Origin of the sequence: Vibrio celticus (assembly GCF_024347335.1) — a bacterium.
GTDB classification, from domain to species: Bacteria; Pseudomonadota; Gammaproteobacteria; order Enterobacterales; family Vibrionaceae; genus Vibrio; species Vibrio celticus.
This window is the reverse complement of record NZ_AP025463.1, coordinates 1208400-1266070: the sequence shown is the minus strand read 5'-3', so window position 1 is coordinate 1266070 and position 57671 is coordinate 1208400. Positions and strand designations below refer to the sequence as shown.

56 protein-coding genes (2 of these 56 cut by a window edge) are annotated in these 57671 nt (G+C 44.9%); 28 read left to right on the top strand and 28 right to left on the bottom strand.

The window, feature by feature from the left end; genetic code table 11:
* Positions 1 to 1655 carry the 5' portion of a molybdopterin guanine dinucleotide-containing S/N-oxide reductase gene (locus OCV19_RS05960; RefSeq protein WP_065675718.1) on the bottom strand. Its footprint begins 793 nt before the window's first position, so 1655 of the gene's 2448 nt are visible here — the first part of the coding sequence; its start codon is at positions 1653 to 1655; its stop codon lies off the left edge, out of view.
* 22 nt (positions 1656 to 1677) lie between these two features.
* Complete coding sequence (locus tag OCV19_RS05955; RefSeq protein WP_017060332.1) at positions 1678 to 2772, bottom strand: NapC/NirT family cytochrome c; 1095 nt, start codon at positions 2770 to 2772, stop codon at positions 1678 to 1680.
* 307 nt (positions 2773 to 3079) lie between these two features.
* On the opposite strand from OCV19_RS05955, the gene OCV19_RS05950 reads away from it, so the two are divergent.
* Both OCV19_RS05950 and OCV19_RS05945 read left to right on the top strand, forming a co-directional pair.
* Positions 3080 to 3355, top strand: a complete 276-nt coding sequence (locus tag OCV19_RS05950) for a nitrogenase-stabilizing/protective protein NifW (protein ID WP_065675719.1) — start codon at positions 3080 to 3082, stop codon at positions 3353 to 3355.
* Positions 3356 to 3490: 135 nt separating this feature from the next.
* Positions 3491 to 4615 carry a M14 family metallopeptidase gene (locus OCV19_RS05945; protein WP_065675720.1) on the top strand — a complete coding sequence of 375 codons (1125 nt, stop codon included), beginning with the start codon at positions 3491 to 3493 and terminating at the stop codon, positions 4613 to 4615.
* Positions 4616 to 4754: 139 nt separating this feature from the next.
* Here OCV19_RS05945 and OCV19_RS05940 read toward each other — a convergent pair whose 3' ends face one another.
* Both OCV19_RS05940 and OCV19_RS05935 read right to left on the bottom strand, forming a co-directional pair.
* On the bottom strand, positions 4755 to 5111 hold the full coding sequence (locus OCV19_RS05940; RefSeq protein ID WP_048609429.1) for a hypothetical protein: 357 nt from the start codon (positions 5109 to 5111) through the stop codon (positions 4755 to 4757).
* Positions 5112 to 5377: 266 nt separating this feature from the next.
* On the bottom strand, positions 5378 to 6004 hold the full coding sequence (locus OCV19_RS05935; protein ID WP_065675721.1) for a LysE family translocator: 627 nt from the start codon (positions 6002 to 6004) through the stop codon (positions 5378 to 5380).
* A gap of 209 nt (positions 6005 to 6213) precedes the next feature.
* Here OCV19_RS05935 and OCV19_RS05930 point away from each other — a divergent pair, with 209 nt between their 5' ends.
* The 3 genes from OCV19_RS05930 (at position 6214) to OCV19_RS05920 (ending at position 8337) form a co-directional block, all read left to right on the top strand.
* A complete protein-coding gene (locus OCV19_RS05930; protein WP_065675722.1) occupies positions 6214 to 7452 on the top strand; it encodes a DEAD/DEAH box helicase in 1239 nt (412 codons plus the stop codon).
* Between the two features lie 233 nt (positions 7453 to 7685).
* Positions 7686 to 7907: a hypothetical protein gene (locus OCV19_RS05925; RefSeq protein WP_048609426.1), complete on the top strand. Its 222-nt coding sequence runs from the start codon at positions 7686 to 7688 to the stop codon at positions 7905 to 7907.
* A 127-nt stretch (positions 7908 to 8034) separates the two neighbouring features.
* The gene (locus tag OCV19_RS05920; RefSeq protein WP_017065764.1) at positions 8035 to 8337 is read left to right on the top strand and encodes a thiamine-binding protein; all 303 of its coding nucleotides are present in this window, start codon (positions 8035 to 8037) and stop codon (positions 8335 to 8337) included.
* 57 nt (positions 8338 to 8394) lie between these two features.
* Here OCV19_RS05920 and OCV19_RS05915 read toward each other — a convergent pair whose 3' ends face one another.
* Entirely contained in the window at positions 8395 to 8562 is a 168-nt protein-coding gene (locus tag OCV19_RS05915) for a hypothetical protein (RefSeq protein ID WP_009846446.1), read from the bottom strand.
* A gap of 109 nt (positions 8563 to 8671) precedes the next feature.
* The gene (locus tag OCV19_RS05910) at positions 8672 to 8935 is read right to left on the bottom strand and encodes a DUF1289 domain-containing protein (protein WP_081090123.1); all 264 of its coding nucleotides are present in this window, start codon (positions 8933 to 8935) and stop codon (positions 8672 to 8674) included.
* Positions 8936 to 9123: 188 nt separating this feature from the next.
* Here OCV19_RS05910 and OCV19_RS05905 point away from each other — a divergent pair, with 188 nt between their 5' ends.
* The 5 genes from OCV19_RS05905 (at position 9124) to OCV19_RS05885 (ending at position 14094) form a co-directional block, all read left to right on the top strand.
* On the top strand, positions 9124 to 9570 hold the full coding sequence (locus tag OCV19_RS05905; RefSeq protein WP_004734625.1) for an META domain-containing protein: 447 nt from the start codon (positions 9124 to 9126) through the stop codon (positions 9568 to 9570).
* Positions 9571 to 9998: 428 nt separating this feature from the next.
* Positions 9999 to 11165 (top strand): ABC transporter substrate-binding protein, encoded by a 1167-nt coding sequence (locus OCV19_RS05900; RefSeq protein ID WP_065675723.1) that lies wholly within the window; start codon positions 9999 to 10001, stop codon positions 11163 to 11165.
* A 5-nt stretch (positions 11166 to 11170) separates the two neighbouring features.
* The gene (locus tag OCV19_RS05895) at positions 11171 to 12871 is read left to right on the top strand and encodes an ABC transporter permease (protein WP_065675724.1); all 1701 of its coding nucleotides are present in this window, start codon (positions 11171 to 11173) and stop codon (positions 12869 to 12871) included.
* On the top strand, positions 12837 to 13487 hold the full coding sequence (locus tag OCV19_RS05890; RefSeq protein ID WP_050621884.1) for an ATP-binding cassette domain-containing protein: 651 nt from the start codon (positions 12837 to 12839) through the stop codon (positions 13485 to 13487). Before OCV19_RS05895 ends, OCV19_RS05890 begins: the two co-directional genes overlap by 35 nt.
* Positions 13477 to 14094: a CDP-alcohol phosphatidyltransferase family protein gene (locus tag OCV19_RS05885; RefSeq protein ID WP_048617663.1), complete on the top strand. Its 618-nt coding sequence runs from the start codon at positions 13477 to 13479 to the stop codon at positions 14092 to 14094. Before OCV19_RS05890 ends, OCV19_RS05885 begins: the two co-directional genes overlap by 11 nt.
* An 81-nt stretch (positions 14095 to 14175) precedes the next feature.
* Here OCV19_RS05885 and OCV19_RS05880 read toward each other — a convergent pair whose 3' ends face one another.
* The 4 genes from OCV19_RS05880 to OCV19_RS05865 form a co-directional block, all read right to left on the bottom strand.
* A complete protein-coding gene (locus tag OCV19_RS05880; RefSeq protein WP_065675725.1) occupies positions 14176 to 15129 on the bottom strand; it encodes a class I SAM-dependent methyltransferase in 954 nt (317 codons plus the stop codon).
* A gap of 8 nt (positions 15130 to 15137) precedes the next feature.
* Positions 15138 to 15836: a TIGR01621 family pseudouridine synthase gene (locus tag OCV19_RS05875; protein ID WP_048609419.1), complete on the bottom strand. Its 699-nt coding sequence runs from the start codon at positions 15834 to 15836 to the stop codon at positions 15138 to 15140.
* Between the two features lie 178 nt (positions 15837 to 16014).
* Entirely contained in the window at positions 16015 to 17631 is a 1617-nt protein-coding gene (locus tag OCV19_RS05870) for a methyl-accepting chemotaxis protein (RefSeq protein WP_065675726.1), read from the bottom strand.
* A 207-nt stretch (positions 17632 to 17838) separates the two neighbouring features.
* Positions 17839 to 19272, bottom strand: a complete 1434-nt coding sequence (locus OCV19_RS05865) for a sodium-dependent transporter (protein WP_019824266.1) — start codon at positions 19270 to 19272, stop codon at positions 17839 to 17841.
* A 367-nt stretch (positions 19273 to 19639) separates the two neighbouring features.
* Between OCV19_RS05865 and cls the strand changes: the two genes are divergently transcribed.
* Positions 19640 to 21094: a cardiolipin synthase gene (gene cls, locus OCV19_RS05860; protein ID WP_065675727.1), complete on the top strand. Its 1455-nt coding sequence runs from the start codon at positions 19640 to 19642 to the stop codon at positions 21092 to 21094.
* A 183-nt stretch (positions 21095 to 21277) separates the two neighbouring features.
* Entirely contained in the window at positions 21278 to 22462 is a 1185-nt protein-coding gene (locus tag OCV19_RS05855; RefSeq protein ID WP_065675728.1) for a cystathionine beta-lyase, read from the top strand.
* A gap of 146 nt (positions 22463 to 22608) precedes the next feature.
* Here OCV19_RS05855 and OCV19_RS05850 read toward each other — a convergent pair whose 3' ends face one another.
* The 7 genes from OCV19_RS05850 to pspA all read right to left on the bottom strand — a co-directional run bounded on the left by OCV19_RS05850 (position 22609) and on the right by pspA (position 29934).
* Positions 22609 to 23175: a DNA-3-methyladenine glycosylase I gene (locus OCV19_RS05850; protein ID WP_065675729.1), complete on the bottom strand. Its 567-nt coding sequence runs from the start codon at positions 23173 to 23175 to the stop codon at positions 22609 to 22611.
* Between the two features lie 78 nt (positions 23176 to 23253).
* Positions 23254 to 26364, bottom strand: coding sequence for an efflux RND transporter permease subunit (locus OCV19_RS05845; protein ID WP_065675730.1), 3111 nt, complete (start codon positions 26362 to 26364; stop codon positions 23254 to 23256).
* Positions 26357 to 27442 (bottom strand): efflux RND transporter periplasmic adaptor subunit, encoded by a 1086-nt coding sequence (locus OCV19_RS05840; RefSeq protein ID WP_019824281.1) that lies wholly within the window; start codon positions 27440 to 27442, stop codon positions 26357 to 26359. Before OCV19_RS05840 ends, OCV19_RS05845 begins: the two co-directional genes overlap by 8 nt.
* A 1-nt stretch (position 27443) precedes the next feature.
* On the bottom strand, positions 27444 to 28478 hold the full coding sequence (locus tag OCV19_RS05835; RefSeq protein WP_065675731.1) for an efflux RND transporter periplasmic adaptor subunit: 1035 nt from the start codon (positions 28476 to 28478) through the stop codon (positions 27444 to 27446).
* 157 nt (positions 28479 to 28635) lie between these two features.
* Complete coding sequence (gene pspC, locus OCV19_RS05830) at positions 28636 to 29022, bottom strand: envelope stress response membrane protein PspC (RefSeq protein ID WP_029405576.1); 387 nt, start codon at positions 29020 to 29022, stop codon at positions 28636 to 28638.
* Entirely contained in the window at positions 29015 to 29248 is a 234-nt protein-coding gene (pspB, locus tag OCV19_RS05825; RefSeq protein ID WP_065675732.1) for an envelope stress response membrane protein PspB, read from the bottom strand. Before pspB ends, pspC begins: the two co-directional genes overlap by 8 nt.
* Before the next feature lie 14 nt (positions 29249 to 29262).
* Positions 29263 to 29934: a phage shock protein PspA gene (pspA, locus tag OCV19_RS05820; protein WP_010440091.1), complete on the bottom strand. Its 672-nt coding sequence runs from the start codon at positions 29932 to 29934 to the stop codon at positions 29263 to 29265.
* A 273-nt stretch (positions 29935 to 30207) separates the two neighbouring features.
* Between pspA and pspF the strand changes: the two genes are divergently transcribed.
* The 7 genes from pspF (at position 30208) to OCV19_RS05785 (ending at position 37387) form a co-directional block, all read left to right on the top strand.
* The gene (gene pspF, locus OCV19_RS05815) at positions 30208 to 31230 is read left to right on the top strand and encodes a phage shock protein operon transcriptional activator (protein WP_065675733.1); all 1023 of its coding nucleotides are present in this window, start codon (positions 30208 to 30210) and stop codon (positions 31228 to 31230) included.
* A gap of 102 nt (positions 31231 to 31332) precedes the next feature.
* Entirely contained in the window at positions 31333 to 32955 is a 1623-nt protein-coding gene (gene sapA / locus OCV19_RS05810; RefSeq protein WP_065675734.1) for an ABC transporter substrate-binding protein SapA, read from the top strand.
* The gene (locus OCV19_RS05805) at positions 32955 to 33917 is read left to right on the top strand and encodes an ABC transporter permease (protein WP_065675735.1); all 963 of its coding nucleotides are present in this window, start codon (positions 32955 to 32957) and stop codon (positions 33915 to 33917) included. Before sapA ends, OCV19_RS05805 begins: the two co-directional genes overlap by 1 nt.
* Positions 33904 to 34791, top strand: coding sequence for a putrescine export ABC transporter permease SapC (gene sapC / locus OCV19_RS05800; RefSeq protein WP_017065331.1), 888 nt, complete (start codon positions 33904 to 33906; stop codon positions 34789 to 34791). The genes OCV19_RS05805 and sapC overlap by 14 nt, the downstream gene beginning before the upstream one ends.
* On the top strand, positions 34791 to 35792 hold the full coding sequence (locus tag OCV19_RS05795; protein WP_065675736.1) for a peptide ABC transporter ATP-binding protein: 1002 nt from the start codon (positions 34791 to 34793) through the stop codon (positions 35790 to 35792). Before sapC ends, OCV19_RS05795 begins: the two co-directional genes overlap by 1 nt.
* Positions 35789 to 36571, top strand: coding sequence for a peptide ABC transporter ATP-binding protein (locus OCV19_RS05790; protein ID WP_017060304.1), 783 nt, complete (start codon positions 35789 to 35791; stop codon positions 36569 to 36571). The genes OCV19_RS05795 and OCV19_RS05790 overlap by 4 nt, the downstream gene beginning before the upstream one ends.
* Positions 36572 to 36607: 36 nt before the next feature.
* Positions 36608 to 37387, top strand: a complete 780-nt coding sequence (locus tag OCV19_RS05785; protein WP_065675737.1) for a DUF2927 domain-containing protein — start codon at positions 36608 to 36610, stop codon at positions 37385 to 37387.
* A gap of 98 nt (positions 37388 to 37485) precedes the next feature.
* Here OCV19_RS05785 and OCV19_RS05780 read toward each other — a convergent pair whose 3' ends face one another.
* Both OCV19_RS05780 and OCV19_RS05775 read right to left on the bottom strand, forming a co-directional pair.
* Positions 37486 to 37875: a DUF2750 domain-containing protein gene (locus OCV19_RS05780; protein ID WP_004734596.1), complete on the bottom strand. Its 390-nt coding sequence runs from the start codon at positions 37873 to 37875 to the stop codon at positions 37486 to 37488.
* A 149-nt stretch (positions 37876 to 38024) separates the two neighbouring features.
* The gene (locus tag OCV19_RS05775) at positions 38025 to 38930 is read right to left on the bottom strand and encodes a manganese-dependent inorganic pyrophosphatase (RefSeq protein WP_017060302.1); all 906 of its coding nucleotides are present in this window, start codon (positions 38928 to 38930) and stop codon (positions 38025 to 38027) included.
* 201 nt (positions 38931 to 39131) lie between these two features.
* Between OCV19_RS05775 and OCV19_RS05770 the strand changes: the two genes are divergently transcribed.
* Positions 39132 to 40346: a putative manganese transporter gene (locus OCV19_RS05770; RefSeq protein WP_065675738.1), complete on the top strand. Its 1215-nt coding sequence runs from the start codon at positions 39132 to 39134 to the stop codon at positions 40344 to 40346.
* A gap of 293 nt (positions 40347 to 40639) precedes the next feature.
* Here the strand turns inward: OCV19_RS05770 and torA are convergent, their stop codons facing one another.
* Genes torA through torE form a run of 3 tightly spaced genes read right to left on the bottom strand, consistent with a single transcriptional unit; the run spans position 40640 to position 44541 of the window.
* Positions 40640 to 43102, bottom strand: a complete 2463-nt coding sequence (gene torA, locus OCV19_RS05765; RefSeq protein WP_065675739.1) for a trimethylamine-N-oxide reductase TorA — start codon at positions 43100 to 43102, stop codon at positions 40640 to 40642.
* Positions 43103 to 43126: 24 nt separating this feature from the next.
* Positions 43127 to 44308, bottom strand: coding sequence for a pentaheme c-type cytochrome TorC (torC, locus tag OCV19_RS05760; RefSeq protein ID WP_017060299.1), 1182 nt, complete (start codon positions 44306 to 44308; stop codon positions 43127 to 43129).
* 50 nt (positions 44309 to 44358) lie between these two features.
* Positions 44359 to 44541 carry a trimethylamine N-oxide reductase system protein TorE gene (gene torE / locus OCV19_RS05755; protein ID WP_017060298.1) on the bottom strand — a complete coding sequence of 61 codons (183 nt, stop codon included), beginning with the start codon at positions 44539 to 44541 and terminating at the stop codon, positions 44359 to 44361.
* Between the two features lie 437 nt (positions 44542 to 44978).
* On the opposite strand from torE, the gene OCV19_RS05750 reads away from it, so the two are divergent.
* On the top strand, positions 44979 to 45773 hold the full coding sequence (locus OCV19_RS05750) for an ABC transporter permease (protein WP_048609403.1): 795 nt from the start codon (positions 44979 to 44981) through the stop codon (positions 45771 to 45773).
* Between the two features lie 354 nt (positions 45774 to 46127).
* On the opposite strand, the gene focA is transcribed toward OCV19_RS05750, so the two are convergent.
* On the bottom strand, positions 46128 to 46970 hold the full coding sequence (gene focA / locus OCV19_RS05745) for a formate transporter FocA (RefSeq protein WP_048658323.1): 843 nt from the start codon (positions 46968 to 46970) through the stop codon (positions 46128 to 46130).
* A gap of 362 nt (positions 46971 to 47332) precedes the next feature.
* Complete coding sequence (locus tag OCV19_RS05740) at positions 47333 to 48640, bottom strand: ATPase (protein ID WP_065675740.1); 1308 nt, start codon at positions 48638 to 48640, stop codon at positions 47333 to 47335.
* A 257-nt stretch (positions 48641 to 48897) separates the two neighbouring features.
* On the opposite strand from OCV19_RS05740, the gene OCV19_RS05735 reads away from it, so the two are divergent.
* The 3 genes from OCV19_RS05735 to OCV19_RS05725 all read left to right on the top strand — a co-directional run bounded on the left by OCV19_RS05735 (position 48898) and on the right by OCV19_RS05725 (position 50755).
* A complete protein-coding gene (locus OCV19_RS05735) occupies positions 48898 to 49128 on the top strand; it encodes a TIGR02647 family protein (RefSeq protein ID WP_017060280.1) in 231 nt (76 codons plus the stop codon).
* A 114-nt stretch (positions 49129 to 49242) separates the two neighbouring features.
* Complete coding sequence (locus OCV19_RS05730) at positions 49243 to 50097, top strand: NAD(P)H-binding protein (protein WP_065675741.1); 855 nt, start codon at positions 49243 to 49245, stop codon at positions 50095 to 50097.
* Positions 50090 to 50755, top strand: coding sequence for a YdcF family protein (locus OCV19_RS05725; protein WP_065675742.1), 666 nt, complete (start codon positions 50090 to 50092; stop codon positions 50753 to 50755). Before OCV19_RS05730 ends, OCV19_RS05725 begins: the two co-directional genes overlap by 8 nt.
* 126 nt (positions 50756 to 50881) lie before the next feature.
* On the opposite strand, the gene OCV19_RS05720 is transcribed toward OCV19_RS05725, so the two are convergent.
* Complete coding sequence (locus OCV19_RS05720) at positions 50882 to 51460, bottom strand: thymidine kinase (protein ID WP_065675743.1); 579 nt, start codon at positions 51458 to 51460, stop codon at positions 50882 to 50884.
* 98 nt (positions 51461 to 51558) lie between these two features.
* The gene (gene cysS / locus OCV19_RS05715; RefSeq protein WP_017060276.1) at positions 51559 to 52944 is read right to left on the bottom strand and encodes a cysteine--tRNA ligase; all 1386 of its coding nucleotides are present in this window, start codon (positions 52942 to 52944) and stop codon (positions 51559 to 51561) included.
* 189 nt (positions 52945 to 53133) lie between these two features.
* On the opposite strand from cysS, the gene OCV19_RS05710 reads away from it, so the two are divergent.
* From OCV19_RS05710 to OCV19_RS05695, 4 genes are all read left to right on the top strand, one after another.
* Entirely contained in the window at positions 53134 to 53628 is a 495-nt protein-coding gene (locus tag OCV19_RS05710; protein WP_048614502.1) for a peptidylprolyl isomerase, read from the top strand.
* Positions 53629 to 53705: 77 nt separating this feature from the next.
* On the top strand, positions 53706 to 54440 hold the full coding sequence (lpxH, locus tag OCV19_RS05705; protein ID WP_065675744.1) for a UDP-2,3-diacylglucosamine diphosphatase: 735 nt from the start codon (positions 53706 to 53708) through the stop codon (positions 54438 to 54440).
* A 123-nt stretch (positions 54441 to 54563) separates the two neighbouring features.
* Positions 54564 to 55781, top strand: coding sequence for an EAL and HDOD domain-containing protein (locus OCV19_RS05700; RefSeq protein WP_065675745.1), 1218 nt, complete (start codon positions 54564 to 54566; stop codon positions 55779 to 55781).
* 136 nt (positions 55782 to 55917) lie between these two features.
* Positions 55918 to 56430: a YchJ family protein gene (locus tag OCV19_RS05695; protein ID WP_065675746.1), complete on the top strand. Its 513-nt coding sequence runs from the start codon at positions 55918 to 55920 to the stop codon at positions 56428 to 56430.
* Positions 56431 to 56647: 217 nt separating this feature from the next.
* On the opposite strand, the gene hisIE is transcribed toward OCV19_RS05695, so the two are convergent.
* Together hisIE and hisF are read right to left on the bottom strand one after the other, a co-directional pair.
* Complete coding sequence (gene hisIE / locus OCV19_RS05690; protein WP_065675747.1) at positions 56648 to 57298, bottom strand: bifunctional phosphoribosyl-AMP cyclohydrolase/phosphoribosyl-ATP diphosphatase HisIE; 651 nt, start codon at positions 57296 to 57298, stop codon at positions 56648 to 56650.
* On the bottom strand, positions 57295 to 57671 hold the final stretch of the coding sequence (gene hisF, locus OCV19_RS05685) for an imidazole glycerol phosphate synthase subunit HisF (RefSeq protein WP_065675748.1). It continues 397 nt past the right edge of the window; only the last 377 of its 774 coding nucleotides appear in the window; the start codon falls outside the window, past its right edge — the gene reads right to left on this strand; the stop codon is at positions 57295 to 57297. Before hisF ends, hisIE begins: the two co-directional genes overlap by 4 nt.

Below are 57671 nucleotides of genomic sequence, written 5' to 3'. Positions count from 1 at the left end.
TCTGCAAATACATCGAAATCGTTACGAGCTTCACCTTGTGGCTCAACCACTTTCTTCATTGGCACTAAGTGTTGGTTACTGTAGTCACCCGTCATCGTCATATCATTACGTTCAAACGATGTAGTAATTGGCAGAACAATATCCGCGTGCTTAGCTGCTGCTGTCCAGTAAGGTTCTGAGATAACAATCAGCTCAGGCTTTTGCCAAGCTTTGATCAAGCGGTTGGTATCTTGGTGGTGAGTAAAGTTCGCACCGCCTGCCCACCAGATCATTTTGATCTCTGGGAACGTTAGGTTGTGACCATTGTGATGGTAGCTTGAACCCGGGTTTTCTAGCGCTTCAACAATACGCGCTACAGGGAATGCGTTCACAGATCCTGAAACAGCCCAATCGTTACCCGCCGAAGAACCACCGCCAAGTGACGCTGAAATCGCAGGAAGTACGCCTGCATCACGAGCAGGGTTACCACCGTTTGAGTAGTGGTAAGAAAGACCGAAACCACCACCAGGCAAGCCAACTTGACCTAGCATTGTCGCTAGTGTAACCAACATCCAGTGACGTTGTTCACCGTATTGTTGACGCTGCATACCCCAGCCAGACATCAGCATAGTACGGTTCTTACTGAAGATATCCGCAAGTAGCTCAAGCTGCTTCACTGGCACACCACAGATCTCAGACGCCCACTCAGCAGATTTTTCTACGCCGTCTTCCTTACCCATCAAGTAAGCTTCGAATACGTCGTAACCTGTTGTGTATTTACCCAAGAATTCTTTATCGTGCTTGCCCTGTTTCACTAACGTGTGTGCGATACCCATCATCATGGCTACGTCAGTCATTGGGTGAGGAGCAATCCACTCTGCGTTGTCACCAAAGAACTCGATAGTCTCAGAGCGCATTGGGTCAATCGCAATCACTGTCTTGCCCGACTTCTTCAACTGGTGGAAGAACTCAAGACCTGCACAGTCGGTTGAGCTCCAAGCGATCTTCAAGGTGTTAATTGGGTTTAGGCCCCAAAGTACCACCACATCACTGTGCTCCAGGATAACTGGGTAAGTCGTCTGCTGTTCATACACCTCAATCGAACCCACAACGTGCGGCATGATAACTTGCGCAGCACCTGTTGAGTAATCACCTAAGTGACCAGAGTAACCACCAGCCATGCTCATGTAACGTTGTAGAAGCGTTTGCGCTTTGTGCAGAACACCACTTGAACGCCAGCCATAAGAGCCTGCGAATACAGATTCCGCACCGTGCTCTTGACGAATACGTGAGTGTTGTTGGTGAATCAATTTGTACACTTCATCCCAAGAGATACGAACAAATTCATCACTACCACGTACACCTTCAGGTGCAGATGGGTTAGCCAAGTAGCCTTTACGAACCATAGGGTACTTAACACGCGCTTTGGTGTGTACTTGATCAGGGCCTGTGGTCTGCAGGCTATTTGGAACCGTTTGTGCCAGTGCATTCGTCGTCGACACTAACTTGCCATCTTTTACTTCACACAGCATTGGTCCCATACGACCTGATGTTAGAACACCAGAACCACGTTTGTCCGAAGCAATTGCGCTCATCGGCGTCAAAGATGTGAATGCCAACGCACCAGCTGTAATACCTGTGCCTTTCATAAATCCACGACGTGTCATATTAGTCATAATTTTATCCTTCTAATTCTCTTTAGTGACCAACAACGTCTTTCGCGTGGTTTTGGAAGTACTTAGTCAGTAGCTCAAGGTTTTGCTCAGAAATGTCTGTACGGTCGCCCATACTTTTCGCAACAGGTCCCCAAGCATTCACAGTGAAGTGGTTTGAAGGAATTTTCGCGTGACACGTTGCACAGTACACGTTGTCCAACTCTTCTGCATAAGACCAGATTGGGTCTAGTTTATCGACAACTGGAGAAGTGATATCACCCGTTAGCGCAACTGAACGCCACTCGTTACCGTAAGCATCGGCTTTGTAGTCACCAGTAGTCAGTGCTTCTTGACCTTTGTCTGTCAATGTCGCAACGATTGCACGTTGGCCTTCACCGAAGTAAAGCACTTGCTCTGCACCTTTCATTTGGAATGCATTCAAAGTCACAGTACGGTTGTCGCCTTCAGCCTTAACCACTTGCAGTTCTGCTGTTGGGTTCACACTGCCGAAGTCACCCATTGCGATATCGGTTACTGGGTAAACCACTTTCGCATCTGCTGGCGTGTTTTTCGTAAATGCAATCAGGGTATCGAACGCTTTGCTATCTAGCTGAGCTTCAGGAGCAAAATGTGCAACGCCTTTGTGACAATCGATACACGTTTGGTTATTTTCACGACCATAAGCATGCATTTTTGCTGCATCACGAGATTGCTCGAACTCTTCCATTGCATCGAATTCGTGACAAGAGCGACAAGTCGCTGAGTCATTCTCTCGGAATTGAGCCCAAACTGTCTCAGCCATCTCTTCACGGTGTGCTTCATATTTCTCAGGCGTGTCTATCTTACCTGAAATAAATTCGTGGTAGATGTCTTTGGACGCTCTTACTTTGGTGATCACGTAGTCAATCGGATCAGTTGGAATGTGGCAATCGGCACATTCAGCTCGAATGCCTTTTGCGTTACTGAAGTGTACTGAACCTTGGTATTCTTTGTGGGGTGCTTCCATTGTGTGGCAAGAAACACAAAACTCAGTGCTCGATGTATAGTGCATAACGGCTGCAGTTCCCCCTAAGGTTAACCAGCCAATACCTATACCAACCGCCGCTATTAGTGCGATATAACGTTTTTTTATTGTCATAATTCTTAATCATCTTCAATAATTGGTTACAATTAAGATCAGAATAGTACTTTAGGGGTGGATCAGTTTGATTTGGATCATAAATCGCATTCTGAGGAACAAAAATTGAACCTTTATGAGAACCCAAGGTCACTTCACGAAATTATTCCCCACCAGATGCAATCACCCATCAAATAAGAAGTGACAATTAAATACCTATTATTGATTAATCTAACATCAACGAGACAAAACGGCTTTCTAAGTCAAAGAAGTAAATTGTAAATCTATTACAATATCGGCTATCTATTTTTCATAAACTCCTCACTCAATGAACCAAACCGAATTCCAACAAAAAATGGCGAGTTTCACCTCGATTGAACAAGCGCTTGATTACTTCGAAATTGGGTTTGATAGCAAGTTCATCGACCAAAATAGAATCGAGCTTGTGAAACGCTTTAATGGTTATTTGATCCTGTCAAAACCCGATGATTGGTTCTCTGGACGAAGAGCGCTGAAAAACGCTTATTGTAAGGTTCAACGCAGTAAGTTAGATCGCCACACACGTTCTGCCTGTCGTGGGTGTACAACTTGCCAGCGTCGATAGATTGGAAGTACTGTTCAAAATAGAGAACTAAAAAGTAGATAGTTGAAATAACATCTCATTACGATTTAGTTAGTGGTTTGCTCGAAAAAAAGTGTGCTAGTCTTACGGCAACTCAACTACGAGATAAAAACTACAATGAAAATTTTCAGCAATTTCGAAAGCGGCAACATTCACGTCGTTTCTGCAGATTCACCACAAAACATTCAACTGACGATCCCAGCAGACTACCAGACTGAAATCTCTCAGTGGTTTCACTTCCGCTTAGAAAGTGAAGCTCAACAAGCTCACCACTTTGAAATCGGTCAATTGACAACATCTGCCTACCCTGAAGGCTGGAAAGATTACGATGTGGTTGCATCGTATGACCGTGAAGAGTGGTTCCGTATCCCATCTCAGTTTGATGGCGATACATTAAGCTTCGATATCATCCCTGAACACGATTCAATGTACTTCGCGTACTTCGCACCTTACTCATACGATCGTCACCAAGATCTTCTGCACAGTGCTCAAACGCACCCAGCTTGTAAGCTCGAAACTCTAGGTCACACACTAGACAACAACGACATCACTTTGCTAACGATTGGTGAGCCAAGTGAAGAGAAGAAAAACATTTGGGTTATTGGTCGCCAACACCCAGGCGAGACGATGGCTGAATGGCTGATCGAAGGTCTGCTACAACGCCTACTTGATGAAACAGATACAGTCGGTCGCTCTCTGCTAGACAGCGTTGTGTTCCGCGTTGTACCAAACATGAACCCAGATGGCAGCATCCGCGGCCACCTGCGTACTAACGCGATTGGCGTTAACCTGAACCGCGAATGGCAATCACCTTCTATGGAACGCAGCCCAGAGGTATTCCTTGTTCGCGAGCGTATGCTAGAAACGGGCGTTGACCTGTGTCTAGACATTCACGGCGACGAAGCGATTCCATATAACTTTGTAGCAGGTAGCGAAGGCACACCTTCTTACAACGAGCGCATCGCGAAGCTAGAGAACCACTTCAAGCAAGCACTGCTCACTATCACGCCAGAGTTCCAAGATGAATTTGGTTACGATAAAGACGAACCAGGCAAAGCAAACATGACAGTTGGCACAAACTGGATTGGTGAGCAGTTCAAGTGTTTGGCTTACACAGTCGAGATGCCATTTAAAGATCACATCAGCCACGCTGACGAGCTGTACGGCTGGTCTCCAGAGCGAAGTGTCGCGTTTGGTCACGACATGCTAGCCGCGGTTTGGGCTACAGTAGACGAGCTATAGAGTCACCAAGCTCTTTAATTTGTCCATATATCTAGCTTGATAGATAGAACAAAGCCCAGCACTTGTGAAAGTGCTGGGCTTTTTAATCTCTGCTTAGAATGAGCGATTTGCGCCTTAAGGAATCTAATGTCAGTCGCTTTTAAGCCACTCTTAAGCTTGCAAAAAATACCGGGTATCTTTGCCTAATATGCCTTTGTTCAGACACCATATCTTTGAAGCTTGGGCCTTGTGATAACTGAACGATCACTTCATCGCCCTCTTGTCTCAATACAGCACCACTAACATCGATACTGTTATTGTCATGCAACCTCAAGGTGCCAGCCATTGAAAAACCACGATAAACCGGAATGATGTTACGCATCATCAGGCGTACACCCTTTTCAGAAACTTCGCTGACATGAAAAAGCTCATCCTTAATTCGCATCACCGGACGTGCCTTTTGAGGGTACTTTAAGCGGTAATATTTGCGTTTCTGGGTGAATGAATCTTCACGCATTAGTGACTCCCTGTCTCTGTTATTCGGTCAAGCAATAGACTTTAGCTTCAATTGGTTTAAAACAAACACATTCACCAAATTGATAGCTAATGATTATATCGACTTTCCGAGCTAATGCTTTAGAGATTTATACAGAGAAACACGGATTGCTTAGCATTCAGTAAAAAATGAGAACTAAGTCGGAAATGAAAATTAAGATGGAAACGAGAACTAAGCCGGAAATGAACTGAGCCAATAGCTAAAAACTCAATTCTTCGCGTCGCACCCTAAAGCTGAAACAATGCCAACTGAATGCTGAAGCCCACGAATAGAATCCCACACACAATGTTCATCATTTGCGAGGTGCGCTTTTGAACCAACAAACGCTTAAAGGTATCCGCCATTAAGATCACTACTAAGAACCACATCGACACCACTGACGCTTGAATTGCACCGAGCATCAAACTGTCTGTCACAATCGCATCTGTTGAAACAAATTGAGGGAATATAGAAAGATAAAACAGGACAATTTTAGGATTCAGTAGATTCGTGAGAAGCCCTTTGAAAAATTGATTATAAAGCTTACTTCCCGATGCACTGACCACAGAGAGCACACCCTCTTGAGCGCGCAGCGCCGCACGAAAATGGTTATACCCAAACCAGACAAGATACAAAACCCCAGCCCACTTAAGCCCTTCAAAGGCCATGGGAGTGTTCGACAGTAATAAGCTTATGCCGTTGGCCGAGATAAAGGCGTGAAAAAAGAAACCACATGACACGCCCAACACGTTCACAAATGCGAACAGCTTCCTTTGAGTTAAGGCTGTGCTTAATACCAACAGCGCATTTGGGCCCGGGATAATGGCAATAAAAAACACGATAACAATAAACAGCCAGATACTGTCCCAACTCATTTCGTTCTCATTTCATGAACATTTTTAGGGCGGACATTGTACGTCCATTCAGTGCCATTACAATATGATAAACGCTTAATTATCGCGTATGGCTAACAGACATAATTCGCGCGTATAATGAATGTGTTTATCGTCTAACATACAAAACTGATTCTCTAACATTTGTAGCCCTGTTAGACTCCACCTCCCTTTTGATACTTGGTTCATTTATGTCATTTGCTAGCCTAACCCTTAACGCAAAAACCGTCTCCGCGCTCCCATCTCAATTCAATAAGCCGACAGAGATACAGCAAGCGGTAATTCCTACCATTATTGCGGGGAAAGACGTACTTGCATTGGCTCAAACGGGCAGCGGTAAAACATTGGCGTTCGGCTTACCTTTACTGAATAACATCAACCAAGATGTAAATGAACTGCAAGCACTGATCATTGTTCCAACCCGTGAACTTGCATCTCAAGTGACCAAATCTTTAGAACCGATCGCGACAACGCTCAATATCAAATTGGTAACGCTAACGGGCGGCGTGAATAATGATGATCAACAGCAACAATTATCGACTAAACCACAATTAGCCATCGCCACACCAGGCCGCCTACTTGCTTTAATCAAATGTGGTGAACTGGATGTAGCTCAGTGTTCATCATTGGTTCTTGATGAAGCCGACCGCCTGATCGACATGGGCTTTTGGCCAGATATTCAAGCGATTACTGCAGCACTACCGAGCAAACGTCAGTCACTGTTGTTCTCTGCGACACTTCCGCCCGAATTAGTAGGTCAGGCTGAAGAGCTTCTTTCAAATCCAGTTAAAGTCACGACACACCAAGAAAACAGCGTGGTCGCGGCTATTGAAGAAACCCTGTATTTAGTGAACAAAGGCAGTAAAGCTCAGGCGCTCATCGCACTACTCAATCAGCACACATGGCCGCAAGTTTTGGTATTTATTGGTGCAAAAGACAATGCCGATGCATTAACCAAACGATTGAATAAAGGCAAAATCAGTGTGAGTGCGTTACATGGAAATAAGAGCCAAGAAGAACGAGAGCAAACATTAGAAAGTTTCAAAAATGGCGAGACTCGTGTGCTTATCGCGACAGACGTGATGGCTCGAGGCATTCATATTGATCAGTTACCTGTCGTAATTAACTTCGAATTGCCGTCTCACGCAGCAACTTACGTACACCGCGTTGGTCGTACAGCAAGAGCAGGAAGTACTGGCTGCGCGATCTCTCTGGTTAGCCACAGCGAAACTGATTACCTAAATGCAATTCGCACCCTGACCAATAAGCCGTTAGTGCTGCAACCATTAGAAGGTTTCCCTGTTACCGACAAACCTGCATCTGAAACGACCGCTCGCAAGCGTCCACCTAAAGACAAAATGGCGAATAGAAGAACAGCCAAAAAGAAGAGCATTAAGCAATTTAAAGGCAAGCCAAGTTCTTCGAAATAAGCAAAGAAAGTCGATTAGCCCAGTTTTTACTGGGCTTTTTTATATGCAACAAAATACAAATTCAAACCCAAACACCTCCCTAAAGTTGCCAACTTAAATGACACTTTTGTGAATTATGATGCCAACGTATTGATTCTTGGTTGCTCAAAAAAAAATACTCTTAAATCACGTTGACGCCCTTATGTCTGGCAACTAGATTTTTCTATTAGTGTCTACAACAGGAGGTCATTGAAATGAAACGTGCTAGCTCTACATATCGATTACAACTGATTAAGGAAGTGGCAACCCGCCGAGATCGTCAACATTCCAATGACCCAATGGCAAACTACATACAAACCCTAATAGATAACAAAGATGATTGTGATACCTCGGTGGAACGCAACCAGAGGTTCAGTGGCAGTCATTTTGATGAGCACATAGGTGGTTGGGTAAGTGACCACTGGGGTAACAAGTAGGACAACGAGAGTAATCCAACCAGCATAACCGCTGTAGAATTCATCTCCACATTAACCTATCATCTGCAACAATTCCCTATCCTAGAGTAAGCAGAAAGTGTCCGAGTTAAAAAGAGAAAAAGAAGTGATGGTTGCCTTCCAAGTGATACCTCGCGTTAAAGAAGGCAACAACTTCGAAGTGGTTGATAAAGCCATTGAAGTTGTGAAAGCTGCCGATGTGCCTTTCCAAGTCGGTGCTATGGAAACCACGATGAAAGGTGAACTCAACCAATTACTCGATATCGTTAAAAAAGCAGAACAAGCTTGCTACGATGCAGGGGCTGTAGAAGTGATCACAAACATTAAGATTCACAGTAAAACCACCGAGGCCGATGATACATTTTGCACGTACCATCGTGGTGTAACGAAAGCGAATCACATGTTTGTTTAAACACATTTTTGTTTCTGAAAACTGAGCTTTAAAAAAGACTCTGAAGAACCAGTGGTGTTATTGGAAAGGCATGTCTGAGAGGTGAGAAAGGATTTCCATTCGTTCTTCTTCTGACATCGAATGCCAATCACGCGGAGTCTCTTCAGGGTCATCTTTCGCCCCGATCGGTTTTCGGTCCAGTGCTTTGACTGGCTCTTTTTTGAGTTTTACGTTCTTTTTATTCATACCGACACCACTCCTTCAAGTACAAAGGTACCTACCTTAATATTACACCCCAACCATTATGTAAAGTAATAGTTACTTCGGGGTTAAATAAAATCTAAATACTTCCTCTTTAGCCAAAAAGATCTCTTTGGGGACTGGTATTTCCCTCTTCGTCGACCTGCTTACCAACCAAGTTTTTTTGTTTCATTATTTTTCTTCTATAGCGCTGACGACACAGCTTTATCACGTGCAATTGTTCTGACGGTGTCATCGACATCCAATTAAATCGCTCTTCTCTTTTGCGCATACAACCATTGCAATAGCCTTTGTCATCGCTTGAACAAACCCCAACGCAAGGGCTTGGAACTTGGAAAAACTCTAACTGCTCCACCATGCCTCCTTACACATTCAAAATTACGCTTACTCTCTCAAAAATAAGCGATTAATTTGTCGCCTGGCTCATGAAATCCATACTAAACTATGACCTTATACTGACACATATAGTGTTTTGTAAACTATACTTTGAACCCATCAAGTTACACTTATTCGGTAACTTCGTTCTTTCCTTTGGAGCCTTATAATATGAAGTTTAGTTCAAAAAAATTACTAGCAGTAGCCGCTTTACCTATGATGCTAGCAGCATGCACAACAACAGGTGACAACGCGATGCAAGTAACGCCAACCGATCTACAGCACCATAATTGGGAACTTGCGCAAATTGATGGCAAGGACATTGTGAAAAGCGAAGACCAAGCAGCTCCTCGTCTAGAGATCGGCGAAAAGATGACTGCAAACGGCATGGCTGGTTGTAACAACTTCTTCGGTCAAGGCGAGCTGAAAGACGGTCAATTCCGTATCAAGCAAATGGGCATGACAATGAAAATGTGTCACGGCTCTGCGATGGAAATCGAACAATCGGTTTCTGCTACTCTAAGCGAGTGGAGCGACGTAACTCTAACAAACGATACGCTAGTACTGAAAAACGATGTACACACGCTAACGTACACAATTCGTGACTGGGTAAACTAATCCGTCATCGAAACCAAATACTGATTAAAGGAGCCTGATGGCTCCTTTTTTATTGCCAGCTTGCCGTCACTACTTCTTCAAAATTGACGCTCATCGCCGACTTTTCGTACCAACCTCCAATAAACCTCAAAAATCTCTCATTTAGATGCAATAAATTCAACGGTTCAGCGGTCTGTTGCTAGGATGGCAAAAGCCTAGAGTCTGTCGAGTTTTCGAGATGATTACGTATCGAACAAAACTCAACCGCGAACTCCCTGTTTGTTCTCAAGTAATTGATTGAATTTACTGTTGAATTAGAATTTATTTCAGAAACAGATAGAATAACTATTAGCGCATGTTGATCTTTCTTTAACCGCGAAAGGTCAATACGCCCTAGGGAGTTTGAAAATACAATGCTCTTGCCCGTTCACTACCAAATGGAAAAGTTTATGAACAAGATAGTAAGTACGTTAGGAATCATGGCAACCGTTGCATACAGCGCAACCATTTATGCTGATGAAGCAACATCCACCGACAGCTGGAACCAAATAGAACAGCAGGCAGAAGGAGAAACTGTCTACTTTCACGCTTGGGGCGGAAGCCAAGAGATCAATCGTTACCTACAGTGGGCAGGCAAGAAATTACAAAGTGACTACGGTGTCACGTTAAAGCATGTGAAAGTGACCGATATTGCGGAAAGCACCACTCGACTGCTTGCTGAAAAAGCAGCAGGAAAGAACAGTGAAGGCAGCGTCGATATCGTCTGGATTAATGGCGAGAACTTCCGCTCGATGAAAGACAACGCGCTATTGTTTGGGCCATTTACGGAATCACTTCCAAATTGGCAGTATGTCGATAAGTCTTTGCCAATCGATGTTGATTTCTCGGAGCCGACAGAAGGCTTAGAAGCACCGTGGGGCGTGGGACAACTTGTGTTCATTCACGATCAAGAGACGCTGCACAATCCACCACAATCATTCTCAGAGATGTTGAGCTACGCTCAGGCTTTCCCGAACCGCTTAAGCTACCCTCGCCCACCAGAATTTCATGGCACGAGCTTCATTAAATCACTACTGATTGAACTAACAAACAATAACCCTGCGCTGGCTCAGCCGGTTTCAGAAGACAACTTCCAAGAAGTGACGGCACCACTTTGGGCTTACTTAGATAAATTCCATAAAGTGGCGTGGCGCGGTGGCAAACAATTCCCAGCAGGCACATCGGAAAGCATCCAACTTCTGGATGACGGACAGATCGATCTCGCGATTACGTTTAATCCAAACTCTGTTTATTCAGCACAAGCAAGTGGTCGCCTAGCCGAAACCACTAAGGCTTATGCTCTAGAAAGCGGTGCTCTATCTAACATTCACTTCCTTGCGATTCCTTGGAACGCCAATGCAACCGCGGGTGCTCAAGTGACCATTAACTTCTTACTGAGCCCTGAAGCACAGTCTCGCAAGGGTGACCTCAATGTTTGGGGCGATCCTTCGGTTCTGAGCAGCAAGTACCTCACTGGCAGCGCTAAAAACACCCAACAATTTAAATCGGTTGATGAACCACACCCTAGCTGGCAAAACGCGCTCGAGAAAGAGTGGCTTAAGCGATACGGTAACTAGTCTTCATGCTACGCGCTCTATATTTTGTTGTTATAGCTGTATGCATTACCCCAACCATTCCTGGGGTAGCGGGAGTCGTGGCTTCGTCACTGAGTTTCATCCCGCCCCTTGGTTTAAAGGAGCCAACACTCAACGGTTTTAGCCAAGTCTTTCAATGGGAAAGGGCTTGGCACTCTATTGGCTTAAGCCTAGGTTCAGCAATTGCAAGCAGCTATATAGCCTGCTTCCTGACCTTTTGTATTCTTCAAGCCTCTTGGGGAAACAAGTTTTGGAGAAAGATTGAGTTAACGCTATCACCAATGCTTGCTATTCCACATGTGGCTTTCGCTATCGGCTTTGCTTTTCTGTTTAGCCCAACGGGGCTTGGCGCAAGAGCGGTACATCACTTGCTCGGCGAATCGGCTACCAGCTCTGAGTTAGCGTTATTGGTGAAAGACCCATACGCGTTCGGCTTAATTATTATGCTCGCACTCAAAGAAGTCCCTTTCTTGTTGCTGATGAGCATTTCGATACTTCAGCAAATTGATGTAGAGCGTATCACCAAGGTCAGTGCATCACTCGGTTACAGCCGCGCTCAGATCTGGTGGAAATGTATTTTCCCACAATGGTTTACTAAGCTTCGTTTCCCAATGCTGGCGGTACTCGCTTACAGTGTCTCGGTTGTCGATATTGCTCTGATCATTGGCCCAACCAACCCGCCGACCTTTGCCGTTTTGGTATGGCAATGGTTCAACGATCCTGATCTTAACCTACTTCCGCGAGCTGCTGCTGGTGCCATCGTTTTATTTGGTTTAGCTTCGTTGATCATCGCCTTGGCACGTTTAGTTGAATGGGCGGTTCTTAAGTACTTTCGAACTTGGCAGTATTCCGGAAGAACAGGGGCAAACCTCCCGGGGAAAACGGTATTCACAGTGCTTGCTAGTCTTTCACTGCTGATCATTCCATTGATGGTAATTTGGAGCGTTGCTCAGCGTTGGCGCTTCCCTGATTTACTGCCGAGCCGCTATAGCATGCGCTTCTGGGAGTTCGAGTGGGGTGGCATCATGAGCACCGTTGGTCAAAGCTTATGGATTGGTCTGATTGCGGCTTCAGTCGCTTTGTTGCTTGCGTTGGTTGCTCACGAATACAGAATCAAATACAAGTGGCAAGTTCCGGGCTTCATTATCGCTATCCCAATGTTAATACCTCAACTCTCGGTATTGTTTGGTATGCAAGTCACGACCCTCTACATCGGCAGTAGTGCCTATGAGTTCTGGGTGGTTTGGGCGCATGTTTTCTTTGCTTTCCCGTTTGTGTATCTGTCTTTGGACGGCCCGTGGAAAAGCTTCAATGATGGGTTGATTAAAGCCTCGCTGAGCCTAGGTAAATCGCCATTTCAGAGTTGGTATTCAATCAAACTGCCAATCTTGCTTCCTGCTATCGCCTTTGCTTGGGCGGTCGGGATCAGCGTGAGTTTGGCTCAGTACTTGCCAACATTGATGCTCGGCGCAGGCCGCATTAGCACGATCACCACAGAAGCCGTTGCCCTAACCAGTGGTTTCGACCGCAGGGTAACAGCAATCTATGCCATTTGGCAGGCCCTATTGCCTCTGTTCTTTTTCTCTTTAGCGATATTAGTCAGCCGACTTCAACTTAGATATCGCCGTCTTACTTTTAAAGGTCTCCTAAGTAATGAGTCTGTACCTCAACGACCTCGCCATCCGTAAAACCGATGGGGATTCGCTGTTCTCAGCGCTAAACGTAACATTAGAATCTGGCCAAATACTGGCTTTGATGGGGCCGAGTGGCTGCGGAAAGTCGACCTTACTGGATGCGATTGCTGGTCACTTAAGTGAAGAGTTTTCGTATTCTGGCACCGTTGTGTTGAACGATATTCAGCTCGACGAGCTTCCATCACATCAGCGTGAAGTCGGTATTTTGTTTCAAGATGACTTGTTGTTTCCGCACCTCAAAGTATGGGAAAACTTGGCCTTTTCGTTACCGAACTCTGTTAAAGGTTCCGCTCGCCAACAGCAAGCAATGGCTGCACTAAAAGACATAGAGCTAACTCACTTAGCTGAATCTTTCCCGGATCAAATATCTGGCGGTCAACGCGCAAGAATAAGCTTAACTCGTATGTTGTTAGCCAAGCCTAAACTCGCCCTGCTTGACGAACCGTTCAGCAAACTGGACCAAGAGTTAAGAGCACAATTTCGCGATTGGGTCTTCGAACAGCTGACCAAAGCGAATATTCCCACATTAATGGTCACGCACGACGAAGCCGATGTACCTCAAGGGGCAGAAGTACTGTCTTGGCCATGGAGAAGTAACCATGCTGGATAAGTACTCCATCAAAGTCATTAAGTGGCCATTAAATCAATCGGCTAAGTTACTGAACCAATTGGGTATCACGGCCAATCAAACCACGTTATTCGGATTTCTGGTTGGGTGTTTAGCATTTCCAGCGCTAGCATTTCAGCAATACGAGTGGGCGTTAGGCTTCATTGTATTCAACAGAGTGTGTGATGGGCTTGATGGAGCCTTGGCTCGAATCCAAGGCATTAGTGATGCGGGTGGTTTCCTCGACATCAGCCTAGATTTCCTATTCTACTCGTTGATCCCTTTTGGATTTGTCATTGCCAACCCAGAACATAACGCCATTGCCGGTGCATTTTTGATCTTCTCTTTTATCGGCACAGGCAGCAGCTTTTTAGCGTTTGCTGTTATGGCAGGCAAGCGAGGCATCGAAAACCCAGTCTATAAGCATAAGTCTCTGTACTACATGTCAGGGCTAACCGAAGGCACTGAAACCATCGCTTGTTTCATCGCGTTCTGTATTTGGCCTCAACACTTTGCGGTTATCGCTTACACCTTTGGTGCAGCTTGTTGGCTAACCACGTTCATGCGTATTTATTTTGGGTTCCAGACGCTCAAGAATCAAACCACCTAGTATTAGTTCCGTATTCCTCATAAACAAAAACGCCGCTCAGATGAGCGGCGTTGTTATATTCTAGCTAATACTTAAACCTAATTAGGCATCTGCAGAAGCGTTAATTTTAAATCTCAGAACCTTCAAGCTTGAATCAAGGTCGACATCGACAAACTCAGGCGGGTTGTCTAGACGCTCAATGAATTCAACGCTTGGTGCTTCTTCTGACATCGTCTCAATCAGGAAGTTTGGCGATACTGCTGGTGAATTCACACAAGCAATCACTTCACCGCCTTCAGTTAGAAGTTCAGGCAAACGACGTAAGATCTTTTTGTAATCTTTGGTTAGAGCAAAGCTGCCTTTTTGGAACGAAGGTGGATCGATGATCACTAGCTCGTAAGGGCCGCCCTTCTTGATTTTTCCCCACGACTTAAAGATATCGTAGCCAAGGAAGTTAACCGAGCGCATATCGTGATCATTCAGACGGTGGTTATCGCGGCCTTTGTTTAGCGAGCCACGTGACATGTCCACGTTCATGCATTGACGAGCGCCACCAGCGATAGCCGCGACAGAGAAACCACAAGTGTATGCGAACAGGTTAAGAACGTTCTTATCCTTAGCATTATCTTGTACCCACTGACGACCATTACGCATGTCTAGGAACAAACCGAAGTTCTGATTGCGGCCAATGTCTAATTGGTACTTAAGACCGTGCTCAACCACAACCGGAGAGTCATTCAACTCGCCCCATAGAACCTCTGAAGGCGCGCCATCGGCATAACGGTGTTGTAGAACAATGCTTGTGCCCTGCTTTGATTGCCAGATATCTTTGTTGGTGAGTTCAACCAATCCAGCTTTTAGAGATGACAAGAATTCATCGTCTACTTCTTTAAACACGTTAACCAGTAGTTGTCCATCAACCCAGTCACATGTCAGTTGCTCTAGACCAGGCCAAAACTTACCGCGCCCGTGGAAAATACGGCGTAGCTCGTTTGGTACTTCATTAAGTTGCTGTTCAATATGACTAAAAAACAGAGGTAAAGCTGATGCTTCCATTATTTCACTCACTTAGTGTTTAGCTTTGGCCAAGTTAATGACCAAGGTTCAAGCCAACTGTCCAAACCGTTCGACACGGTTTCTTGATGCCACTTCTCTCCCAAAGAGTCTAAGCTCCTTGGGTCACAGACATATTCGTAGGCTTGTGATTGATAGGTAAATCGAATCGCGAAGGCATGCAGATAACCTCTGTCAGCCTCACTCGATGGATTATAAATAGGGTCACCAACAATGGCTGAGCCGATCGACTTCATCGCGACACGGATCTGGTGAGTTCGCCCCGTATAGGGTTTGCATAACAGCAAACGCTCACCGGGTTCAGCCGTTGCTGATAAAAACTGAGTAATCGCAGGGTTCTCTTTGGATGTCAGAAGTTTCCAACTTGAGCGTCGTGAACGCTCCATGTCTCCTGAGATCAAACCTTGCTTTTTCTTTGGCTTCTTAGAACCGATCGCAAGGTAGTATTTCTCTACTTCACGCTTTGCAAATAGCTGTGAAAGCTCGCTCGCTGCCGACGCATTTTTTGCCAGCAGCAGAATGCCCGAGGTCATTTTATCAAGTCGATGAACGAGATACAGCTTAGGCTCATTAATTGCCTTAGCAACTTCTTGAAGCAACATGGTATCGCCATCGTCTTTGTGGACGCTGACTCCAGGATGCTTATTGATAAGTAAAAAATCAGAGTGGTTCAGAAGAATATCGAACATGTAAAGGCTAGCTCCATTGTAGAAGGTGGAGTATACCGCGTCTGAACCCAGATTCCAGCTACGAAAAAGCCCAACTCACTCAATAAACATTGAATCGTTGGGCTTCTTTTCAGCAACAAGCGATCAGTGCTTGGTCTTTACTCGATTACCACTCGCTAAATAGAACCAAGCCACCGCTTTACGCCAGTTTAAACTTACCGACTAATGCTTCTAGCTCAGCAACCTTAGCGTTCAAGCCTGATGTATTTTCAGAGCTACGAGTTGCTAGCTGCAGAGATTGCTCAGAGATATCGCTAATCGCGGTAATGTCCGCTGCAATTTCTTTGGTCACCGCTGTCTGTTCTTCTGCCGCAGTCGCAATCGAGTTAACCATGCTTTGTACATTGCCCGCACCGCTCACAATCGCCTCTAGCGCAGAAACAGCACCTGAGCTTTGCTCGACACCAATCTCAACTAAACGACAGTTGTCTTGAGTGTAAGTTACCGCTTCTTGAGTGCCCGATTGAATCGATTGAATGATGCCCGAGACTTCTTGTGTCGCTTTGGTTGTTCTTTCTGCTAACGCGCGTACTTCATCGGCAACCACCGCAAAGCCACGTCCAAACTCGCCAGCACGTGCCGCTTCAATGGCAGCGTTAAGAGCTAACAGGTTGGTTTGCTCAGCAATGTCTTCGATTACCTTAATAACGCTACCAATCTGCTCACCATGCGAACCCAGCGTGTTCATCTGTAGCGACATGTCACTCATTTGAGTCGACACTTGTTGAATACTCGCCACCATCTCAACAATCACGTTGCGACCATCTTCTGCTGACGTTTCTGAGCGACGCGCCTCTTCATAAGTAGAAGTACCTTGCTGAGCGACTTCAGAAATGGTCAAGCTTAGCTCTTCTGCGGCAGTCGCAATCAGGTTAGCTTTATCAGCTTGCGCAGAGGCACCAGAAACGATGTCTTTACTGATTGATGATAGCTCACCGGTCACCGATTGAACTTGGTTCGTCACAGAAGAGATTGAACCCAATAGGTCGACCAAAGATTTCTGCATCTGGTTAATCGACGTAGCAAGATCGGCCAGTTCATCGCCAGAATCATCAACAATATCTCCAGCGGTAAGGTCCCCATTTGCCACGCGTCGCGCAACTTGTTCAACACGAGTCAGACGATTGGTAATAGAGCTAGATAGTAGATACGCAATCACACAACCAAAGACAATCGCAATAGCAGACAACACCATGATGGTACGTTCGATGGTGGTAAACGTATCGGTTAGTGTCAGTAGTGACTGTTCTGTATCTGCACGCTCACTTGCTGACGCTTGATCCAGTAAGTTTTCAATAGGGATGAGATTGCTCTCATACAAAGATCGTAGCTGTTGAATGTTGGCTAGTAGCGCAGCTTCATCATTGATCTTCGGCACTAGCTTTGATTCAAACTCTTGAGTGAAACGCCCCATCAGGTCTTCAATTCGCTGAATACGGCGGTGGTCTTCCGAACCTCTACTCTCCAAACGCTTCGCCTGCTCGATAGCTTGAGCAAATTCCTTCTTATTGGTTCGATAATCGTTCAGCGCGTTATCAGCCTGAATGATCGCACCCAACGCATCTCGGTAGACATCCCCTGCTTCATCTATCAGAACAAGATAGGTAACAGTGCCCGGTACATCGTCCATTCTGATCTCATCAGCACTTTTATGGGCGCCAATAACTTCTATCCACACAATACTGACTAACGTGACAAGCACCGCCAATATAGAGCCAAAACCGGCATACAGTTTCTTTCTCACCGATAATTTCACACAACACCTACCTAAATTAAATACGGACTGAACAGCCCTAACCAATAAATATATCGGCTAGCAAACGGATAACTTTAGTGAATGCATAACTTTTATTTTTCGATAAGAATTAAGTATTTAAAACAAAAAAACGGGAGCCAATGGCTCCCGTTTCTTAACTTACTTTAACTCGCGATTGTATCGTCTAAGAGCTTTAGTTTCTTAGAACTATAGCTTCTTAGAGATGACCGCAGAGCCAGCAATAATACCAATACCTAGTAGCATGATTGCACCTTTACCGCTGTCGAAGCCAGAAGAGATACCCATGAACGCTACGATAGCGATAGCTACTGGGATGATGTACTTAACTAGTGTGTACCATAGGCCGAATAGAGGGAAAGATACTTCACCGTCGTTAGTGATTTCTTTCTCAAGGTCAGCACGGTTTAGTCTCCAACCAGCGAAGATACATACCAACATACCGCCAACGGCTAGGAAGATCTTATCAGTTAGTAGGTCGAAGATGTCGAATGCGCCAGTACCGAACAGTGTAGGACCGAAGCCACCAAGTGATAGAGAAGCGAAGATACATAGAATCGCCATTACTACACTTGCAGACAGTACTGCAGTCACACGCTTCATGCCTTTCTCATCGATTAGGTAAGAAACCACAACTTCAAGTAGAGATACTGAAGAAGTCAGTGCCGCAACACTCAGACCAACGAAGAACATTAGAGCGAACAGAAGACCAACTACGCCGCCCATTTCAGCGAATAGCTGAGGAACAACAACGAATACTAGACCAGGACCAGCTGCAGGCTCCATACCGAATGCGAACATTGCAGGGAACATTGCAACACCAGCTAGGATAGCAACACCTGTATCCATTGCCGTAACCATAGCCGTAGTTTGAACTAGGTTCTCTTTCTTCTTAAGGTAAGAACCGTAAGTCAACATACAACCCATACCAAGAGATAGTGAGAAGAATGCTTGACCTAGTGCAGCTAGGATTACACCGCTGTCTACTTTAGAGAAATCAGGGCTGAATAGGAATTCAAGACCAGCCATCGCGCCCGGAAGCATGATGCCTTTGATTGATACCACGATAAGGATAATGAAAAGAAGTGGCATCAGGATCTTACCCGCTTTCTCAATACCACCAGAGATACCCTTCATAACAATAACAATGTTAAGTAGTAGGTATAAGCCCATCCACATAAGTGGTTGAACTGGGTTTGAGATAAAGCCACCGAAGCTGTCACCGATTGCTTCAGGTGCATCTAGTAGACCACCAGCAATCTTACCGATGTATGCGATAGACCAGCCACCAACTACAGGGTAGAAACCCATGATAAGTAGACCACTGACTACGCCGATAACACCAGCGAACGTCCAACGACGGTCAGTTGTTTTGAATGCACCTACTGCTGATTTTTGCGTATGACGGCCAATCGCAAATTCAGTCAGCATTACACTGAAACCGATGAAGATTACAAAAAACAGGTAAATTGCAACGAATGCACCGCCGCCACTTTCGCCTGCTGTGTAAGGGAATTTCCAAATGTTACCTAGACCAACAGCAGAACCTGCTGCAGCCATTACGAATCCTAACTTCGAACCCCAGGTATCGCGGGGTGTTGTGGTTGTATTACTAGTAGCCACGTGTACTCCAAACTTTTGTGTTATGTGATGTTGTGTTTTGCTTTGGGTGGCGTCTTTAAAAGATAAGGCGTATAAAAAAATTTACACACCTAAAAGATTTGATTGACGCTCGTTATCTGGCAAGTAAACCAGTTTAAGAATAAAATTGGAAGCCCGAACCGTACATATTTCGTTACCAATGTAAATTTTTATGGTTAAATGCCGCCTTTTCATACAAAACAATCGTTTTCGTCTTAAGTTAACCAAAACTTAACAACTATTACCTGTTTACAGCTTTAGCTCTAATTTGTAAATAGTTGATTCCTTAAATTCCCATATCCGCAAAATAGCATTATTATCTAAGTGTCTCTTTTTTCGAGTATTCAATGTGGAAAAGCTCTACCATTTTTTAACTTTAGCCTCTGTCGCTTTGTACTGGGTGCTTGTAGCCGGTGTGACTTTCCGTGTCGTACTAAAACGACGCTCTGTCAGCGTTTCTCTCGCGTGGTTGATGGTTATCTACATTATCCCAATTGTAGGTGTCGCTTGTTACTTCCTTTTTGGAGAGCTAAACCTAGGCAGAAAAAGGGCTGAGCGCGCTCACCGCATGTTTACTCCGTTTGGTGATTGGTTCCGAAAACTAGATGATTGCCAGCTCCACCTGCCAGGAAAGGTTGGCTCCCCTATCCACAAGATCGATGAACTTTGTAATAATCGAATGGGCATTCCTGCACTCAGCGGAAACACACTTTCACTGCAAGCGTCTCCCAATGAGATCTTACACGCAATTATTGAAGATATAGAAAACGCCCAAACCAGTATCAAGATGGTTTTCTATATTTGGCACCCTGGAGGCTTAACGGATTCGGTTGCTTCCGCACTCATTCAAGCTGCGAAACGTGGCGTGGATGTTAAAGTCTTGCTTGACTCTGCAGGTAGCCCACGCTTTTTCAAAAGCCACTGGCGTTCAATGATGAAAGACGCCGGTGTGCAAGTTGTACAAGCACTAGAGGTTAGCCCTTGGCGTATTTTGATACGCCGCCTAGATCTAAGGCAGCACCGTAAAATCATTGTGATTGATGAAACCATTGCTTATACCGGTTCAATGAACATGGTTGATCCTGCTCACTTCAAACAGAGTTCAGGTGTGGGTCAGTGGATTGACGTAATGGTTCGTGTAACTGGCCCTACCGTTAATGTGCTGTCGGCCATTCATGGTTGGGATTGGGAAGTGGAAACAGGTGAACGAATCCTTCCTGATTTACCAGAGTGTCCTGTTGAAGAGGTTATGACGCATCACCCTGTTCAGGTAGTACCATCAGGCCCGGGCATGCCGGAATATTTGATCCTACAAGTTCTGACCATTGCGATTAATCAAGCAAACCATTCAGTTCGTATCACAACCCCCTACTTTGTACCGAGTGCCGATTTATTAGAAACACTCAAAATGACAGCGCAACGCGGTGTAAACGTAGAACTGATCATCCCACATAACAACGATTCATTGATGGTTAAGTGGGCCTCACGCGCGTTTTATACTGAACTGCTTGAAGCTGGCGTGAAGATTTACGAGTTTTACGGTGGACTTCTTCACACTAAGTCAGTAGTGATTGATGAAGAGTTTTGTTTAATCGGAACGGTCAATATCGACATGCGCAGTTTATGGCTTAACTTCGAAGTGACGCTAGCCGTTGACGATGTGCACTTCACTCAGCAGCTATCTGAACTTCAGCAATCTTACATCGAGTCATCGCACCCAGTAGAACTCGAGCAGTGGGAGCAGAGAAACCTGCGTAACCGCTTCTTCGAAAGATTGTTCTATCTGTTCAATCCACTGCTGTAATCCAATCAATGGGTCCATGCCGACTCATCTCTCACTGACTATCTGATTTTTAACCTTTCACGATAAACGACGTGAAAGGTTAAAAAGCAAAAGAAAAGCATAAAAACTCCCGCCTCACTCTTGCTTTGAAGGCTATTGGCATGTTTTAAATAGGACATAACCGATTGATAAGGAATTCACAGCATGTCCGAGAACAAAACCACTAAGCTGATCACTGCAGGTCGTGATAAGAAGTGGACCAATGGTGTCGTTAACCCACCAGTGCAGCGCGCTTCAACTGTCGTGTTCAACTCAGTAGAAGAAAAGCGCAAGGCTACGATTAATCGCGCTAACAAAACGCTTTTTTACGGACGTCGTGGAACCAACACTCATTTCGCTTTCCAAGATGCCATGGTTGAAGTGGAAGGCGGCGCTGGCTGTGCGCTCTACCCTTGTGGTACGGCCGCCATTTCTAATGCCATCCTCTCTTTTGTAGAAACTGGTGACCATATTCTGATGGTCGATACATGCTACGAACCGACGCGTGATTTCTGTGACACCATCATGAAGAAGATGGGCGTAGAAACGACTTACTACGAGCCAACGATTGGTGAAGGCATCCAAGACCTTATTAAGCCAAACACTAAGGTTCTATTTACCGAGTCTCCGGGTTCAGTCACCATGGAAGTTCAAGACATTCCAACGCTTGCGCGTATTGCTCATGAACATGACATCATTGTTATGTTAGACAACACATGGGCAGCCGGTGTTAACTTCTCACCGTTTGAATTCGGTGTTGATATCTCTATCCAAGCAGCGACTAAATACATCGTTGGTCACTCTGATGTGATGCTAGGGACAGCGGTAGCCAATGAAAAATGTTGGGACCAACTGAGAGAACAGAGCTACTTGATGGGACAATGTGTTTCGCCAGATGACGCTTACCTCGGTCTACGTGGTATTCGTACTCTTGATGTTCGCCTACGCCAACACGCAGAGAGCAGCTTGAAAGTCGCAAAATGGTTAGAAACTCGCCCTGAGGTTGACCATGTTCGTCACCCTGCACTTGAGTCTTGCCCTGGCCATGAGTTCTTTACGCGAGATTTCACTGGCGGGAATGGCTTGTTCTCTTTCGTACTGAAAAACTCAAATACAAAAGCAACCACAGATCTACTTGATGGTATGACGCACTTTAGTATGGGTTACTCATGGGGCGGCTTTGAGAGTTTGATTCTAGCGAACGAACCGAACAGTTTTGATAGCCTAAGAACAGTAGCGAATCCGAACTTCGAAGGTACCTTGATCCGCGTTCATATCGGCTTAGAAGACGTTGATGATCTGATTGCAGACCTAGAAGCGGGATTAGAGCGTTACAACGCGCTCGTTTAATTTAAAGCGTTAATAGACTCAGACCAAAAAGGCAGGGTATTCCTTAATGCCACTCGCTTAAGAGCGAGTGGCATGTTTATTAGGATATTTGGCTGCCTTTTTCTGTTTAACGCCCATGACAATAAGTCGGAGTTAGAAATAATATTTTATTTATGTCGACAACCGACTAAGTGATCATTAACCATGCCTGTCGCTTGCATGAACGCGTAACAGATTGTTTCCCCTACAAACTTAAAGCCTCTCTTCTTTAAAAACTTACTCATCGCTTTAGATTGCTCGGTAGAAGCGGGAACTTGAGACATCTCAGTCCATTGATTCACGATCACCTCATTATCGACAAATTGCCATAAGGCATTAGAAAGAGATCCGAACTCTTTCTGTAATTCAAGCGTTGCTCGTGCATTGTTGTATACAGAGGCAATCTTGCCCTTGTGTTTAACCACATCGAAGTTTTCAATGATGTGCGGCACGTTGTCTTCATTCAACTCAGCTAACTTGTTGAGATCATAATTATCGAACGCGGCACGATACCCTTCACGCTTTTTTAGGATCGTAATCCAACTTAGGCCCGCCTGAGCGCCTTCTAAAGTAATGAACTCAAACAGAACTTGGTCATCATAAACAGGCACGCCCCACTCTGCGTCGTGGTACTCCCTTTCGAGCTCATGTTTAAGCGCCCAGGCACAAGTTCTATCTGATATATTTACGTCCATTTTTGTATTCTCTTTTTATCAATCGGTATATAAAAATAATGCCCCAATTAGGGGCATTATTTCAAAGGTCAGTTGACGTTAAGCCACTTCAATTTTATGGAATAAACGGTACAGCACAGGTACTACGATTAGCGTGAGTACAGTAGCAAAGCCTAAACCAAACATAATGGTTACCGCCATCGGCTTGAAGAAGATATCAGGCAGTAACGGGATCATACCTAGAATCGTTGTAATCGCTGCCATACATACTGGACGAACACGACTCAATGCTGCATCAACTACCGCAACATAAGGGTCTTTACCTGATTTAATTTCAATCTCAATTTGATCAAGCAATACGATACCGTTCTTAAGAAGCATCCCGGATAAACTCAAGAAGCCTAGCAATGCCATAAAACCAAATGGTGTATTCAAGGCTAATAAGCCTGTCGTTACCCCGATTAGCGCTAATGGAACCGTTAGCCAAACAATCAGCGGCTCTTTGACCGAGTTGAACAAGAACACGGTAATCAAGAACATGAACAGGTACCCCATCGGCATAGTGGTAAACAGTGACGCTTGTGCATCAGCAGATGACTCATATTCACCACCCCACTCCAACGAATAACCTGGTGGCATCTCAATCGCTTCGATTTGTGGCTGTAAGCGTTTCTGTAACGTCGAAGCCGTTTCTTCACCCAATAGGTCGTTGTCGGCCATTACCGTCAGCATGCGCTTACGGTTCTTACGGATGATAAGTGGATCTTCCCATTCTAATTCGTAGCCAAGCGTCACTTGCTGCAACGGAATGTATTCGCTTAATGCCGGACTCCAAATCTTCATACCTTCGATGTTGCGAATATCAATTCGCTCATCTTCAGGTAAACGAGCCACAATAGGCATCAGCGTAGTACCATCACGATACACACCAATCGACTTACCAGAGAAAGACATTGCAAGGAAGTCATCAACGTCAGATTTGGTAATACCATAACGACGCGCTTGGCTTTCATTGAACTGAGGCTCTAATACCTTAGTTCTTTCACGCCAATCGTGACGAACGTTAAACGCGCCTTCATCAGCTCGCATAATGTCCATCACTTGAGCAGCGATTGAACGTAAAACCGTTGGATCAGAACCCACAATTCGCGCTTCAATTTTCGCACCGCCACCAGGACCTAATTCGATCTGTTTAAGCTTGTAGTCGATCTCTGGGAACTGACCATTTACATGATCACGGAAGCGTTTCATTAGCCCTTCAAGTACTTCGTAGCTCTTCACACGAACCGTTATCTCGCCGTAAGCACTATAACTTTTCTCTGGCGCATAAGTCAGCATGAAACGTTGCAGGCCTTTACCCGCCGTTGTCGTGATATGTTCAACTTCGTCCTGCTCTGCTAGCCAACTTTCAAGCACTTTAAGCTTGGTATTGGTCGCTCGAATATCGGTACCTTCCGGCATCCACACATCCACTTGGAACATAGGTGTGGTTGAAGACGGGAAGAAGGCTTGCTTAACGAAACCAAAACCGTACACACTCGCACCTAAACCAATCACCAGAACGATCATGGTTAACCACGCGCGTTTCATACAGAACTCAAGGAAGTTTTTATAGATAACAAAAACCATCCCGTTGTATGGGTCTTTGCCGTCATTATTGGGATCAACCTTCTGTCCTCTGAAGAAGATATCTGCAAAAAACGGCGTGATCGAGATAGCAGTAAACCAACTCAGCATCAATGAAATCAATAGCACCGTAAACAAGGTGCCACAGTATTCGCCCGTTGAATCTTCAGACAAACCAATTGGAGCAAACGCGGTGACCGCAATCACCGTTGCTCCAAGCAGTGGCCATTTGGTTTGGGTCACGATATCAGTGGCGGCCTGCATCCGGGTTCGTCCCTTCTGCGTGCCGATCAATATCCCCTCCACCACCACAATGGCATTATCCACCAGCATCCCCAAGGCAATAACCAACGCGCCCAGTGAAATACGTTGAAGATCGATTTTGAAGTACTGCATGAAAATGAAGGTACCAAAAACGGTCAACAACAATATCAAGCCAATCAACAGTCCCGACCGTAGTCCCATGAAGAACAGTAACACCACGATTACGATCGCAACCGCCTGCCCTAAACTCACCACAAATCCGCTTACCGACTTGTTCACCTCTTTAGGTTGGTTATAAACCTCTGAAATGTCGATACCGACGGGTTGTTGGTATTTAAGTTCAGCAAGTCGTCGGTCAAACGTTTCACCCACGGCAACCACATTTACGCCTTGCGCAAAAGAGACACCAAGGTTGAGTGCGAGCTTGCCGTTATATCCAATGATATTACTTGGAACTTCAACATAACCACGAGTTACATCAGCGACATCTTTTAGATAGATAAGCCCTTGAGCGCCGCCTTCTGTCAGAATCAAATCACCAAGCTGTTCAACATTCTGGAACTCACCCGTTGGATGGATTCGAATGTATTCGTCGCCAATTCTTACCGCACCCGCACTTGATACAATATTTTGAGTCGATAAAAGATTAAATACCGTGCTTGGAGACAGACCTAAGGAGCTTATCCGCTTCATCGATATCTCAATGAATACTTGCTCTTGTTGTTGACCAGAAACAGAGACCTTACTGACCCCATCAACCAACTCCAGCTCTCGCCTTAGATAATCAATGTAATCCAGCAGCTCTTTGTAGCTATAACCATCACCCGTCACCGCAAGCAAGATCCCGTAAACGTCACCGAAGTCATCAATGACTTGAGGATCATTGACCCCAGGTGGCAGTTCAACCTTAAGATCATTCACTTTTCGGCGAAGTTCATCCCAAATTTGCGGAAGATCGTCCGGACCATAGTTATTCTTCATCGTTACCGTTACCTGAGACAGGCCACGGCTTGAAATAGAGTTCACTTCGTCGACATAGGTAAGCTGTTGAATCGCTTTCTCTAGTGGGTAGGTAACTTCTTCTTCCACCTGCTGAGGCGTTGCCCCCGGGTATGAAGTCACGACCATTGCATCTTTGATGGTAAAGGCAGGATCTTCTAAACGCCCCAAACCGAAGAATGCTGAAACACCACCAATAAGAAAGATCAGAGATAGCATCCAGCTAATGACTTTGTTACGTATAAAGTAAGAAGCAACACCTGTGATCTGATCATCACCCTGTTGATCGTCATTTTGGGGCTTGTTATTTACTTCACTCATTGTTCGTCTCCTGAGACAATACTTCCACTGTCATCCCATCTCGCAATCGCGATACGCCTGCAACAACGACATGCTGCCCCATTTCCAATCCTTTCATTACCTGCAATGTTTCCTGGTTTGCTTTGCCTAACACGACTTGTTGTTTCGAGACTGTCTTGTCGTCGTTAAGAACCCACACATAAGAGTTTTTACGATCCAGTTCATCACCGTCTGCATTGAATACCGCTTCGATCGGAATAAGTACACCAGCTTTTAGCTCCAAACCGATATCCCGCCCGTTTGAAGTCACATCTACGGCCATACCATCAAGAATCAAATCGTCTTCTGGCATCGGCAAAGCTAATGTAACCGTGAAGGTACCCGTACTTGGATCGGGTTCAGTGGTGAACTCTTTAATACCTGCGGTGTATTCATTACCGCTTGGCACTCTCACTACAGCTTCCACGTTCGAGAGGAGCGTTTCATTGGGTTGATTCACATAAATTTGGTCAGGGAGCTGAATCACAACTTCGACATCCTCAACACTGTGAATGTTCACAATCTGTTGGCCTACCTGAATATTTTCATATTGGTCGACACTGACTCGAGAAATAATCCCATCAACAGGCGCACGAAGCATAGTGAACGATAAGCGCAGTTTCGCCAGTTCCAACTCGGCATAAGCAATCTGGCGTTGAGCGGCAATTTCATCGAATTGCGACTTAGCCAATAAGCCTTTCTTCACTAGCGGACTCGAACGTCGGTATTGACTGTTAATTACCGTGTAACGCGCTTGAGCATTGTCCACATCCAATTGATAATCGGTTGGGTCAAGCTCTGCAATGATGTCACCAGCAGAAACACGTTCGCCTTCTTTAACATCAAGCTTGTAGATTTCACCCGCCACTCGGAAACTAAGATGAGCTTTCTCAGCCGCATTCGCGACCGCTGGGAAATAGAGCTTGTCGCTAAAATCGATGACTGAAATCTCGACGGCTTTAACTAAGGGTGTGTTATCCACTTCTACCACTTGTTTATCTTCACAAGCTGTCAGTAGGGCTAAACACGACAGCCCTGTGGCCACTTTAAGTGTTTTCATGTTATAGCCCCCTTTCCTTGATCCACTCTCGGACTTTTACGCCCGGCTCAAGACCATTAACGCCAGAAGTGACAATACGATCTCCGTCGTTTAGCCCAGAGACTATATGACGTTTTTCATCGATGACGATGGCAACATTTTCAACAATACCGTCGTTATTCACACGCCATACGGAGACATCATCTCCATCGGTCATCATGGCCGACGTAGGAATTTTAGTCGCAGCGGCTTGCGCAGAAACAAGCCTTACCGTGCCAGACATGCCCGGTAAAATACCGATATCCGTCGGTCTTTCCATTACCATGGTTACCTTGTATGAACCCGTTTTTGGATCCGCTTCGGTATCAACTTCTTGGAAAGTCAAAACGTAAGGGTTCTCAGGAAACGCATCAAATACCATGGTTGCATCGGTTTCAAACCCTGAAGAAAAGCGCGTGATAAGTTGGTCGGGTAATAAGAAAACGACTTTAAGAATCTGATTGGTTTGAATATTCATCACACCTTGTTTCGCCGCGATGTATTCATGGTTTTCAGCAGGAATGATGGAAATCGTTCCATCGTAAGGCGCAACCAGAGTGGTGTAACGTAGATTAGCCTTAGCTTGGTTCAGGACAGCTTTAGCCGAGTTGTGGTTGGCTTTCGCTTGATCGAAATCTTGCTCTGAAACCACTCGATCTTTACGCAGCTTAATCGAGCGTTGGTATTGAACATCGGCAAGCTTAAAGTTAGCTCTCGCTTGCTTTTCTAACAGCTGATATTCATCAGGGTTAAGCGTTGCAAGTTTGTCACCTTTGGTAACCTGTTGACCCGATGTGACATCGATAGTCTGAAGTAACCCAGGAACACGGAACGCAAGAACGGCTTTATCGCCAGCTTCTGTGGTGGCTGGAAAACTACGTTCAAAGGCATTATTACCGACGGAAACGGTGAAGAGTTTGGCGGGTCTAGAATCAGGTTCAGGTACGGGAGGAAGCTCCTTACCACACCCAGACAACCCAGCTAAGGCTGTCAATAGGACAACGGAGGCTCTATACATTGGTGATCATCCATATCTATAAATATTTTTATAACATAGATTAATCACATGTAACTTACCAGTTATCGTAAGATTTATTTAGACAAAATTATTAAAAAAAATAACGGCTTGGAATAAATTTTCCTAAACCGTTATCGAATCTTTTTTAGACTTATCGTTACATGTTCTTAAATGCGCGGTCGACTTTAAAGGTGTCGGAGGTCACATAAGCTTCCATGTTGCGGACACTGGTCTCTAACTTCTGGAAATCACCCTCTAAAGTGCCCAGTAACGACTCTGCCGTTTGCCCTTTTTCCCAAGGCTTTTGTTTGAGTGTGTGCTCTTGTTTGGCTTTCATCTCATCAACATAGTGAGGTGGTTGTTTTTCAAGCATAAATGTCAAAGCTAAATACGCTAATAACACCAGAAAACTACCACCAAGCAGTGCTGCTGAGATAACTAAGATGCGAACCAACCACACTTCAAGGCCAAAGTAGTTCGCTAACCCTGCACACACACCAGACAATTTGCCGTTAATCGTGTCGCGATACAGTTCTCTACTCATAGTTTCGTCTCCAGTTAGGCGACTCCGCATCCAGTATTTTTTCTAGCGTTTTCACTCGGTCTTGCATGGATTCGGCTTGCGCAGAAAGCTTATGCAGACGTTGAAGATCCGTTTCAGAAAGACCATTGCTGGATTTCTTCTTGCTGCGGTAATGTAAGAATAACCATAGCGGTGCCACGAAGATTAAAAAGACAATCATTGGACCTGCAATTAGAAATGTTGACATAGACAACTCCTAGATTATTTATCGCGGTTTTCAACTTGTTGCTTCAGTTTCGCTAGCTCTTTTTCGATTTCATCTTGAGCTTGTAGTTCGGCAAACTCTTGGTCTAAAGATTTTGCGTTACCCGTCTTAGCGTAAACGTCCGCTTCAGCTTCTAATTCATCCACTTTACGCGAGAATTGCTCAAACTTCGCCATTGCTTCGTTGGTTTTGCTTGAATGCAGGTGTTTTTGAACATCACGACGATTGCTCGCCGCATTATTACGAATCATTAATGCTTGTTGCTTTGCGCGAGTTTCTGCAATTTTGGTTTCAAGCTTGCCGATCTCACTGGTTAGCTTTTCTATGGTTTCATGAACCAAAGTTTGCTCGGTGTGAAGGCTCTTGATGATGTCTTCCAGTTTTTGCTTTTCGATTAGCGCCGCTCTTGCCAGATCTTCACGTTGCTTAGTCAGTGCGAGTGTCGCTTTGTTTTGCCAATCTAGAATCTGAGTTTCGATAGCTTCAACTTTACGTGCTAGCTCTTTCTTGTCTGCGATTGCTTTTGCTGAGTTAGTACGAACCTCAACCAGCGTGTCTTCCATTTCTTGGATAATCAGGCGAATCATCTTTTCAGGATCTTCGGCCTTATCTAATAGTGCACTGATGTTTGAATTTACAATGTCTGCAAAGCGAGAAAAAATACCCATGAGGAACTCCTTAATTACAATGATGGCAAATGCGTTTCAAATCGCTGTACGACTTTAACAATCCACTTGCTCAAAAATTTACGTTTGTTGTGAAACCTACCATAAGTAATCCAAGTAGCATGCCAACTTTTAAGCCATTTATTATCAGTTACTTACAATAAAATGGTTATTAATCCGAACCATGCTATGATGAATTTAGCCAAGTATTGGTATTTTTCACCACTACGGCTCTTTCATGACCTCTCCAGCGATCAATTCATACAAGGACGCGCTATGCAGCAGAACCTCATTGGTGAATCACCTAGCTTTCTCTCTGTTTTAGATAAAGTATCCCAACTCGCACCAATAGAAAGACCCATTCTGATCATTGGCGAGCGCGGCACAGGTAAAGAGCTGATCGCACAAAGACTGCATTACCTCTCAAGACGTTGGGATCAACCTTTGATCTCATTGAACTGCTCAACCCTCAGTGAAGGTTTGATTGATTCTGAACTGTTTGGTCACGAGTCGGGGTCGTTTACGGGTTCGAAAGGTCGTCATCAAGGCCGTTTTGAAAGAGCAGAAGGCGGCACACTGTTTCTGGATGAGCTGGCGACCACTCCCCTTGCGGTTCAAGAGAAGCTATTGCGCGTTATTGAATACGGGCAATATGAACGTGTCGGTGGGCAAAAAGCGCTAAGTGCCAATGTAAGACTGGTGTGTGCAACCAATGCCGACTTACCAGACATGGCATTAAAGGGCGAATTCAGGGCTGACCTATTAGATAGACTGGCGTTTGACGTCATTACTATCCCTCCTTTGCGTGAGCGAAAAGAAGACATCATGCTACTCGCAGAATACTACGCCATTAAGATGTGTCGTGAATTGGAATTGGAGTTGTTTGTTGGCTTTGCCCCTTCTGCCGTTGAATCGCTTTTAGATTATTCTTGGCCAGGGAATGTACGAGAGCTCAAAAACGTCATTGAGCGAGCGATCTATCAGCACGGAAAAGACCCATATCCTATTGAATATTTGGTGTTTAACCCATTTAAGCCCGCATGGAAAACAGAGCAAGATTCCTCTCCGGAAACTGGCAATGAACCATCTAACAGCCATACTTCATCAGAGAGCTTGTTTTCTTTGCCGCTAGATTACAAAGCATGGCAAGAACAACAAAACATCAAGCTACTCAACCAAGCACTAAAACAGAGCAAATATAACCAGAAACAAGCCGCAGAATTGCTTGGGTTAACCTACAACCAATTACGTGGAATGGTGAGGAAGTACGCGATTGTCGGACAAGCTAACGATAAATAGCTGTCCACACTTGATTATTATTTGGAGCCGAATAAATAAAATGTTAAATTGTCCGGATCTTGAGGCTCCTCTAACGCCTCGTTTCGAAAAGTATTTCTTTTTATGAAAGCACTAATAAGACTATCACTGAGCATCTGCACGTTGAGCTTTCTCGCTGGATGTGGTGAGAGTGTGAATCACGAGCAAATCCGTGAAAAAGGCTTCATTTATTGTGGCCAAGGTAACCCTAGTACCTTCAACCCACAGCTGGTTGATAGTGGCATTACCGCAGAATCGCTGAGTCCTCAAATCTTCGATACACTGCTCACTCTTGATCCGATGACGTACCGACCAAAACAGAACTTAGTGACAAGTTGGTCTGTTGATAAATCAGGTACAGAATACACGTTCAAACTACGCCCAAATGTTGCGTTCCAAACGACAGGTTGGTTCACCCCAACTCGTAGCATGAATGCACAAGATGTGGTGTTTAGCTTTGAACGTGTCATTGATAGTTCAAACCCATTTCATTATGTGGGTGGCGGCCTATATCCATGGTTTGCCGGAATCGACTTCAAGAACCTGATTGTCGATATCACCGCAGTCGACGACCTAACAGTGAAATTCCAATTAAGTCGCCCAGACAATTCATTTCTCAATAACATCGCCACCAGCTATGCGGTCATTCACTCTAAAGAGTATGCCAATCAGCTCATTGCAGCGGATGAGAAAAATCGAATCGATTCCAATCCTGTCGGCACTGGCCCTTTCTACTTAGATGAATACCAAATCAACGACCTAGTGCGCTTGAAAAAGAACAAGCACTACTGGAAAGGTGAAGTACAAATGGACCAAGTTGTGTTCGATACTTCGCAACGTGGAACGGGCACACTTGCCAAGCTTCTTCGCAGTGAGTGTGACGTGCTCAACTCTCCGATCTCTAGCCAGATCCCTATTATTCAGGCTCACGAAGAGTTGAAGATTTCTGCTACTCCGGCGGTTAATGTCTCTTTCATCGCGCTGAATACTGAGCACCCTGCACTGCGTGACTCTCGAGTTCGTAAAGCGCTCAACTTAGCCATCAATCGTCAGAACATTCTTGATTCTGTGTATTACGGTACAGGAACCAAAGCCTACACCTTGCTTCCTCCTACTTCTTGGGCTCACCAAAAAGACAGCGTTCAAGTTCGCTACGACCGAAACTATGCGGTTGCGCTTCTCAAAGAAGCTGGCGTTGAACCTGGGTTAGAGCTTTCAATGTGGGTACCACTAGAGCCACGCGCATACAATCCAAGTCCAAGAAAAACGGCAGAACTTATCCAAGCAAACTTAGCCGATATTGGTATTGAATTGAAACTCTATACCGACGACCGATTTGACCGCACACAGTTGTCCTCTATTTCCTCAACAGACTTGTTGCTTACAGGCTGGATAGGCAATACAGGTGATCCAGACAACTTCTTACGTCCGCTGCTCTCATGCAGCTCTGAGCGTGCAGGGTTAAACGTCTCGATGTGGTGTAATTCAGACTTTGATTTCCTTCTCGACTTAGCATTAGAGATCAATCAACAAAGGCACCGTGTGAACTTGTACCGACAAGCCCAAAATATTCTAAATGAAGAAGTTCCTGTGATTCCTCTGGCTCATGGCGTGCAATTTCGCGTGCACGATCGTTCGCTAACAGGCTTTAAAGCAAGTCCTTTCAATGCCCAACCTTTTGATCAAGTCAGAAGAGAGGTGCAGTAATGTTTTGGTATACATTAAGACGTGTAAACTTATTCGTTATTACGCTAGGGATTCTAACCTTAGTGGGTTTTTCTCTGCTTCGATTAGACCAAACCTCCCCATGGGCAATTCAAGATTTCTGGCCTGGATGGATTAGCTATATCACTGAATTATCGACGCTAAACTTTGGCCTAAGCAAACACGGTGTGCCTATCATCGATGAGTTGGTCGTGGTGTTCCCTGCAACGCTAGAGCTGTGCTTCTTTGCCTTTGTGTTGGCACTCATCATCGGTATCCCTTTCGGCACCATTGCTGGTATGAGACAAGGTAAATTTGTTGATACCACCATATCGTTCACCTCAATGGCCGGTTACTCTGCACCTATATTTTGGGTCGCATTGCTGATGATCATGGTGTTTTCACTGCACTTTGAAATGTTCCCGGTTGGTGGCCGATACGACCTACTTTACGAGATTGAACACGTGACTGGCTTCGCGATGATTGACGCCTTTTTTGCCGAAGGTCACTACCGCGCGCACGCACTACAAAGTGTTATCGAGCATATGGCGTTGCCTTGTCTTGTTTTAGCGCTGGCGCCAACGACTCAGGTCATCCGATTGATGAGAGCGTCAGTGGCTGAAGTAATGACACAAAACTACATCCGCGCTGCGCGAATTAAAGGTCTTTCCACTAGAGAGATCATCACGCAGCACGTGCTAAGAAACGCGATACCTCCGATTATTCCTAAGGTCGGTGTTCAGCTATCAAGTATGTTAACGCTTGCTATTGTTACCGAGTCTATCTTTAACTGGCCGGGCATTGGTCGTTGGTTACTGGATGCCTTATCGAATCGAGATTACGTTTCAATTCAAGCAGGCGTAATTGTGGTAGCAACCTTGGTTTTAACCGCCAACATTCTGTCCGATCTACTGGGCGCGATGATTAATCCACTGGTAAGGAAGGAATGGTATGCTAACAAATAACGTCTACCAAGAAGAACAGATTCCAACCCAGTTCGAACGTTTCTGGCGCAGCTTCCGTAGTAATAATCTGGCGATGTTTGGCTTATGGTGTTTGGTGCTTATCATTCTGGTCACCGTCACTTCACCGTGGTTAGCCCCGCATGATGCACAAGAACAAACCGGTCACCTATTAACGCCGCCCTCATGGGATCCCGCGGGAACGGTAGAATACTTTCTAGGTACGGATGACTTGGGCCGAGATATTCTCTCTCGCCTAATAATTGGCTCTCAGTTAACCTTCGGCGCCGCGGTGGTGATTACCTTTATCGCAGCCGTCATTGGTTGTCTGATTGGCGTACTTGCTGGTATGACGCGCGGCTTACTATCAAGCACGCTAAACCACCTGCTTGATACTGTTATGTCGATTCCATCTCTTCTGCTGGCGATTATCTTCGTGGCATTCCTTGGCTTTGGCGAGTTCAATATCTTGCTCGCCTTGTGTTTGGCACTGATCCCGCGCTTTATACGCTCGGTGTACATTGCCGTGCATGCTGAAGTAGAAAAAGACTATATTCTGGCTTCTCGCCTTGATGGTGCGAACGATTTTTACCTGCTATGGAACTCAATCCTTCCGAACATCCTTACCGTGATCGCGCTTGAAGTTACGCTGGCACTGTCAGTCGCAATTCTTGATATCACGGCTTTAGGTTTCCTAGGGCTTGGCGCTCAAGCACCGAGTACCGAATGGGGCTCAATCTTGGGTGATTCGGTCGAGTTGATTTACCTTGCGCCATGGACAGTTACCCTACCCGGCTTAGCTATTATGTTTACAGTTATCGTGATTAACCTCGTCGGTGAAGGTGTTCGCCAAGCGCTAAATGCAGGAATCGAATAATGCCGTTACTTGATATTCGACATCTAACCATCGAGATTGAGACCCCTCAAGGGATGGTTAAAGCCGTAGATCGAATGAGTATTACCCTCAATGAAGGGGAAATTCGCGGCTTAGTAGGTGAATCAGGCTCAGGTAAGAGCTTGGTTGCAAAAGCGATCGTCGGAGTATGTAAAGAAAACTGGAAGGTTTCTGCAGACCGAATGCGCTTAGGTAATATCGACCTACTGCAACTGACGCCGAAAGAAAGACGCCGAGTGATCGCCCGCGATATCGCAATGATCTTCCAAGAGCCATCAACGTGTCTTGACCCTTCTGAAAAAGTAGGTAACCAGCTCGTTGAAGCGATCCCTTCCCATTCGTTTGAAGGTCGTTGGTGGCAACGATTTAAGTGGCATAAGAAGCAAGCGATCGCATTACTACACAAAGTCGGCATCAAAGACCACTCTCGCCTAATGGACAGTTACTCTTATGAGCTGACAGATGGTGAGTGTCAAAAGGTGATGATCGCAATGGCGATCGCTGCCAAGCCAAAAGTCTTGATTGCTGACGAGCCAACCAACGATTTAGACCCAATTACACAGTCTCAAATATTGCGTCTTTTGAGTCGTATGAACCAGATCAATAACACCACCATCGTGTTGATCGGCCATGACTTAACCACCATTACCCAATGGGCGACTCGCATTACCGTGATGTACTGTGGTCAATCGGTAGAATCCGCTGATACACCGAAGCTGTTGGATGCACCAAAGCACCCGTACACCGTTGCTTTGTTAAAAGCGATGCCAGACTTTAACGACTGGATTCCCCACAAAGAAAAGCTCCAGTCTTTGCCGGGGTCAATTCCACCGCTGCAACATCTTCCTATTGGTTGTCGATTAGGGCCTCGCTGCCCATACGCACAAAGGCAGTGTGTCGAGATCCCACATACGAAACGTATAAAGAACCATAAGTTCAACTGTCACTTCCCTCTGAATATGGAGAAGAAAAAGAAATCATGAGTGCATTATTAGAAGTCAGTGATTTGTCTAAAGACTTTACGACTCGCTCTGGTCTTTTCCGTAAAAAGATTCATCAGGCGGTGAAGCCAGTTAGCTTTTCTCTTGAAGCAGGCCAGACAATTGGTTTTATCGGCCAGAATGGTTCTGGCAAATCAACATTAGCCAGAATGCTCGCAGGCATGGTGGAGCCAACCGCAGGCGAGATCCGCGTGAATGGCGAAAAGCTAGAGCACAAAGACTACTCGACTCGTTGTAAGCTGATTCGAATGATCTTCCAAGATCCGAATACGTCACTTAACCCGCGCATTCAGATCGGTCGAATTCTTGAAGGTCCATTAAAGCGAAACACCAACATGCCTCCAGAAGCTCGTATGCGTCGTGTGAAAGACACACTACTGCGCGTAGGCCTTCTACCGGAACATGCGTATTTCTACCCTCAGATGCTTGCTGCAGGCCAGAAACAAAGGGTTTGTTTGGCTCGTGCCTTAATACTTCAGCCATCCATCATTGTTGCTGATGAAGCTTTAAATGGTTTGGACATGGCAATGCGCTCGCAAATCATCAATCTGTTCTTAGAGTTACAAGAAGAGATGGGCGTATCGTTCGTTTATGTATCTCAACACCTCGGTATTGTTAAACACATTACCGACAAGATCATTGTCATGCATGAAGGCAATGTGGTTGAGAGTGGGGAAACAGATCAAGTGCTAACCAATCCAACTCACCAAATCACCCAAAGATTGGTTGAGAGCCATTTCTCCAAAGCGCCCAACCACTAACCTGGAATCACGCTACATTTAGCAGAGGGGAAAAGTATGTATCGAACAGCTTCAATGCTTCCCCTCTTGTTGGTGCTGTTGTCCTTTAACGCGACAAGCACACCGCTTACTTGGTTAGATAGAACCTTCGTTGAAACTGCGTTTTATAAAGTCGCACTGCAACACGAATACTCCCAAGGCAACAAACCGCTCGCCAAGTGGAAACAACCGATCAAGATTTGGATCGATCATCGAGTGGGCGATGAGGAACTGCATCAAGAGCTCACAGAGCTTCATATCCAACACTTATCTGAAGTCACTCAACACCCAATCACAATCGTCAGTAAAGAGTCCGAAGCGAACGTTAAATGGATATACACAAGGCAGAGCCAGTGGGTATCTGAGGCGAAATCGGTGCTCAAGCTCAAATCAACTCAGCATTTAAATAGCGCCATCTGCACGGCGGGCTATAGAACCAATTCTAAAGGCGAGATTGTATACGCTGGGATTGTAATCCCGGTTGATCAGGCAAGATCGCGAGGTAAGCTGGTCGCCTGTATCGTGGAAGAGATCACACAAGTTCTAGGCCTGCCGAATGATTCAGATAAAGCCTACCCTTCTATTTTCAACGACCACACGCCAGAAGACTTATTATCGCCGTTAGACGTAGTGCTACTGCAATTGCTGTATGAACCAGAATTGAAAGCTGGAATGACAAAATCTGAAGTAAAACCTATCGTTCGAAAGATACTCAAGAGATACAGCAAAACAGGTGTGCTTCAGCAAGCTTCTAAAGCCGCACAGCAAGCGCCTTTGTATCAGTTGATTGGGTATTGACGAATATACGTTGGAAGCAGCTTAGATGGGATAATTGAATAATAGCGCTGCCTAAGAAAGGCAGCGCTGACTTACGATGTTACTGTATTACGAAAGAATTAGCGCTTAGCTGCCTGCTTTTTCAATTCGAAATCGAACTCATCAGGGAACAAGATAACGCCTTCTTCTTGCTCGTTCGGGAATACTACAACAGCAAGTTCGTCGTCTTCTAGACCGTTCGTCCAGCGACTGTGCCATTTATTCAACGAAATAGACTCAGCTTTACACTCAGACCAATCACCCGTTGCCCATGATTCTGCGAACTCTTGGTTTGGCCATACTGGAACACAATCTTCATCTTCTGTGTTCAGCATTACACAACCGTGTTCATCGGTTAAGATCCATACTTCACGGTTTGCTACGATTTCTTTCACACAGTATTTCAGGCGTTGCTCGCCCGTATACTTGTTGATTTCAGCGATTTTTTTATCGTCTAGCTGTGTAGTCATCTTAATTTCCTACTTTAGTCAGTAACTTTGCTCTTAAAGCTATTTTATGCCGAGTGTTTTTAACTTCAAACATTATCGATGAAGAAGAAAGTCTACTTCAAAGAAAAACGCCTGCTAAATAAGCAGGCGTTTAATATTAAGCGACTTGATTAAACAAGCTCACCTTGTAGCCAAGGCCAGCCTTGCTTCTTACGGCTTAGTGTATTTTCCATCATCAATACGCCGTCTTTCTCGTGCTTAACCAATTTCTCAGCCCACTCACCTTTGTATAGAAGACGAGTTTGAGCAGTAGTGATATCTGTTAGCATTACCGCAGCGAACGCTAGACCGTCTTTCTCACAACGCTCTTCAAGATCAGCTTCTAGTGCTTCGATCATGCCATCTACTTGCTCAAGAGTCGCAAGTTCAACTTGACCAACAACAACATCACGACCGTTGAATGGGTAGCCTTTAAGGTCTTTTTCTACTAGCTGTGCAGCAGATAGGCCTTCGATGTTTGTCTTAGCGATTAGAAGCGCTTTGATGAATGCATCAACGTCAGTTACGCCAGCGATTTCAGCAAGCTCAGCAACGGCGTCTTTGTCTTTTTGAGTACATGTTGGAGAAGCGAAACCCACTGTGTCTGAAAGAATTGCAGACATCATTAGTTTAGCGATTTGTTGAGAGATTGCGTGACCTTCAATCTTGAACATGTTGAAAAGTACAGTGTTTGTACAACCAACAGGCCAGATCCAAGCTTCCATTGGGTTTACTGTCATCACGTCACCTAGACGGTGGTGATCGACAATACCTACGATCTCTGCATCAGCAACATCATCTGGTGCTTGTGCTAGATCTGAGTAGTCTACTAGCCAGATTTTCTCACCAGCAACAGAAGTACGAAGCTCTGGCTTTTCAGCACCAGCGACTTCTAGAATGTGTTGAGTTTCGCGGTTGATCTCGCCTTGGCGAATTGGTGTCGCTTCCTCGCCACGAGCTTTAAGAAGCTCTGTTGCAACTAACGCACTACAAATACTGTCACTATCAGGGTTTTTGTGACCAACAACTAAAATCATGTTTCTTCCTATTACACTAACAATTATGACTCTACCTTTAGAGCCTCTCTTTATTAGCCATACTTTACCTCATTTTTTTAGATTGGTCATGTTTCGTGGGTTTAGCCAATAGTAACAATAGATAAAAAAACAACAAATGCAATTGATAATTATTATCATTCGTGTATATTTATCTTAAGCCATTAATTTTGAGTAACACCTATGGATCGACTAATCTCTTTTTTACCAAGCAGTAGCGCTGCGAAAACAACTCAGTTTTCACTGTCATTTAAGCGCCTGCTTTTGCCTATCTCACTTGCAGCATTGGTTGCAGCCCCAGCTACACGAGAGCTGACGGTGACTACTTTATCAGACGCGTTTTGGGCAGTGTCTTGTTATGTTGCTTTAACCTTGGCTATTTACCATTGGTTAAGCCTGTACATCAACAAAGATAACGTCTTCAATAAGCTCATCCATCAATCTCGTTCAAACCAAGTGGTGTTCGCGGCTCTCATGGGAGCGCTACCCGGCTGTGGCGGTGCGATAGTGGTGACCACGCAATTTATCTCGGGAAAACTCGGATTTGGTGCGGTAGTTGCGGTGCTCGTCTCAACCATGGGTGACGCGGCGTTCCTACTCATAGCGAGCGAGCCTAAAACAGGTTTAGCCATGATGGCGATGGGCGTGATTGTGGGCACTGCGTCAGGCCGAATCATTAACTTATTTCATGCAGACGACTTCTTACGCCCGAAACAAACAGAGAAAAATGACGCCACTAACAGCTGCACTGCTCAATCTCAAGACAAAGAATCGGTCTCTAAAAAAGCGATAAACCTGCAAGGTTACCTTTGGTCTGTACTGATTGTTCCTGGTGCTGCCGTTGCCCTACTTGGATCTTTTCAAGTCGATGTGAACGAGCTGCTCGCTTTGCCTGAAATGTCGATGGAATGGGCGGGGACAATTTTGCTGATCAGCTCGATGTTTCTGTGGGGGCTGACCCGTGAAATTGAGGATTACAAATCGGCGGTGAGTGAGGACGAAAAGTGTGTGGGCTCTCATCCACTGCAAAAGACCGCTCAAGATACAAACTTTGTCACCGCTTGGGTGGTGGTTGCCTTTCTTTTCTTTGAATTTGGTTCTGTGATAGCAAATGTCGATTTTGCGGCGCTATTCTCAAGCTGGGGCATCATGCTCCCCCTGGCTGGCGTGTTGATGGGTTTGCTACCGGGCTGTGGACCACAATTATTGGTCACTAGCTTATACCTTTCAGGCGCACTACCACTTTCGGCTCAGGTAGGTAACGCAATCTCAAATGATGGTGACGCGCTATTCCCTGCGATTGCGATGGCTCCCAAAGCGGCGCTGGTCGCGACCTTGTACTCTAGTGTGCCCGCACTAATCTGTGCTTATGGATACTGGTTTATGTTTGAGATCTAACTTGAGCACAGTTAACTCCATAGGCTTCTGTAAGGTCGGTACTTTGTATCGGCCTTTTTGTTTCCGTCAGCCTAGCCTTTCCACAGTTTTTTTTGACCTTCCCTTCCTGAACCACTGTTTCTACTACTGCTCTCAAACAGCACGTTACAGCCTGTCTCAAAAACGCCCTCTATTAGCCCTGTATAATGCTTATTTAGAAACACCAACACTGATATCAAAAATACAAAAAGCCCCTGTAAGAGTGCTTACAGGGGCTTTAATTCAAGCTTTAATCTTGGTTCTTAAGACAAGACTTAAGAAACTTCGATTGGACCACCGAATGAAGTTACTGGAGGCAGTTTGCCTTGGAACTTCTCGAAGTCTACCAAACATGTGTTTGCTGACGTTGCTTGAGCAAGTTCAGACGTACCGATATCTTGAGTCAGTGTGTTTGGATCGCCGTATGTATCTAGCGCGCCCACTTTCTCGTTGATCGGACCGTACCAAGCACCTTCTTCGATACGAACAACACCAGGAGCATAGCTATCCATTAGAACAGCACCCGCTAGTAGTTGACCACGGTCGTTGAACACACGTACTACGTCACCATCTTTGATGCCTTTCTTCTTAGCATCTACTGGGTTGATGTAGATTGGCTCACGGCCTTGTACCGCGTAAGTCGCACGCCACTCTTCAGATTCACACATCTGAGAGTGAAGACGCTTGTCTGGGTGACAAGATTGTAGCCAGTACGGGTGCTTGTCAGAGCCTGGACCACCGTGTGAACGTTCAGATTTCTCGAACCACATTGGGTGTTCTTGACAGTGCTCGTAACCCATGTTGCCAACAGTACGGCTTGTGATTTCGATGAAACCAGAAGGCGTGCCTAGTGCGTTGATCTCTGGATCTTCACGGAATGAAGCGTGACGAGTCCATGGCTTACCTTTGCCGAAGTCTAGGAAACCTTTCTCCCAGAACTCAGCAAACTCAGGCATTTCGAAGCTACCTTCGTTTGAAGCGCGACATTCGTCGTACAGAGATTTAACCCACTGCATTTCGTCCATACCACGCGTGTAATCGTCGTAACGACCCCAACGCTTAGTTAGGCTAGACATGATCTCGAAGTCAGTCTTAGACTGGAACAGAGGATCCACTAGCTTGTGCATTGCGATCAAACCACGGCCAGAGTACGCGCCGTAACCATCGATATCGTTACGTTCCCACTGAGTACAAGCTGGAAGAACAATATCAGAGTGACGACAAGTTGCAGTCCAAGCGAAATCAACAGCCACTACAGTTTGTAGACTCTTGAATGCTTTACGCATCTTGTTGCGATCTTGGTGGTGGTGCCACGGGTTGTTACCACTGAATACCATCATCTTGATGTCAGGCAGTGTCACTGTTGCGCCGTTTGCTTTGATCTTCTTACCTGGCTCTAACAGGCTATCTACCCAACGAGCAACAGGGATTACGCGGCTGTAACCGTTGTAATCAGTGTTAGTGTGCTTAGGCGATTGACCTTGGTCGATGTTCAGCGGGAATGAACCCGGAGCAGCGAAGCCAGTTGAAGATACACCGATACCAGAGTAGTGGTGACCGTAAGAGATACCACCGCCCGGAAGACCAATTTGGCCAACCATTGCTGCGATAACTGCACACATCCAGTAAGGCTGTTCACCATGCTCTTGACGTTGGATACTCCAACCAACAAGAATCTGTGTACGACCGTTAACCAGCATCTTAGCGAAGTCACGAATAGAGTCCGCGCTTGCGCCACAGATAGCAGAAGCCCATTCTGGCGTCTTCTCAACTCTGTCTTTCGTTTCACCTTGAACGTACTTGATGAAATCTTCAAAACCTAGACAGTAAGTTTCGATGAACTTCTTGTCGTATAGGCCTTCGTTGTAAAGAACGTGAGCAACACCAAGCATGAACGCCACATCAGTTTGTGGGTTGATGTACATTTGCTCGTTTTCTAGGTAACGACCTGTTTTGTTTTTAACAGGGTCAACAGAAACAACGTTGATCTCTTTCTTAGCAACTTTTTCTTTCAGCTGTTCTAGGTATGCGAACGACTCGTGAGTCTCACATGTCCAACCTACTTGAAGGTTTTTAACTGGATCGTTACCCCAAAGAACAATGTTGTCACTGTTTTCTAGGATAAGTTCCCAAGATGTACCTTGTGCGTAAACTTCAGTAGAACCTAGCACGTAAGGCATGATCGTTTGACCAGCACCTGTTGAGTAGTCACCGATTTTCTTCACAGAGTAACCGTGAAGTGCCATTGCACGTTGCATGTGGTTAGTACAGCTGTGGAACTGACCTGTTTGTCTCCAACCAGTTTGACCTGTGTGAAGCGCCCATGGACCGTAATCTTTCTGTACGCGCTCTAGCTCGCGGTAAACAAGGTCTAGTGCCTCATCCCAAGTCACACGAATAAAGCGGTTGTTACCACGCGTGTCTGCGCTGTACTTATGCTTCTTCAACCAATCTAGGCGAACCATTGGGTAACGCACACGTGATGGGCTGTAGATAATACCTTTAATACCTTTCAGCATCTCTGTTGGGTGCTGATCGATTTCTAGAGGTTTAATTTCCTGTACTTTACCCGCGTAAACGCGAGCTCGGAATGCACCCCAGTGAGAACCAGAGACTTTCCACGCGCCGTCTGTTTCTGCAGCAGATGCTGAAGCCGACGCCAATAAGCTTGGACCGATAACCGATGCCGCACTTGTCGTCGCGACACCTTTCAGAAAACTTCTTCTTGTAATTGCCATTGTGTTACTCCAATTGACGTCTTATTAGTGATGGCCTTCAGAAAAATCTGATGAGTGCTTCTGTAGATACTTAAGAACAAGTGCTTCTGTATCTGTATCGAAGTTAACGAATGCAATCATACCATCTAGCATGCCTACCCAACCGTTAGCGCTGAAGTGAGCTTCATCTGGCTGTGAGTGACACGTTGAACAGTTAGATTGGTACGCTTGACCAGCTGCGTTCCAGATTGGATCGAAGTTATCAACCATAGACTCTTTCTTCATCCAAAGTGCTAGGTTAACTTCTTCCCAAGGAAGGCCGGTTAGCTCATCTTCTTTCTTCTCACCAACAGTGATTACGTCACTTTGAGATACTTCTTTCGTCAAGATTGCAGTCGAGATATTCATACCGAAGTCTTCTTGGATTACACGTCCGAAGCCTTTCGCTTTACGCCAACCGTCGATTTGAATCTTGATCATGTCGCCTTTTTCGTCGATCACAGCAACTTTACTTGCAGGGCTTAATAGACCCGCTTCAACTTCAGCTGTTTCATCTGTGTACATTGGTAGGTGACGAATAGAGATCACGTCTGAACCATTTGCGTAAGATGTGCTGCTTGCTACGTTTTCTAGCTCGCCAACAATACCGCTCGCTGATGCCATATCTAATGGAAGGTTGTGAGCAATACCTTTGTGACAGTCAACACAGCTTTGATCACGCTCTGCCGCGTTCTTCATCTGGATACGCGCTGTTGGGCGCATGTTTTCGAAATCCATTGAATCGTAGTTGTGGCAATTTTTACACTCTAGAGATTTGTTCGAAGAGAAGCGATCCCATTCGTGTTTAGCCAGTTCGATACGACGAGCTTCGAATTTCTCAGGCGTATCTAGGTCACCAAATACTTGAGCGAATACTTCTTTAGAAGCTTGCATCTTACGAGCGATTTTTGCTGTCCATTCATGTGGAACGTGACAGTCAGGACAAGTAGCACGTACACCAGAAGTGTTTTTCCAGTGAACCGTTTCTTGTAGTTCTACGTATACGTTGTCACGCATGGTGTGACAGCTTACACAGAATTCTTCTGTATTTGTGTGCTCTAGAGCTGTGTTAAAACCGCCCCAGAAAATAACACCGGCGATAAAGCCACCCATAGTTAGTACACCAAGACTGATGTGTACTGCTGGGCGGGTCATTGTGCGCCATAATTTAACTAAAAATGATTTCATGTTTAGCTCTCTTAAATATTGATTTTAAAAAATGTTGTTACTAGAGGGCATTACATGCCGCCGTGAGCACCAGGAGGTCCGAATACAAACACTTGCAGTGCCCAAACTAGGAAGCCGTAACCGCCTACAAAAGCCACACTTAATATTGGGAAGAGAACCACCGCGATGAAGAGGAAAGACTTCCACTCCAGCGAATGTTTTTCGCTAGTTTCAATTTTATTAACATCACTCATACATTTTGCCTATTTTGTATTTAGTAATTTCGAGTAACCCATTCTATGGGGCTAAAGTTCTTAAGTATCTAACGACAAATTTTAGACCATACTCAAAGTAGGGTTCAATCAAATCTCCCGTTATAACCCTTGCTAATCAATACTTTTTTGAGCTCATCCAAAGTTGTTTTTAGTTAAACAAAGTTATTAAAAAGTATTAACAAATGTGAAGAATTAAGTATATTTCACAAATGTTAAATCCCAACACCTGTGTAACTGCATTGTAACCAATTTTAACGTTTTACCTACTAAGTAGTAGCCAAAAATGCCTCAAACAACCAATATTTTGTGGTTTGATTGTTAAATTATTGAGTATCTTTTGAAGCAACGGCTGAGAAGCTGAAATGCATCATTTGGCACTTTCATATATGATGGGGACCTACTTAAAAGGAAACATTATGCAAGACGTTATTGATATATCTTGGTGGCAGTTATTGTTCTTCAGCTCACTTCTCTTGCTACCTATTACCATCAACCACAAGTTAAAACTCGGCCTTGGCAAAGAAGCTTCTATCAGCATAATTCGTATGGTTATTCAGCTATTTCTGGTTGGACTTTACCTGGAATACTTGTTCACTTTGAATAGTTTGTGGGTCAATTTGCTGTGGTTATTTGCGATGATTATCGTCGGTGCAAGCTCGATTGTTGAAAAATCTAGACTGCCAAGAAACCTACTTTTGGCTCCTGTCGCCGTTAGCCTTGCGGTAACTTGTGTACCTATTGTCTTGTTCATCTGCTTTTTCATCATTAAACCGACACCGGTTTTTAACGCGCAGTACCTTATCCCGATCGCAGGGATGTTATTGGGTAATAGCTTAAGCAGTAATATAGTGGCATTGCAGAACCTGTTTGGTGCCTTTGAAACACAGAAATCAGAATATGAAGCCGCAATCGCGTTAGGTGCGTCTCCTACTTATGCTGCTGCGCCTTTTGTACGTAATGCAATACAGAAAGCGATGTCCCCTATCATGGCCTCTATGGCAACCACAGGCCTAGTAACGCTGCCGGGAATGATGACGGGACAAATCTTAGGTGGTGCTTCGCCGATGATCGCGATTAAGTATCAACTGATGATCATGCTGGCAATTTTCGTGATGATGAGCTGTTCTTTAGCACTTGCACTTCACCTCTCATTGAAGACATCTTTAACCAAAGAAGGGCGAGTTCTCGCTCAAATACAGCCTTCGAAATAACCTCCCGGCTCCACTTAGATCTGGTTACTCACTGAATTTGAGACAGGTTATCCACAGAAACTGTGGATAACCAAATCAAGATAGATCCTTTTTTGCCCACTTTCACCCGAGAAAAGATCATTACCGTTGATCCTTCGGTGTTTTCAAAGACATATACACATATGGTGAGCAGCGCTGTTGAGTGTTCAGATGATCATTAGAGGGGTGAAGAAGTAGGTTTTCCACAAATAAAAAACGGCCTGCAATGCAGACCGTCTTGTAAATGTCATAAGTCAGTTCAGTGTTTCCACTGAGCTTTAGCGCATCTCGTCAACTGAGTTAAGTACGCCACTTTTGTTGATAGAGCCACCTTTATTAGTCACGCAGGTAGATCAACCAATACCACATGCCGACAAAGATACCACCGCCAATGATGTTACCGATAGTAACGGGCAGCAAGTTGTTCATCAAAAAGTCCACCATGTTCAGATCAACATAGTCCGCTGGGTTAGCGCCTGTCATTGTCCAGAATTCAGCAGGAGCAAATGTTTTAATGCCGATAGCTAAAGGGACTTGGAACATATTCGCAATACAGTGCTCGAAACCAGCCGATACGAACATCGCTACAGGTAAAATCATTACCGCAATTTTGTCAGTCAGTGTGCGTCCACTAAACGTCATCCATACCGCGATACAAACCAATACATTACACATGATGCCGAGCGCGATAGCTTGGATAAAATCATGGTGCATCTTGTGTTGGGAAATCGCCATTGCATTTAAACCAACCTGGCCATGGTCAAACATGTACTGTTTGGTCAGAAGCATACATGCCACCAGCAACAATGCGCCAATCAAGTTACCTACATAAACCGTAGCCCAGTTCTTGACGAGCGTGCGCCAAGTAATTTTGCCACTTGCGCGAGCAACCAGAGTAAGCACCGAACTGGTAAATAACTCACCACCGGTAACAACAACGAGAATTAAGCCCAAGCTAAATGCAAGGCCACCTAATAGGCGAGTAATACCCCAAGGCAAATCACCAGCACCAGTCGTTACGATGGTGTAGAACACAAACGCAATACCGATGTGTATGCCAGCGGAAATCGCTAGGAGAAAAGATTTGATTGGATCTTTGGTTGCTTTACCTACGCCAATATCTGCAGCGCGCTCAGCCATTTGTGGCGGTAATAATGAGTCAAATTGGTTTAGATTCATGATGATTTACATTTTGAAACATGTCGTCGGGAGCGCGATAATCCTCTCTTTCATTTCTGAATTCAAGAGCTATTTTAGGCTCAAAATGCCTCTCACAGCCTTGTTGAAAGCAAATAGTCCGAGTTATTCCAAATTCATACGACTTTAGTAGTAAAAAGAAAACTCTGCTGAATGAGTAGTTATCAGCATAGAAATTGACACACCTATAAATATCAACAAGTTACGTTAAAACCAAAAGAATAACGTACACTAAAATGGCTCACTGAGCGCTTTTATTTCTAGATTTTGACATAGATCAACAGAACGTAAAAAAGCGCCCTAAGGCGCTTTTAACTCAATCACAAATAAAGAAATTAGTGATGCTAAGCCGAAGGTTCAATCACTTCTTCTGATGATTGTTCTAGGATTGAATCCTCTAGAGTAGATTCAACAGCCGGGGACATCACATCAGAATCACTTTCGTTGGCCACTTTGCCACCTAAGCTTTTCAAACTATCCACTAACTCTTCTAAGCTTTTTATGTGAGCATCACTCTTGGTAATCTGCTCACCGAGCAACTCACTGTGCTTGGTTGCTTCAGACAATTGCTGCGCTTGCTTCTGGTTTTCAGACTCCAGCTTAGCCAATTGCTCAGTCAAAGTTTCAATCTCTGACTTTAAAAGCCCTGTCATATCAGAGCTTTTTAACGCTTTAACACTCGCTACAATCTTCTGTGATTGCTGGCGTAGCCCAACATCACGGTAATCTTCATCATTAACGATTTGTGAAATGCTCAGTAACTGGTTCTCTGCATTCAAAACAGACTGTTCGAACTGGTCGCCTTTTACGCTCGCCAGCACTTTGACTTCATGAGCGACACTGCGCACGTGGTTCAATTCAAACTCTGCAGCGTGAACTGCATCTTCAATGATCGACTTTTCACGAGGGCTAGCTTTCACTTGGCTTTCGGCCAACGCAATTTGAGATGCTGCCTTAGCAAAGGTTAGAGGAGCAACGTCATCAAAATCTTCATCTTCCAAGAACTCTAATTCGTTCTTCAAAGGTTCGATGTATTTCTTATGCGCCACTTTAACTTCTAACAAACGGGCATTGTTAAGAAATTCCACCTGCGCTTCTTGAGCGTCTTCAAGCTCATCGACCAGTACATACTCGAACAACTCGCTGTATTCTGAATACAAACGTTTGTAGCTCGAGGTAAACATGGTATCTGCGCCCAAGAACTTCAGGTAATCCATTTGGACAATCGAATCAGCGAGAACTCGGTCTGCCTTCTTCTTTAACACTAAGATCGAGTCATAGTTTGATTTGATCAAAGCGATTTTTTCATCAAAGGCTTCAGCGTAAGTTAGGCTCGAAAAAATGGAGTAACTCTTGGTTATTCGAGTTTCGTCTTTCAGTAAGTCCGCATAAATGCTTTCAGCATCATCCCATGCGTCTAATAGTTCATTGTAATTCTCTGGTGCATAGAGAGACAATTGAGCATGGTCTTCAAGCTTAACTTCCCATTCGGAGTAAACGCTTTGGACAGACTGAAATGAACGAACCTCTATTGTCGATTCATTATTGTTGTTTGTGGTTTGGTTCGCGTCTGTCTGCTCTGAGGGTGTGCTTTGACAACCTGAGATAGCAAATAGCATACTGATCGTTAATGCTACTTTGTTCGCTCTCACTTATGCATATCCTTTTTATACAATATTCGCTCAATGCAAATTATTTCTAGTCACAATATATTACAACCACTTAGCAATAAACATCACTGATGATTTAAGTGGGTGTAAATCACCCAATATAACCAAAATAAACTCATCACTCGATGATTAATCAATCAATTTGGTATCACTTATCAATTCTCTTTATTTGCTATTGCCTGAGCCGAGAATGCGCACTAAGGTGAAGGTAGAGAACGTTATGAATATATAGGTTAATTATGAAGTACAACGCTGAACATATTGCTGATTTAAACCTCCTTCTTCAATTTGATGTAAGTAGTGCTGCTACTGGAATTAAAGTTCATCAAGAGGCTGCTCAAGAAACTCAAGACGCTGTTAAGCGCCTATTCGAAAAAAACCTTTGTACTCAGCCAGACGGCGGTTACCTAACTGATGAAGGTATCGAGATGGCAGAGCGCGCAGACAAGCTTCTTCGCGTACTAAACTAAAGCTCCATTGTTCTAGTAAAAACTCCACTTGCTTCGGCCGTGGAGTTTTTTCATTTTTGGGCAAAGCTTTGTTAGGCTTATTGTAAATTCGTCATTTGCAGTTGTGAGGAACACATGGCTTCTATATTTATTGTCGGTGCAGGATGGGTAGGTGCACCTTTATCTGAACATTTAGAAAAACATGGTAACCGAGTGGTGGTCACGAAAACGACCCAAGCGGGAGCAGACGCCATTGGTAGCGAACAAATTCCATGTGAAGTGTTTAGCTTTGATTCATCCGATCCACAACAGACTATCGGGCGACTCTATTCGCTGTTACTCGAAAACAACACTGAAATTGTGATTGGTAGCTTCCCTCCTGGCTTTAGAAAAGGAGCAGGACAAGAGTATGCCGACTATTGGCAGCAACTCACCAATGCATGCCAAAAGGCCAACATTAAAAAGCTCATTATGGTTAGTTCAACCACGGTATACCCAACCAAGCCGGGTGTGTTGAACGAGCTGGATGCATCGCTCCCCCTTTCAACCTCAGATAACGAGCACGCGTCTTCATTTTCCGATAACGCGCGAATCATGCTGCAAGCTGAACAGTCAGTGATTGATTCAGGTATCGACTACACCATTCTTCGCTTTAGTGGCTTAATCGGCCCAAGCCGTCACCCATCACGCTTCGCAAGCAAGTTAAAACAAGTCAGCACTCAAGCTCCAGCCAACATGCTGCACCTTGACGACGCGATTGGTGCTGTCGATTTCGCTATCAGTCAACTGCACAACGAAGTAGTTAACGTGACCACGCCAAATACGGTCAGTAAGGCGGAGTTTTATGCCGCGGCACTGAAAAGCGCCAACAGCAGTGAGCCTCTGCCCACTGTTGTTGATACCCCAGACAAGTTAATCTCTTCGAAGAAGATTCTCGACTTAGGTTATTCATTTAAATTCGAATCCACACTGGACGCACTTCATGACTGAACAATCTATAGCTAACACAGACCCCAACATAAAACTGCATCGCTCAGTCGACACCCTTTGGAACTTTATGTCGATGGGTCACAAGGTTACGCCTTCCGACTGTATCTTTGTATTGTGTAGCAACGATACTCGCGTCGCTGAATATGCAGCCGAGCTTTATCACCAACAGATCGCGCCTTACATCGTTTTTTCTGGCGGTGTGGGACGCTTTACCGAAGGGAATTTTGAGCGCTCAGAAGCAGAAACATTCGCTGCTATCGCACGAGATTGTGGCGTGCCTGACTCTGACATTATCATAGAGAAACACGCGACAAATACTGGGGAAAATGTACGATTCACTCATGAGTTGCTGACAGAAAAAGGGTTATCGCCGAAGAGGCTAACCTTAGTTCAGAAGCCCTTTATGGAGAAACGTACCTACGCCACCTTCAGTAAACAGTGGCCTGACGAAACTTCCGAGATTACCGTGACATCACGTTGGCAAACTTGGGATGATTACTTTAACGAAGAGCTACCGTTAGATATGGTGTTAGGCGCATTAATTGCTGATTACGAGCGAATCAAATCCTACCCAGAGAAAGGCTTTCAGATTGAGATGCCCATCCCCGACGACGTTGACCACGCCTATCAAGCATTGAAGAAGCTCGGATTCGAATAAGCAAAAGTTAGACTTTGAACAAAGTAAATGCTCGGCTGGGAATAAAACAAAACACAGGCTCAATAAACAAAAACGGTGACACTTGGTCACCGTTTTTCGTTTTAGCTAGCTGAACTATAAATCGACTTATTTACCTAACGCTTCTTTGTAGTGCAGACGGCAAACAGAAACGTATTTGTCGTTACCACCAATAGCCACTTGGTCGCCTTCAGCAATCGCCACGCCGTACTCGTCGGTACGAATTACCATGTTCGCTTTACGGCCACAGTGACAAATTGTTTTAAGCTCAACGAGTTTATCTGCCCAAGACAATAAGTAACGGCTACCTTCAAACAGTTCACCCAAGAAATCGGTACGTAAGCCGTAACAAAGTACAGGGATGTGCAGTTTATCAACCACTTCTGTTAATTGGTACACCTGCTCCTTCGATAAAAATTGGCACTCATCGATCAAAACACAATGACGCTTTTCTTCCTCATTAAGTTTTTTGATCGCATCAAACATGTTGGTGTCATTTTTAAACAGCTGAGCTTCAGATTGCAGACCAATTCGTGAGCTCACTTTACCGATACCATAACGGTCGTCCAACGCTGCCGTAAAGATCACTGGCGTCATGCCACGTTCTTGGTAGTTGAATGAAGATTGAAGAAGCGTTGTTGATTTACCCGCATTCATTGCCGAGTAATAAAAATACATCTGAGCCACAGAAATATTCCTGTTAATTAAAAGTTGAAGATAGAAAAGGTGAAAATAGAGAATTCGTGCTAGAAAAAAGGGCTGAAAATCAGCCCTTTTTATAAGATTTACTTACGACGCCAAGTCGTACCTTCTGGGCCATCTTCCAGAACAATACCCAACTCGTTTAGCTTATCACGTGCAAGATCGGCGTTTGCCCAATCCTTTGAAGCACGAGAATCGTTACGCAGTTTGATCAACGCTTCGATTTCAGCCACTTCGTCGTCGTTACCTGCCGCATCACCTTGAAGGAACGCTTCTGGCTCTTGATGAAGAATACCGATGATGTCTGCTAGTTCACGCATCAATGCACCAAGTCCGCTTGCTTTTTCGATGCTTTCAGGCTTGATACGGTTGATTTCACGCGCCATTTCAAACAGTACTGAATAAGCTTCAGGTGTGTTGAAATCATCGTTCATCGCCGTAGAGAATCGAGTCACGTACTCTTCGCCACCAGCAGGAGCTGCTGTAAGGTCTAGGCCACGAAGTGACGTGTATAGACGCTCTAGTGATGCGCGAGCTTGGTTTAGGTTATCTTCGCTGTAGTTTAGCTGGCTACGGTAGTGACCAGACATTAGGAAGTAACGTACCGTTTCAGCATCGTAATGTGCTAGCACGTCACGGATAGTGAAGAAGTTACCCAGTGATTTAGACATCTTTTCTTTGTCTACCATCACCATACCACTGTGCATCCAAGTATTTACATACTGAGTGCCGTGCGCGCAGCAAGACTGTGCGATTTCGTTTTCGTGGTGAGGGAACTGCAGATCTGAACCACCACCGTGGATATCGAAGTGGTTACCAAGAATAGACGAGTTCATTGCTGAACATTCGATGTGCCAACCTGGACGACCCGGCCCCCATGGCGATTCCCATGTAGGTTCACCTGGTTTAGACATCTTCCAAAGAACGAAGTCTAATGGGCTACGTTTTGCAGATTCAACATCAACGCGAGCACCCGCTTGAAGCTGATCAAGGTCTTGCTTAGAAAGCTTGCCGTATTCGTCGAATTTCTTTACTTCAAACATCACGTCGCCGTTGCTTGCAACGTATGCGAAACCACGTTCAATCAGCTTTTCAACAAGCTCGATGATTTCAGTGATGTATTCTGTCGCACGTGGTTCAACATCTGGACGCTTCATGTTCAATGCATCAAAGTCAGCGTGCATCTCACCGATTAAACGCTCAGTCAGAGAGTCACAAGACTCACCGTTTTCGTTAGCGCGCTTGATGATTTTGTCATCGATATCTGTGATGTTACGAACGAAATTCAAATCGTAACCAAGGTAACGAAGGTAACGAGTTACTACGTCGAAAGAAACGAACGTACGACCATGACCAATATGACAGAGATCGTATATGGTTACCCCACAGACATACATGCCGACTTTGCCAGCTGTAATTGGTTTGAATTCCTCTTTCTGTCTTGTGAGCGTGTTATATATCTTCAGCATGATCTCTATCTATTTTATGGATTAATCAAAATAAGCTCGCATTATAACAAGTCATACCTTAATAGGTAATCCCCAAAAGCAGGAATTACCTCAAACATCCGAGTTAAGTTAATGATTTGGTGATTTGAAAGTCCGTCAACATGCGCTAGAATTCGAACTTCATATTAAAAAGACAGTAAGGTAACAATCATGATCATCCTTCACACAAATTTTGGTGACATCAAAGTTCAACTTAACGAAGAAAAAGCACCAGAAACAAGCGCAAACTTTCTACAGTATTGCCGTGACGGTTTCTACGACAACACACTATTCCACCGTGTTATCGATGGTTTCATGATTCAAGGCGGCGGCATGACTTCTGGCCTTAAAGAAAAGGCAACTCGTGCAACGATCAAGAACGAAGCAAACAACGGTCTAGCGAACAAAGTTGGTACGCTAGCAATGGCTCGTACTATGGAACCGCATTCAGCGAGCTCTCAGTTCTTCATCAACGTTAACGACAACTCTTTCCTAAACTTCCGTAGCGAAAGCCTAGACGGTTGGGGCTACTGTGTATTCGCAGAAGTTGTTGAAGGCATGGAAATCGTGAACAAGATTAAAGGTGTTAGCACTGGTTCTATGGGTATGCACCAAGATGTACCTCTAGAAGAAGTGATCATCACTGGTACTACAATCGAAGCTTAATTCATCGCTTTCGGTTAGAATTGATGAGCCGATAAAATCAGGATACAGGGAGCGAATCGCTCCCTTTTTTTAGACCTATGAAAACATATTTTATATCAGATCTGCACCTTTCTCCGTCACGACAAGACATCACAGACTGCTTCTTAACCTTTATGAAGAAAGAAGCCGTAGAAGCGGATGCACTTTACGTATTAGGTGACCTTTTCGAATTCTGGATTGGTGACGATGATAAGAGTGAATTCGCGACTTCTATCCGCCAAGCGTTTATCGACTTAGTGAAAACAGGCGTGCCTTGTTACTTTACTCAAGGGAACCGCGACTTCTTAGTCGGCAAAAAATTTGCTAAGCAAACGGGCGTGCAACTTCTCGACGAAGTTTCTACGATCGATATCTACGGACAAAAAGCGGTGGTATTGCATGGTGATACCCTATGTACTGAAGATGTAAAGTACCTCGCCTTTCGCGAAAAAGTGCATCAGCCATGGTTACAATGGGTCTTCAACCGAATCCCATTTTTCATCAAGAAGAAAATTGTTTCGAAAGTTCAATCAGATATCAAAGATGACAAGCAGACCAAGTCTCTCGACATCATGGATGTGACACAGCAAGAGGTCGAAGATGTGATGGAACGAAACAATGTCGATTTGATGATCCACGGCCATACTCATCGCCCAGACATCCATACATTTAATGCTAATAATTGCACTAAAACTCGTATCGTACTTGGCGATTGGTATACGCAAGGCTCTGTGCTGGTGTTCACGCCGCAAAGTTTTGAACTACAGAATCGAGCGTTTAGCAATAGCTTTTAACATCACGCTTAAACTTTCACTTTGATTATTATTACCGGTCAGACTTTCTTAGAAAGTGTATGGTAATTTCTAGTGAATTAGCTATTATCTCTCTACCAGAAATAAACCGAACACAGTACCAAGTTGAAATATTCATACGTAGCGCGTCAACCAATACTCGACACAGGCAAGAAAACCATAGGTTACGAGTTGCTATTCAGGGATGGTCCTAAGAACACTTTCCCTGAAGTAGAGCCGGAGCTCGCTACTAGCCGTTTGCTTTCCGATCACTTCTTATCGACCCACTATAATACGTTGGGTGATAAACTTGGTTTCGTGAACTTCCCATACGCAAGCCTAATCAACTTAGTCCCTACTCTGTTCCCCAAAGAAAGCCTCGTTGTTGAGGTTCTTGAAGACTGCGAACCGACAGACGAATTACTTGAAGCAATCAAAACCATCTTTGACGCGGGTTATACCATTGCGCTAGACGACTTTGTGCCAAGTAAAGCTTGGAAGCGCTTCTTACCCTACGTTTCGATTATCAAGTTCGATATCCGTTTGACGCCAATTGCCAAAGCAGCGATGTTTATGAACTCTCTCAAAGGACTAGATATCAAGTTCCTTGCTGAGAAAGTGGAAACGTACGAAGAATACCAAGAAGCAAAAAAAGCAGGCTTCACCTACTTTCAAGGTTACTTCTTTAGCAAGCCTGAAATGATCCAAACACGTGCGCTCAACCCGGCCTTCCTGACTACCGTTCAGTTATTAAAAGAGATTGCGCACGACCCTATCGACTTTGGTGAAGTCGAGCGTTTGATTACGCTCGATGTGACCATGTCGTATAAGCTACTTACCTACGTCAACTCCGCTGGCGGTTCACCAACAACGATTCGTTCATTCCGCCAAGCGCTTATTTACCTTGGTGAACAAAAGCTGCGTAAGTTCGTTTCACTTGTAGCGATCGCCTCCGCGAAAGAAGATAAGCCAGATTCACTCTACGGTTTAGCGGTATTACGCGCGCGTCAATGTGAGCTCTTAGTCGAGAAGATGAATGTGAAGGTTGAGCCTGGACAAGCCTTTTTGACCGGTATGTTCTCTCTGTTGGACTCACTCTTTGACCAACCATTGAAACAAGTACTCGATTCAGTGCCAATCGACATCGAGATCAAACAAGCCTTGATTCAACGTAAAGGCGTGTTAGGTGCTGTATTGGCGATGGTGGTTGCGTATGAGCAAGCTCGTTGGGATGAAGCGACTCGTATCCGCCAGCTTCTCAAACTGAGTGAAGCTCAACTTGGTCAAGCTTATGACGAAGCGACAACTTGGGCTCAAGAGTTATTGTCTCCAGCCTTAAAATAGTAATCTTCGCGCTAACACTTTGATAATTTCAATAACTTCAATAGAAACTAAACTTTGGTGAGCGATCGTTTCTTGGTAAACTCCCACGCATTCATTTATGGCCTCTTAATAGAGGCCATTTTTACAGGATCTGACTATGTCTTTATGCCCATGCGGTAGCAATAATACTTACCAACAGTGCTGTGAATCAGCGCACCTTAACCACAGTGCCGTTGAAACACCTGAGCAATTGATGCGCTCTCGTTATTCCGCGCACGTGTTGGGTTTGGTTGACTATGTTGTTGCGACTTACCACCCTAGCTGCAATGCAGAAGCACAAAGAGAAGGCATCGCCGAATCTATCGACAGTGATTGGTCAGGGTTAGAGGTCATCGATACTGCGGCAGGTTCACACCAAGACGAAGGCTTTGTTGAATTTAAAGCTTACTTCAATGAAGACGGCGCACAATACTGTATGCAAGAGCGCTCGCGTTTCGTTCGTGAAAACGGCCTATGGTTCTATATCGACGGTGAGTTCCCAGAGCAAGAAGAAACTACACAGCCAGAAATCGATCCTCGCTTAAACCAAACGGTTGAAAGCTTCAAGATCGGCCGTAATGACCCGTGTATTTGTGGTAGCGGAAAGAAGTATAAGAAGTGCTGCGGGTAACTCGCACGACTAAGAGATTAGATTAAGAGAAGAGATTCCTGATGTCACTTAGGCTCCTCGGAATGACGAAGAGTCAGGGATAAAAAGGGAACACAGGGGCTTAGAAAACTTATGGCTTTGAAACTCAGAGGCTCTGAAAACTAAAAAGCCCCGTAAACATGTTTGTTTACGGGGCTTTTATCTATATTTTGCGTGGTTCGATTAATCCAAACAGAGCTTACTTATGACGCTCTTTTAGCTTGTTGACCACATCGTTCATCGATAAGCCTTGGTCTTGAAGAAGAACCATTAGGTGGTAAATCAAATCTGCTGATTCACACACTAACTCCGCCTTATCGCCCGACGTCGCCGCAAGCGCGACTTCAACGCCTTCTTCGCCCACTTTTTGCGAAATACGCTTGGTGCCACGGGCATATAGACTGGCAGTATAAGAAGATTCAGGATCGGCGTCCTTGCGGGCAGCCAATAGCTGCTCAAGCTGATGAAGCCACACCATCTGAGACTCTTCTTGCTTGTCTCCATCCCAACACGTTGTTGTACCTGTGTGGCACGTTGGACCAATGGGATTAACTTTAACCAGTAAGGTGTCGCTGTCACAGTCCAAGGCGATGTTTTGCAGTTGCAATACATTGCCCGACGTTTCACCTTTCGTCCAAAGACGCTCTTTTGTGCGAGAGAAAAACGTCACATTGCCAGTTTCACCCGTTTTCTCAAGTGCTGCTGGGTTCATGTATCCCATCATTAGCACTTGGCTTGACTGGTAATCTTGAACAATCGCTGGCACTAAGCCATCTACTTTTTCCCAGTTAATACGCTCTGACAATGCGCCTACTTCTGTTTTTGATAAGCTTACGGGTTCAAAACTCATAGTCGCACCTCTACATCTTGTTGTTTTAAATACTGTTTAAGTTCACCAATATTGATGACTTGTTTGTGGAATACCGAAGCCGCAAGTGCTCCATCCACGTTGGTCTTTTTATAAGCTTCAGCAAAGTGCTCCATTGCGCCAGCGCCACCAGAGGCAATCAATGGCACATTACACACTTCACGCACCATGTTTAACTGATCGATGTCATAGCCGTTGCGAACACCATCTTGGTTCATCATGTTTAACACAATCTCACCTGCGCCACGCTGCTGTACTTCCTGCACCCAATCTTTGGTTTCCCATTTGGTTGCTTTAGTACGCGCTTCATCGCCAGTGAATTGGTAGACCTGATATTTACCGGTTTCTTTATCGA

Excerpts from the sequence above, each read along its gene's own strand:
- sapC (WP_017065331.1), top strand. The coding sequence starts at position 33,904 with ATGCTAACAAATAACGTCTACCAAGAAGAACAGATTCCAACCCAGTTC.
- OCV19_RS05935 (WP_065675721.1), bottom strand. The coding sequence starts at position 6,004 with ATGAGTTGGGACAGTATCTGGCTGTTTATTGTTATCGTGTTTTTTATT.
- OCV19_RS05910 (WP_081090123.1), bottom strand. The coding sequence starts at position 8,935 with ATGGTGGAGCAGTTAGAGTTTTTCCAAGTTCCAAGCCCTTGCGTTGGG.
- OCV19_RS05780 (WP_004734596.1), bottom strand. The coding sequence starts at position 37,875 with ATGACTACACAGCTAGACGATAAAAAAATCGCTGAAATCAACAAGTAT.
- cysS (WP_017060276.1), bottom strand. The coding sequence starts at position 52,944 with ATGCTGAAGATATATAACACGCTCACAAGACAGAAAGAGGAATTCAAA.
- OCV19_RS05895 (WP_065675724.1), top strand. The coding sequence starts at position 11,171 with ATGCTACGCGCTCTATATTTTGTTGTTATAGCTGTATGCATTACCCCA.
- OCV19_RS05940 (WP_048609429.1), bottom strand. The coding sequence starts at position 5,111 with ATGCGTGAAGATTCATTCACCCAGAAACGCAAATATTACCGCTTAAAG.
- pspB (WP_065675732.1), bottom strand. The coding sequence starts at position 29,248 with ATGTCAACATTTCTAATTGCAGGTCCAATGATTGTCTTTTTAATCTTC.
- OCV19_RS05945 (WP_065675720.1), top strand. The coding sequence starts at position 3,491 with ATGAAAATTTTCAGCAATTTCGAAAGCGGCAACATTCACGTCGTTTCT.
- focA (WP_048658323.1), bottom strand. The coding sequence starts at position 46,970 with ATGAATCTAAACCAATTTGACTCATTATTACCGCCACAAATGGCTGAG.
- lpxH (WP_065675744.1), top strand. The coding sequence starts at position 53,706 with ATGAAAACATATTTTATATCAGATCTGCACCTTTCTCCGTCACGACAA.
- OCV19_RS05875 (WP_048609419.1), bottom strand. The coding sequence starts at position 15,836 with ATGTTCGATATTCTTCTGAACCACTCTGATTTTTTACTTATCAATAAG.
- OCV19_RS05775 (WP_017060302.1), bottom strand. The coding sequence starts at position 38,930 with ATGATTTTAGTTGTTGGTCACAAAAACCCTGATAGTGACAGTATTTGT.
- hisIE (WP_065675747.1), bottom strand. The coding sequence starts at position 57,298 with ATGAGTTTTGAACCCGTAAGCTTATCAAAAACAGAAGTAGGCGCATTG.
- OCV19_RS05950 (WP_065675719.1), top strand. The coding sequence starts at position 3,080 with ATGAACCAAACCGAATTCCAACAAAAAATGGCGAGTTTCACCTCGATT.
- OCV19_RS05770 (WP_065675738.1), top strand. The coding sequence starts at position 39,132 with ATGGATCGACTAATCTCTTTTTTACCAAGCAGTAGCGCTGCGAAAACA.
- OCV19_RS05725 (WP_065675742.1), top strand. The coding sequence starts at position 50,090 with ATGACTGAACAATCTATAGCTAACACAGACCCCAACATAAAACTGCAT.
- OCV19_RS05925 (WP_048609426.1), top strand. The coding sequence starts at position 7,686 with ATGAAACGTGCTAGCTCTACATATCGATTACAACTGATTAAGGAAGTG.
- OCV19_RS05850 (WP_065675729.1), bottom strand. The coding sequence starts at position 23,175 with ATGGACGTAAATATATCAGATAGAACTTGTGCCTGGGCGCTTAAACAT.
- OCV19_RS05890 (WP_050621884.1), top strand. The coding sequence starts at position 12,837 with ATGAGTCTGTACCTCAACGACCTCGCCATCCGTAAAACCGATGGGGAT.
- OCV19_RS05805 (WP_065675735.1), top strand. The coding sequence starts at position 32,955 with ATGTTTTGGTATACATTAAGACGTGTAAACTTATTCGTTATTACGCTA.
- OCV19_RS05900 (WP_065675723.1), top strand. The coding sequence starts at position 9,999 with ATGAACAAGATAGTAAGTACGTTAGGAATCATGGCAACCGTTGCATAC.
- OCV19_RS05730 (WP_065675741.1), top strand. The coding sequence starts at position 49,243 with ATGGCTTCTATATTTATTGTCGGTGCAGGATGGGTAGGTGCACCTTTA.
- OCV19_RS05785 (WP_065675737.1), top strand. The coding sequence starts at position 36,608 with ATGTATCGAACAGCTTCAATGCTTCCCCTCTTGTTGGTGCTGTTGTCC.
- OCV19_RS05930 (WP_065675722.1), top strand. The coding sequence starts at position 6,214 with ATGTCATTTGCTAGCCTAACCCTTAACGCAAAAACCGTCTCCGCGCTC.
- pspA (WP_010440091.1), bottom strand. The coding sequence starts at position 29,934 with ATGGGTATTTTTTCTCGCTTTGCAGACATTGTAAATTCAAACATCAGT.
- OCV19_RS05835 (WP_065675731.1), bottom strand. The coding sequence starts at position 28,478 with ATGTATAGAGCCTCCGTTGTCCTATTGACAGCCTTAGCTGGGTTGTCT.
- pspC (WP_029405576.1), bottom strand. The coding sequence starts at position 29,022 with ATGAGTAGAGAACTGTATCGCGACACGATTAACGGCAAATTGTCTGGT.
- OCV19_RS05915 (WP_009846446.1), bottom strand. The coding sequence starts at position 8,562 with ATGAATAAAAAGAACGTAAAACTCAAAAAAGAGCCAGTCAAAGCACTG.
- torA (WP_065675739.1), bottom strand. The coding sequence starts at position 43,102 with ATGGCAATTACAAGAAGAAGTTTTCTGAAAGGTGTCGCGACGACAAGT.
- OCV19_RS05855 (WP_065675728.1), top strand. The coding sequence starts at position 21,278 with ATGTCCGAGAACAAAACCACTAAGCTGATCACTGCAGGTCGTGATAAG.
- OCV19_RS05735 (WP_017060280.1), top strand. The coding sequence starts at position 48,898 with ATGAAGTACAACGCTGAACATATTGCTGATTTAAACCTCCTTCTTCAA.
- OCV19_RS05750 (WP_048609403.1), top strand. The coding sequence starts at position 44,979 with ATGCAAGACGTTATTGATATATCTTGGTGGCAGTTATTGTTCTTCAGC.
- OCV19_RS05795 (WP_065675736.1), top strand. The coding sequence starts at position 34,791 with ATGCCGTTACTTGATATTCGACATCTAACCATCGAGATTGAGACCCCT.
- OCV19_RS05880 (WP_065675725.1), bottom strand. The coding sequence starts at position 15,129 with ATGGAAGCATCAGCTTTACCTCTGTTTTTTAGTCATATTGAACAGCAA.
- OCV19_RS05920 (WP_017065764.1), top strand. The coding sequence starts at position 8,035 with ATGGTTGCCTTCCAAGTGATACCTCGCGTTAAAGAAGGCAACAACTTC.
- OCV19_RS05790 (WP_017060304.1), top strand. The coding sequence starts at position 35,789 with ATGAGTGCATTATTAGAAGTCAGTGATTTGTCTAAAGACTTTACGACT.
- OCV19_RS05695 (WP_065675746.1), top strand. The coding sequence starts at position 55,918 with ATGTCTTTATGCCCATGCGGTAGCAATAATACTTACCAACAGTGCTGT.
- OCV19_RS05710 (WP_048614502.1), top strand. The coding sequence starts at position 53,134 with ATGATCATCCTTCACACAAATTTTGGTGACATCAAAGTTCAACTTAAC.
- sapA (WP_065675734.1), top strand. The coding sequence starts at position 31,333 with ATGAAAGCACTAATAAGACTATCACTGAGCATCTGCACGTTGAGCTTT.
- OCV19_RS05845 (WP_065675730.1), bottom strand. The coding sequence starts at position 26,364 with ATGAGTGAAGTAAATAACAAGCCCCAAAATGACGATCAACAGGGTGAT.
- OCV19_RS05955 (WP_017060332.1), bottom strand. The coding sequence starts at position 2,772 with ATGACAATAAAAAAACGTTATATCGCACTAATAGCGGCGGTTGGTATA.
- pspF (WP_065675733.1), top strand. The coding sequence starts at position 30,208 with ATGCAGCAGAACCTCATTGGTGAATCACCTAGCTTTCTCTCTGTTTTA.
- torC (WP_017060299.1), bottom strand. The coding sequence starts at position 44,308 with ATGAAATCATTTTTAGTTAAATTATGGCGCACAATGACCCGCCCAGCA.
- torE (WP_017060298.1), bottom strand. The coding sequence starts at position 44,541 with ATGAGTGATGTTAATAAAATTGAAACTAGCGAAAAACATTCGCTGGAG.
- OCV19_RS05905 (WP_004734625.1), top strand. The coding sequence starts at position 9,124 with ATGAAGTTTAGTTCAAAAAAATTACTAGCAGTAGCCGCTTTACCTATG.
- OCV19_RS05885 (WP_048617663.1), top strand. The coding sequence starts at position 13,477 with ATGCTGGATAAGTACTCCATCAAAGTCATTAAGTGGCCATTAAATCAA.
- OCV19_RS05840 (WP_019824281.1), bottom strand. The coding sequence starts at position 27,442 with ATGAAAACACTTAAAGTGGCCACAGGGCTGTCGTGTTTAGCCCTACTG.